Annotated in this window: 48 protein-coding genes (2 of these 48 running past the window's edge); 28 read left to right on the top strand and 20 right to left on the bottom strand. The window is 71.1% G+C overall.

Annotated features, from left to right (window positions below):
- Together dapC and CBF90_RS04365 are read left to right on the top strand one after the other, a co-directional pair.
- On the top strand, position 1 holds a 1-nt sliver of the coding sequence (dapC, locus tag CBF90_RS04370) for a succinyldiaminopimelate transaminase (protein WP_088379994.1). 1,106 nt of this gene lie to the left of the window's left edge; only 1 of the gene's 1,107 nt is visible here; the start codon falls outside the window, past its left edge; the stop codon is cut by the window's left edge — 1 of its three bases falls inside, at position 1.
- Between the two features lie 101 nt (positions 2-102).
- Positions 103-1,395 carry a citrate synthase gene (locus CBF90_RS04365; RefSeq protein ID WP_023950516.1) on the top strand — a complete coding sequence of 431 codons (1,293 nt, stop codon included), beginning with the start codon at positions 103-105 and terminating at the stop codon, positions 1,393-1,395.
- 117 nt (positions 1,396-1,512) lie between these two features.
- Here CBF90_RS04365 and ppk2 read toward each other — a convergent pair whose 3' ends face one another.
- Positions 1,513-2,316 carry a polyphosphate kinase 2 gene (ppk2, locus tag CBF90_RS04360; protein WP_023950518.1) on the bottom strand — a complete coding sequence of 268 codons (804 nt, stop codon included), beginning with the start codon at positions 2,314-2,316 and terminating at the stop codon, positions 1,513-1,515.
- A 93-nt stretch (positions 2,317-2,409) separates the two neighbouring features.
- On the opposite strand from ppk2, the gene CBF90_RS04355 reads away from it, so the two are divergent.
- Entirely contained in the window at positions 2,410-4,017 is a 1,608-nt protein-coding gene (locus CBF90_RS04355) for an L-lactate permease (RefSeq protein WP_064956516.1), read from the top strand.
- A gap of 26 nt (positions 4,018-4,043) precedes the next feature.
- On the opposite strand, the gene dapD is transcribed toward CBF90_RS04355, so the two are convergent.
- The gene (gene dapD, locus CBF90_RS04350; protein WP_064956517.1) at positions 4,044-4,994 is read right to left on the bottom strand and encodes a 2,3,4,5-tetrahydropyridine-2,6-dicarboxylate N-succinyltransferase; all 951 of its coding nucleotides are present in this window, start codon (positions 4,992-4,994) and stop codon (positions 4,044-4,046) included.
- A gap of 44 nt (positions 4,995-5,038) precedes the next feature.
- Between dapD and dapE the strand changes: the two genes are divergently transcribed.
- From dapE to CBF90_RS04335, 3 genes are all read left to right on the top strand, one after another.
- Positions 5,039-6,115: a succinyl-diaminopimelate desuccinylase gene (dapE, locus tag CBF90_RS04345; RefSeq protein WP_023950524.1), complete on the top strand. Its 1,077-nt coding sequence runs from the start codon at positions 5,039-5,041 to the stop codon at positions 6,113-6,115.
- A 10-nt stretch (positions 6,116-6,125) separates the two neighbouring features.
- Positions 6,126-7,331, top strand: coding sequence for a hypothetical protein (locus CBF90_RS04340; protein WP_023950526.1), 1,206 nt, complete (start codon positions 6,126-6,128; stop codon positions 7,329-7,331).
- 72 nt (positions 7,332-7,403) lie between these two features.
- On the top strand, positions 7,404-7,577 hold the full coding sequence (locus tag CBF90_RS04335; protein ID WP_023950528.1) for a DUF3117 domain-containing protein: 174 nt from the start codon (positions 7,404-7,406) through the stop codon (positions 7,575-7,577).
- Positions 7,578-7,648: 71 nt separating this feature from the next.
- Here the strand turns inward: CBF90_RS04335 and CBF90_RS04330 are convergent, their stop codons facing one another.
- Complete coding sequence (locus CBF90_RS04330) at positions 7,649-8,284, bottom strand: O-methyltransferase (protein WP_088379993.1); 636 nt, start codon at positions 8,282-8,284, stop codon at positions 7,649-7,651.
- A gap of 71 nt (positions 8,285-8,355) precedes the next feature.
- Here CBF90_RS04330 and CBF90_RS04325 point away from each other — a divergent pair, with 71 nt between their 5' ends.
- Positions 8,356-8,751 (top strand): Sec-independent protein secretion pathway component, encoded by a 396-nt coding sequence (locus tag CBF90_RS04325; protein WP_023950532.1) that lies wholly within the window; start codon positions 8,356-8,358, stop codon positions 8,749-8,751.
- Positions 8,752-8,760: 9 nt separating this feature from the next.
- On the opposite strand, the gene CBF90_RS04320 is transcribed toward CBF90_RS04325, so the two are convergent.
- The 3 genes from CBF90_RS04320 to CBF90_RS04310 are packed head-to-tail and all read right to left on the bottom strand — an operon-like array spanning position 8,761 to position 11,698.
- The gene (locus CBF90_RS04320; RefSeq protein WP_064956519.1) at positions 8,761-9,897 is read right to left on the bottom strand and encodes an Mrp/NBP35 family ATP-binding protein; all 1,137 of its coding nucleotides are present in this window, start codon (positions 9,895-9,897) and stop codon (positions 8,761-8,763) included.
- Complete coding sequence (locus tag CBF90_RS04315) at positions 9,894-10,427, bottom strand: DUF1003 domain-containing protein (protein ID WP_023950537.1); 534 nt, start codon at positions 10,425-10,427, stop codon at positions 9,894-9,896. The genes CBF90_RS04320 and CBF90_RS04315 overlap by 4 nt, the downstream gene beginning before the upstream one ends.
- Complete coding sequence (locus CBF90_RS04310) at positions 10,427-11,698, bottom strand: CBS domain-containing protein (RefSeq protein ID WP_064956763.1); 1,272 nt, start codon at positions 11,696-11,698, stop codon at positions 10,427-10,429. Before CBF90_RS04310 ends, CBF90_RS04315 begins: the two co-directional genes overlap by 1 nt.
- A gap of 51 nt (positions 11,699-11,749) precedes the next feature.
- Between CBF90_RS04310 and CBF90_RS04305 the strand changes: the two genes are divergently transcribed.
- Both CBF90_RS04305 and CBF90_RS04300 read left to right on the top strand, forming a co-directional pair.
- Entirely contained in the window at positions 11,750-12,478 is a 729-nt protein-coding gene (locus CBF90_RS04305) for a general stress protein (RefSeq protein ID WP_064956521.1), read from the top strand.
- A complete protein-coding gene (locus CBF90_RS04300; protein ID WP_088379992.1) occupies positions 12,478-13,149 on the top strand; it encodes an alpha/beta family hydrolase in 672 nt (223 codons plus the stop codon). Before CBF90_RS04305 ends, CBF90_RS04300 begins: the two co-directional genes overlap by 1 nt.
- A 15-nt stretch (positions 13,150-13,164) precedes the next feature.
- Here the strand turns inward: CBF90_RS04300 and CBF90_RS04295 are convergent, their stop codons facing one another.
- From CBF90_RS04295 to CBF90_RS04285, 3 genes are all read right to left on the bottom strand, one after another.
- Complete coding sequence (locus CBF90_RS04295; RefSeq protein ID WP_088380059.1) at positions 13,165-14,886, bottom strand: gamma-glutamyltransferase family protein; 1,722 nt, start codon at positions 14,884-14,886, stop codon at positions 13,165-13,167.
- Between the two features lie 62 nt (positions 14,887-14,948).
- A complete protein-coding gene (locus CBF90_RS04290) occupies positions 14,949-16,379 on the bottom strand; it encodes an aminopeptidase P family protein (protein ID WP_088379991.1) in 1,431 nt (476 codons plus the stop codon).
- A gap of 39 nt (positions 16,380-16,418) precedes the next feature.
- On the bottom strand, positions 16,419-17,438 hold the full coding sequence (locus CBF90_RS04285; protein WP_088379990.1) for an endonuclease/exonuclease/phosphatase family protein: 1,020 nt from the start codon (positions 17,436-17,438) through the stop codon (positions 16,419-16,421).
- A gap of 58 nt (positions 17,439-17,496) precedes the next feature.
- Between CBF90_RS04285 and CBF90_RS04280 the strand changes: the two genes are divergently transcribed.
- Entirely contained in the window at positions 17,497-18,375 is an 879-nt protein-coding gene (locus CBF90_RS04280; RefSeq protein ID WP_023950551.1) for a PHP domain-containing protein, read from the top strand.
- Between the two features lie 34 nt (positions 18,376-18,409).
- On the opposite strand, the gene CBF90_RS04275 is transcribed toward CBF90_RS04280, so the two are convergent.
- Positions 18,410-19,858, bottom strand: a complete 1,449-nt coding sequence (locus tag CBF90_RS04275) for a DEAD/DEAH box helicase (RefSeq protein WP_088379989.1) — start codon at positions 19,856-19,858, stop codon at positions 18,410-18,412.
- Between the two features lie 130 nt (positions 19,859-19,988).
- Here CBF90_RS04275 and CBF90_RS04270 point away from each other — a divergent pair, with 130 nt between their 5' ends.
- Positions 19,989-20,705 carry a ferritin-like fold-containing protein gene (locus tag CBF90_RS04270; RefSeq protein WP_023950553.1) on the top strand — a complete coding sequence of 239 codons (717 nt, stop codon included), beginning with the start codon at positions 19,989-19,991 and terminating at the stop codon, positions 20,703-20,705.
- A gap of 31 nt (positions 20,706-20,736) precedes the next feature.
- Here the strand turns inward: CBF90_RS04270 and CBF90_RS04265 are convergent, their stop codons facing one another.
- Positions 20,737-21,027 (bottom strand): hypothetical protein, encoded by a 291-nt coding sequence (locus CBF90_RS04265; RefSeq protein WP_088379988.1) that lies wholly within the window; start codon positions 21,025-21,027, stop codon positions 20,737-20,739.
- Positions 21,028-21,029: 2 nt separating this feature from the next.
- Positions 21,030-21,254, bottom strand: coding sequence for a DUF3107 domain-containing protein (locus CBF90_RS04260; RefSeq protein WP_064956528.1), 225 nt, complete (start codon positions 21,252-21,254; stop codon positions 21,030-21,032).
- Between the two features lie 140 nt (positions 21,255-21,394).
- Between CBF90_RS04260 and CBF90_RS04255 the strand changes: the two genes are divergently transcribed.
- Together CBF90_RS04255 and CBF90_RS04250 are read left to right on the top strand one after the other, a co-directional pair.
- Positions 21,395-24,466 (top strand): ATP-dependent DNA helicase, encoded by a 3,072-nt coding sequence (locus CBF90_RS04255; protein WP_242435581.1) that lies wholly within the window; start codon positions 21,395-21,397, stop codon positions 24,464-24,466.
- Complete coding sequence (locus CBF90_RS04250) at positions 24,463-27,741, top strand: ATP-dependent DNA helicase (RefSeq protein ID WP_088379986.1); 3,279 nt, start codon at positions 24,463-24,465, stop codon at positions 27,739-27,741. The genes CBF90_RS04255 and CBF90_RS04250 overlap by 4 nt, the downstream gene beginning before the upstream one ends.
- A gap of 25 nt (positions 27,742-27,766) precedes the next feature.
- Here the strand turns inward: CBF90_RS04250 and CBF90_RS04245 are convergent, their stop codons facing one another.
- Entirely contained in the window at positions 27,767-29,041 is a 1,275-nt protein-coding gene (locus tag CBF90_RS04245) for an aminoglycoside phosphotransferase (RefSeq protein ID WP_023950558.1), read from the bottom strand.
- A 65-nt stretch (positions 29,042-29,106) separates the two neighbouring features.
- Here CBF90_RS04245 and nudC point away from each other — a divergent pair, with 65 nt between their 5' ends.
- Both nudC and CBF90_RS04235 read left to right on the top strand, forming a co-directional pair.
- On the top strand, positions 29,107-30,015 hold the full coding sequence (gene nudC / locus CBF90_RS04240) for an NAD(+) diphosphatase (protein WP_064956532.1): 909 nt from the start codon (positions 29,107-29,109) through the stop codon (positions 30,013-30,015).
- Positions 30,012-31,766, top strand: coding sequence for an ATP-dependent helicase (locus CBF90_RS04235; RefSeq protein ID WP_088379985.1), 1,755 nt, complete (start codon positions 30,012-30,014; stop codon positions 31,764-31,766). The genes nudC and CBF90_RS04235 overlap by 4 nt, the downstream gene beginning before the upstream one ends.
- A 789-nt stretch (positions 31,767-32,555) precedes the next feature.
- On the opposite strand, the gene CBF90_RS04230 is transcribed toward CBF90_RS04235, so the two are convergent.
- Positions 32,556-33,977, bottom strand: coding sequence for a zinc-dependent metalloprotease (locus CBF90_RS04230; protein WP_088379984.1), 1,422 nt, complete (start codon positions 33,975-33,977; stop codon positions 32,556-32,558).
- A gap of 125 nt (positions 33,978-34,102) precedes the next feature.
- On the opposite strand from CBF90_RS04230, the gene CBF90_RS04225 reads away from it, so the two are divergent.
- Both CBF90_RS04225 and CBF90_RS04220 read left to right on the top strand, forming a co-directional pair.
- Positions 34,103-35,224, top strand: coding sequence for a PDZ domain-containing protein (locus CBF90_RS04225; protein WP_088379983.1), 1,122 nt, complete (start codon positions 34,103-34,105; stop codon positions 35,222-35,224).
- 41 nt (positions 35,225-35,265) lie between these two features.
- Complete coding sequence (locus CBF90_RS04220) at positions 35,266-38,172, top strand: UPF0182 family protein (protein WP_023950572.1); 2,907 nt, start codon at positions 35,266-35,268, stop codon at positions 38,170-38,172.
- A 152-nt stretch (positions 38,173-38,324) separates the two neighbouring features.
- On the opposite strand, the gene CBF90_RS04215 is transcribed toward CBF90_RS04220, so the two are convergent.
- From CBF90_RS04215 to mvk, 6 genes are read right to left on the bottom strand one after another with little or no spacing between them, the layout of a single operon-like run.
- Positions 38,325-39,479 (bottom strand): hydroxymethylglutaryl-CoA synthase, encoded by a 1,155-nt coding sequence (locus CBF90_RS04215; protein WP_023950574.1) that lies wholly within the window; start codon positions 39,477-39,479, stop codon positions 38,325-38,327.
- Positions 39,476-40,522 carry a hydroxymethylglutaryl-CoA reductase gene (locus CBF90_RS04210; protein ID WP_088379982.1) on the bottom strand — a complete coding sequence of 349 codons (1,047 nt, stop codon included), beginning with the start codon at positions 40,520-40,522 and terminating at the stop codon, positions 39,476-39,478. The genes CBF90_RS04215 and CBF90_RS04210 overlap by 4 nt, the downstream gene beginning before the upstream one ends.
- Positions 40,519-41,598, bottom strand: coding sequence for a type 2 isopentenyl-diphosphate Delta-isomerase (fni, locus tag CBF90_RS04205; protein ID WP_064956536.1), 1,080 nt, complete (start codon positions 41,596-41,598; stop codon positions 40,519-40,521). The genes CBF90_RS04210 and fni overlap by 4 nt, the downstream gene beginning before the upstream one ends.
- Positions 41,588-42,733 carry a phosphomevalonate kinase gene (locus tag CBF90_RS04200; protein WP_064956537.1) on the bottom strand — a complete coding sequence of 382 codons (1,146 nt, stop codon included), beginning with the start codon at positions 42,731-42,733 and terminating at the stop codon, positions 41,588-41,590. Before CBF90_RS04200 ends, fni begins: the two co-directional genes overlap by 11 nt.
- Complete coding sequence (gene mvaD, locus CBF90_RS04195; RefSeq protein ID WP_088379981.1) at positions 42,730-43,698, bottom strand: diphosphomevalonate decarboxylase; 969 nt, start codon at positions 43,696-43,698, stop codon at positions 42,730-42,732. The genes CBF90_RS04200 and mvaD overlap by 4 nt, the downstream gene beginning before the upstream one ends.
- Positions 43,695-44,699, bottom strand: a complete 1,005-nt coding sequence (mvk, locus tag CBF90_RS04190) for a mevalonate kinase (RefSeq protein ID WP_172407784.1) — start codon at positions 44,697-44,699, stop codon at positions 43,695-43,697. The genes mvaD and mvk overlap by 4 nt, the downstream gene beginning before the upstream one ends.
- 144 nt (positions 44,700-44,843) lie before the next feature.
- On the opposite strand from mvk, the gene pyrR reads away from it, so the two are divergent.
- From pyrR to CBF90_RS04135, 11 genes are all read left to right on the top strand, one after another.
- Positions 44,844-45,374 carry a bifunctional pyr operon transcriptional regulator/uracil phosphoribosyltransferase PyrR gene (gene pyrR, locus CBF90_RS04185; protein ID WP_023950589.1) on the top strand — a complete coding sequence of 177 codons (531 nt, stop codon included), beginning with the start codon at positions 44,844-44,846 and terminating at the stop codon, positions 45,372-45,374.
- Positions 45,371-46,336, top strand: a complete 966-nt coding sequence (locus CBF90_RS04180; RefSeq protein ID WP_088379979.1) for an aspartate carbamoyltransferase catalytic subunit — start codon at positions 45,371-45,373, stop codon at positions 46,334-46,336. Before pyrR ends, CBF90_RS04180 begins: the two co-directional genes overlap by 4 nt.
- A complete protein-coding gene (locus tag CBF90_RS04175; protein WP_023950594.1) occupies positions 46,333-47,643 on the top strand; it encodes a dihydroorotase in 1,311 nt (436 codons plus the stop codon). The genes CBF90_RS04180 and CBF90_RS04175 overlap by 4 nt, the downstream gene beginning before the upstream one ends.
- Entirely contained in the window at positions 47,640-48,164 is a 525-nt protein-coding gene (locus CBF90_RS04170) for a hypothetical protein (protein ID WP_036304570.1), read from the top strand. The genes CBF90_RS04175 and CBF90_RS04170 overlap by 4 nt, the downstream gene beginning before the upstream one ends.
- A 2-nt stretch (positions 48,165-48,166) precedes the next feature.
- Complete coding sequence (carA, locus tag CBF90_RS04165) at positions 48,167-49,309, top strand: glutamine-hydrolyzing carbamoyl-phosphate synthase small subunit (RefSeq protein ID WP_064956765.1); 1,143 nt, start codon at positions 48,167-48,169, stop codon at positions 49,307-49,309.
- The gene (gene carB, locus CBF90_RS04160) at positions 49,309-52,596 is read left to right on the top strand and encodes a carbamoyl-phosphate synthase large subunit (RefSeq protein WP_064956540.1); all 3,288 of its coding nucleotides are present in this window, start codon (positions 49,309-49,311) and stop codon (positions 52,594-52,596) included. The genes carA and carB overlap by 1 nt, the downstream gene beginning before the upstream one ends.
- A complete protein-coding gene (gene pyrF, locus CBF90_RS04155) occupies positions 52,593-53,462 on the top strand; it encodes an orotidine-5'-phosphate decarboxylase (RefSeq protein WP_088379978.1) in 870 nt (289 codons plus the stop codon). The genes carB and pyrF overlap by 4 nt, the downstream gene beginning before the upstream one ends.
- Positions 53,455-54,351 carry a guanylate kinase gene (gene gmk, locus CBF90_RS04150; RefSeq protein ID WP_088379977.1) on the top strand — a complete coding sequence of 299 codons (897 nt, stop codon included), beginning with the start codon at positions 53,455-53,457 and terminating at the stop codon, positions 54,349-54,351. Before pyrF ends, gmk begins: the two co-directional genes overlap by 8 nt.
- A gap of 79 nt (positions 54,352-54,430) precedes the next feature.
- Positions 54,431-54,685, top strand: a complete 255-nt coding sequence (gene rpoZ / locus CBF90_RS04145) for a DNA-directed RNA polymerase subunit omega (protein ID WP_023950606.1) — start codon at positions 54,431-54,433, stop codon at positions 54,683-54,685.
- Between the two features lie 110 nt (positions 54,686-54,795).
- Entirely contained in the window at positions 54,796-55,989 is a 1,194-nt protein-coding gene (gene metK / locus CBF90_RS04140) for a methionine adenosyltransferase (protein WP_088380058.1), read from the top strand.
- On the top strand, positions 55,986-57,671 hold the 5' portion of the coding sequence (locus tag CBF90_RS04135) for a hypothetical protein (protein ID WP_088379976.1). The gene runs 279 nt beyond the window's last position; only the first 1,686 of its 1,965 coding nucleotides appear in the window; it begins with the start codon at positions 55,986-55,988; its stop codon lies beyond the right edge, outside the window. Before metK ends, CBF90_RS04135 begins: the two co-directional genes overlap by 4 nt.

Below are 57,671 nucleotides of genomic sequence, written 5' to 3'. Positions count from 1 at the left end.
GGTTTCCCCCTACCGATCCGCCGATCCTTTGGCGCCGTACGGAGTAGGCCCGTGCGCCCGATAGGCTGTAATGACCGCACCGGACGATCGCAAGGAGGCTTCGTGAACGACACGGGCACCCCGCAGAAGGCCACCGTCACCATCGGTGACCGCACCGCCGAATTGCCGGTGCTGCAAGGAACCGACGGAGTTCCGAGCGTCGACTTCTCGACGTTCACGAAGCAGACGGGGCACACGAGCCTCGATTACGGCTTCGTCAACACCGCGGCCACACGGTCCGCCATCACCTATATCGACGGCGACCAGGGCATCCTGCGCTACCGCGGATACCCGATCGAGCAGATCGCCAAGCACTCGACCTACCTCGAAGTGGCGTGGCTCCTGCTCTATGGCGACCTGCCGACGGCAGACGAACTGGCCGACTTCGACGACCGCATCCGTCGTCACACGCTGCTGCACGAAGACCTGAAGCGGTTCTTCTCGTCGTTGCCCCACACCGCGCACCCAATGTCGGTGCTCTCAGCGGCAACGGCAGCCCTGTCGACGTACTACGAGGACCAGTCCGATCCGAACAACCCCGAGCACGTCGAGCTCAACACGATCCGGCTGCTGGCGAAGCTGCCGGTGATCGCCGCGTACGCGCACAAGAAGAGCGTCGGACAGGCCTTCCTGTATCCCGACAACTCGCTGAGCTTCGTCGACAACTTCCTGCGCCTGAACTTCGGCGTCCTGGCCGAGAACTACGAGGTCAACCCGGTCGTCTCGCGCGCGCTCGAGCGTCTGCTGATCCTGCACGAGGACCACGAGCAGAACGCATCCACCTCGACGGTCCGCCTGGTGGGATCCACTGGTGCGAACCAGTTCTCCTCGATCTCGGCCGGCATCAACGCCCTCTACGGTCCGCTCCACGGCGGGGCGAACGAGGCGGTCCTCGACATGCTGGCGCGCATCCGCGACTCCGGCGAGAGCGTCGAGCGTTTCGTGGCCCGCGTCAAGAACAAGGAAGACGGTGTGAAGCTCATGGGCTTCGGGCACCGCGTCTACAAGAACTACGACCCGCGCGCGAAGCTCGTCAAGGAGTCGGCGGACGAGGTCCTCAACGAACTCGGCGTCGTCGATCCGCTCCTCGACCTCGCGAAGGAGCTCGAGGAGATCGCCCTGAGCGACGACTACTTCCGCGAGCGTCGCCTGTACCCCAACGTCGATTTCTACACCGGCGTCATCTACAAGGCGATGGGCTTCCCGACCCGGATGTTCACGCCGCTGTTCGCTATCGGCCGGCTGCCCGGCTGGCTCGCGCACTGGCGCGAGATGCAGAACGACCCGCAGACGAAGATCGGCCGTCCGCAGCAGCTGTACGTCGGCTCGGCGGAGCGGGACTACCCGACCTCCTGAGGCAGCGCTCGACGCATACGAAAGGCCGGCACGTCACAGCGACGCGCCGGCCTCTCGTTTGCGGTCGCGGTCCGACCGCGGCGGTCTACGGTGCCGCCGAACCCGGCACTCCGCGTGTCACTTCTCGGTCAGCGTCGCGGCGTAGTCGGGCACGTATCCGTCGAGCTGCTGCGGCGGCCGGTCGTATCCTCCGGACGGTGGTCGCGGCGGGATCTCGATCTCGGGTCGCTCGACGACCTCGTACGGGATCTGTCCGAGCAGGTGGTGGATCATGTTGATCCGGCCCCGGCGCTTGTCCTCGTTGTCGACCTCGTGCCAGCGCGCCTCCGGAATGTCGGTGTGGACGAACATCGTGTCCTTCGCGCGCGAGTAGTCCTCCCACTTCGTGATCGACAGCACGTCGTTGGGGGAGAGCTTCCACCGCCGCATCGGGTCTTCGTTGCGCGAGCGGAACCGCTTCTCCTGCTCGACGTCCGAGACGCTGAACCAGTACTTCAGCAGCAGGATGCCGTCCTCGACGAGCATGCGCTCGAAGATCGGCGCCTGGTGGAGGAACCGGTGGTACTCCTCGTTCGTGCAGTAGCCCATGACACGCTCGACCCCGGCGCGGTTGTACCAGGACCGGTCCATGAGGACGATCTCACCGGCGGCCGGGAGGTGCGCGACGTACCGCTGGAAGTACCACTGCGAGCGCTCACGCTCGGTCGGCGCGGGGAGGGCGACGATGCGCGCGACGCGCGGGTTGAGATATTCGGTGACCCGTTTGATCGTCGATCCCTTGCCCGCGGCGTCCCTCCCCTCGAAGATCACGACGATGCGCGCCCCGGTGGCCTGGACCCAGGCCTGCATGTCGACGAGCTGCGCCTGGAGCCTCCGCAGCTCGGCTTCGTACACCTTCTTCGGCAAACGGTCATCGGCCATCGCGCCACCTCCTGACGTGAGCATACGCCCCCCTCGCGCGCGTCTTCGGGCCGGTCTAGGGTGGGCCGCGACGGACGAGCAGGGGAGCGACGCATGTGGGTGCAGACGACGGATCCGCTCGGATCGCTCGTGCTGTCGGCGCTGGTCGCCGCTATCCCCATCGTCGTCTTCCTCGTCGCGCTGGTCGGGTTCCGCCTCAGCGGTCTGCTCGCCGGTCTCATCGCTCTCATCGCGCAGCTGCTCGTCGCCGCACTGGGATTCGGGATGCCGCTCACCGCGGTCGGGGGTGCCGGACTGCTCGGTCTGCTCAACGCCGTCTGGCCGATCGCCTACATCATCGTGATGGCGGTCTGGCTCTACAAGCTCGCGGTCGCGAGCGGGCGGTTCGACGTGATCCGTTCTTCGATCGGCGGTATCTCGACGGACCAGCGGATCCAGGTGCTTCTCATCAGCTTCGCCTTCGGCGCCTTCCTCGAGGGGGCGGCCGGTTTCGGTGTGCCGATCGCCATCTGCGCGGCCCTCCTGGTCCAGCTCGGGTTCCGGCCCCTGCGGGCGGCCATGATCTCCCTCGTCGCCAACGCGGCCGCCGGGGCTTACGGCGCCATCGGAATCCCCGTCATCGTGGGCGCCCAGGTCAGCGGACTCGAGGTGCAGGAGCTCTCCCGTGCGATGGTGCTCGTACTGCAGCCGCTGACGGTGCTCATCCCGTTCCTTCTCGTGATCATCCTCGACGGGGTGCGCGGGCTGCGCGAGACCTGGCCTGCCACGCTGCTCGTCACCATCGTCTTCAGCGGTGTGCAGGCGGGCGTGCTGTGGTTCCTCGGACCCGAGCTCGCCGACCTCGGCGCGGGACTCGCCGCGATGGTCGCGCTCTTCCTTCTGGGGCGGGTGTGGCAGCCCCGCCGGGTTCACCGCGAGGTCGGCGCGCCCGAGCCCGAGCAGCACCACGCGACTCTGCGGGAGGTGATCGCGGCATGGAGCCCGTTCTACATCCTGACGGCGGTCATCCTCGTCTGGAGCCTCCCGGTGTTCAAGAACCTGTTCGCAGCGGGCGGGCCGCTGTCCGCCCTGGTGTTCGCGGTTCCGATGCCTGGGCTCACCGGCAGCGTGCAGACCCCCGGCGGTGATGTCGTCACGGCCACATGGAGCTTCACGCCCGTCAATGCGACGGGGACGGCGATCCTGCTGGCGGTGCTCGTGTCGTTCTGGACGACGCCGCGCCTGCGCGCGGGTGACCTGGTCCGGACGCTGGCGGAGACGGTGCGCGGTCTCTGGCGGGCACTGCTGCTGATCGCGATCATCCTCGTCCTCGCCAACATCGCCAACTATTCGGGAGGCTCGGCTTCGATGGGGACGGCACTCGCGGCGGTGGGGCCGCTCTTCCCGCTCCTCGCTCCCATCATCGGCTGGATCGGGGTCTTCCTCACGGGGTCGGTCGTCAACAACAACACGCTGTTCGCGCCGCTTCAGGTCGCCACGGCGGAGCAGATCGCGGTCGATCCCGCGCTGCTGGTGGCCGCGAACACCGCCGGCGGCACCGCGGCGAAGGTCATCTCACCGCAGTCGATCGCGATCGCCGCGGGTGCCGTGGGGCTCGCCGGACGCGAATCGGAGATCCTGCGGGCGTCGATCTGGTACAGCCTCGGGATCCTCGCCGCCGTCTGCCTCTGGGGCGGGCTGCTCTCGGTCCTGCTGCTCTGAGCCGACCCGCAGGCCTCGCGATGCGGTCAGGCGTGCAGGGCCTCATTGAGGGTGACACCAACTCCTGCTCGGCGGACGGCCTCGACGGCACCCGTCAGCGAGTTGCGGCGGAAGAGGATGCCGTCGCGGCCGGAGAGCTCCGCGCCCTTGACGGTCGGGCGCGCGCCCGAGGCCGTGGCGGGCTCGTCCGCCAGCACGATCTTCGAGCCCGCGGTGACGTACAGGCCGGCCTCGACGACGCAGTCGTCGCCGAGCGAGATGCCGATTCCGGCGTTGGCGCCGAGCAACGTGCGGCGACCGATCGACACCCGGTGGCTGCCGCCGCCGGACAGCGTGCCCATGATGGATGCGCCGCCCCCGATGTCGCTGCCGTCGCCCACGACGACGCCCTGCGAGATGCGGCCCTCGACCATCGAGGCGCCCAGCGTACCCGCGTTGAAGTTGACGAAGCCCTCGTGCATCACGGTCGTCCCCGGCGCGAGGTGCGCTCCGAGTCGTACGCGGGAGGCGTCGGCGATGCGCACGCCCGGAGGTGTCACATAATCCAGCAGGCGCGGGAACTTGTCGAGACCGTGCACCTGGATGCCGTCACGCTGGAGCAGCGGGCGGCGGCGGGCGGCCTCGTCCGGGTGCATCGGGCCAGCGGTCGTCCACGCCACGATCGGCAGGTGCCCGAAGATCCCGTCGAGGTTGACGGTGTTCGGGGCCGCGAGACGGTGGGAGATGACGTGCAGGCGCAGGTACGCGTCGGGCGTCGAGGCGGGCGCGGCGTCGAGATCGATCGAGACCGTCACGGCCTCGAGCGTGACGCCGCGACGCTCGTCGTCCGCGGCCATCGGGGCCCAGGTGACCATGGCCGCTGCCGATTCCGTGGCGGCGGGCGTTCCGAGCGCGGGCTCTGGGAACCAGGTGTCGAGTGTCGTGCCATCGCTGCTCGAGGTCGCGAGTCCCACGCCCCATGCCCACCGTTCGCTCATGCCTCCAGGTTATCGGTGTGGTCGTCGCGGTTAGAATCGGCGGCATGCCTGAGCTCGATCTGACCGTCTCCAGCGCCGATCTGACCCGGGCCGTGTGCGACATCCCGAGCGTGTCGGACGATGAGACCACCCTCGCCGACGCGATCTTCGCCGCCGTATCGCCGTTGGCGCACCTCGAGGTCGTGCGCGACGGTGACACGATCGTCGCGCGCACGCAGCTCGGCCGTGCGCAGCGCGTCGTCATCGCCGGCCACATCGACACGGTGCCCGTCAACGCGAATCTTCCCGTGCGCGAGGTCGTCGAGGACGGGGAGGCGTACCTGTGGGGGAGAGGCACCGTCGACATGAAGGCGGGCGTCGCCGTGCAGCTGAAGCTCGCCGCGGAACTCACCGATCCGCGGGTGGACATCACATGGATGTGGTACGACCACGAGGAGGTCGCTGCGGAGCTCAACGGCCTCACGCGGCTGGCGGCGAATCGACCCGACCTGTTCGCGGGCGACTTCGCGATCCTCGGCGAGCCGTCCAACGGCCAGGTCGAGGGCGGATGCAACGGCAACCTCCGCGCGATCGTGCGAACGCACGGGGTGCGTTCGCACAGCGCGCGCGCGTGGATCGGCGACAACGCGATCCACCATGCGGCCCCGATCCTGCAGCGTCTCGCCGACCATACGCCCGCGGATGTCGAGGTCGAGGGCCTCGTCTATCGCGAGGGTCTGAACGCGGTGAGGATCTCCGGCGGCATCGCGGGCAACGTCATACCCGACCTGTGCGAGGTCGAGGTCAACTACCGATTCGCGCCGAGCCGGACCCCCGACGAGGCGGTCGAGATCGTCCGCGACTTCTTCAGCGGTTTCGAGGTGGAGGTCGTCGACCTGGCCGGCGGGGCGCGCCCGGGGCTCGACGCGCCGCTCGCACAGGAGTTCGTCGCCGCGGTGGGTGCCGAGCCGCGGCCCAAGTACGGCTGGACCGATGTCGCGCGGTTCTCAGCGCTCGGTGTGCCGGCCGTCAACTACGGCCCAGGCGACCCCTCGCTCGCGCACCACGACCAGGAGCGGGTGCCCATCGCGCAGATCGATGCCGTCGAGCGCGGCCTGCGCGCCTGGCTGTCGGTCAGGTGACCCCGAGGGCATGAGGTCGCTGCGCCGGGGCGCGATCGCGCTGCAGCCTGCCGCCGCGATCGCACTCGTCTATCTCGCCTCGCGTGCGGTGACGACGGCCTTCCTGCTCGGCGCGGCTGCGCTGAGCGGGCCGGAGTCTCGCTTCGGCGCCGACGCGTCGCTCGGCACCCTGACGATGGGGTGGGATGCTCAGTGGTACTGGCTCATCGCGTTCAGCGGGTATCCCACTGAACTGCCGCTCGACGCCGCAGGCGACGTCGCCCAGAACGCCTGGGCGTTCATGCCCGTGTATCCCGTCATCACCGGGGTCGTGGGCTGGGTGGTGGGCGGGTTCCCGGTCGCCGCGCCGCTCGTGTCGGCAGCAGCTGGCTACCTGGCGTGTCTCGTCCTGTTCGCTCTGCTGAGGCGACGCATCGGCCGAGCCGCCGCGATGTGGGCGGTGGTCTTCTTCAGCTTCGCCGGCCCTATGGCCGCGCTGTTCCAGCTCGGCTACGCCGAGTCGCTCTTCCAGCTCTGGCTGCTCCTCGCTCTGCTCGCGGTCGAGCGCCGTCGCTGGTGGTGGCTGTATCTGTGGATCCCGCTCATGGCTTTCACCCGCCCGGGAGTCCTCGCCTTCGCGCTGATGTTGGCCGTCTACGGGATCTGGCGCTGGACGCGGCGCGCGCACGACGACCTGCCGCCGCGCGAGATCGGCCACATCGTGGCCGGGGGGCTGCTCGCCGCCGGATGCGGGCTCGTATGGCCCGTCATCACCGGCGTGGTCACGGGCGAGCCGGACGCGTACCTGCAGACCGAGCTCGCGTGGCGACGCTCCTGGATCGGCGACCACGGCGGCTTCGTGCCCTTCGACGGCACGGTGCAGGCGGCGGTGCTGTGGTCGCGTATCTGGGGCGTGCCGGCGTGGGTGTGCCTCGTCGGACTCGCGACGATCGTCGCCGTCGCCGCGCTGCTTCTCATCGCCGACCGGCGGGTGCGGCGGCTGGGTGTGCCGATCCGGCTCTGGGCGGGTGCGTACCTGCTGTATCTGCTCGCGGTGTTCTTCCCGCAGTCGAGCACCTTCCGGCTCCTCGTTCCGCTGTCCCCGCTCTGGGGCGCGGTCGCGCTGCCTCGCGCACGGTGGTGGCGCATCGGTGTGCTGCTGATCGGAACGGCCGCGCAATGGTGGTGGATCTACACGATGTATGCCCTCGGAAGCACCTTCGCTCAGATTCCCTGAGGCCGTGTCCGCGTCGTGGCCGCGCTGCACGATAAACTCTTCAGGTAGTCCTCATGACGAAAGGGAGCCGCGATGGCAGCCATGAAGCCGCGAACCGGAGACGGACCGATGGAGGCCGTGAAGGAGGGGCGCCTGATCATCGTGCGTGTCCCCCTCGAAGGCGGAGGGCGTCTGGTCGTCTCGGTCAATGATGAAGAGGCCAAGGAACTCCACAGCGTGCTGAGCGGAGTCGTCGGCGCCGCCTGACGACGATGCCACGCGAAACGGCCGGTCCCGATGGGGCCGGCCGTTTCGTACGTATGAGTGAAATCGAGGGGTCAGGAGGAGGCCGCCGTCGTGAGCTGCAGCAGGCCCTCACCGACGATCGAGAGCGCGCCCAGGACAGCCGGAGACGACTGCGTCTCGTGGATGAGGGATCGGTACGCGCGCGTGACGTCGTCGCGCCGGACCGGGTCGGCGACGGCGCCGCCGGCGAGTACACGCGGAACGAGAACCATTCCGCCCGGCCGGACGAGCCGGAGCCCGTGCTCGACGTATTCGATGACACCCTCGGCATCCGCATCCACGAGCACGATGTCGTACGACGCCTCGTTCATCCGCGGCAGCACATCCGCCGCCCGGCCGGTGATGAAGCGCGCGCGAGCCGGCGGGATCCTCGCCTCGGTGAAGGACTGCCGAGCGACGGCGAGGTGCTCCGGCTCGATGTCGATCGTGGTGAGCGTGGCGCGGGGCGACCCGTGGAGCAGCCACAGCGCCGAGACCCCGCCGCCGGTGCCGATCTCCACGATGTTGAGCGCCCCGGTGGCGGCGGCGAGCACGGCGCACTGCGCGCCCACCGGAGGGCTGATCGGGGCCGCGCCGATCTCGAGGGCGTGTGCACGCGCGCGAGCGATGTGCTCGGGCTCCACCGTCGCCTCCATCGCGAACCTGCGGATCGCTTCCTGATCACCCATGCATTCCTCCTGGTTCCAGCGTAGGCGTGCGGATGGCTCCCACCGCTGAGGCGCACGGGTAATCTGGGGGCATGTCGTTCGGCCTCGATTGGGACAAGCTCCTCATCATCGGTCTTGCGGCGGTTCTCCTCCTCGGCCCCGAACGCCTGCCGCGGCTGGCCGAGACGCTCGCCCGTTTCACGGTGCGGGCTCGGGACTGGGTCAACGGCGCGAAGGACCGCGTCAAGGACGAGATGGGTGAGGACTTCTCCGACGTCGAGTGGCGCAAGCTCGATCCGCGTCAGTACGACCCGCGTCGCATCATCCGCGATGCGCTTCTCGAGGACGCTCCCGTTCCCACGGTGCGCGCCGCCGCAGCGGGCGCTGCCATCAGCACCGCGACCGCGGTCGGGATGGATGCCGCGGGCGAGGCGGCGATGCGCTTCGAGCGCGGCGCGGCCGTCCCCTTCGACGACGAAGCGACGTGATCGGCCCGATCAGCCCACGCGCAGGGGCAGCGGGCGACCACTGAGCTCGCGGCCGCCGCGTCCGATGCTGTCGGCGATCCCGATGATGGCCGCGGCGGCCGGATCGTCGGGGTGCGCGACGACGACGGGCACCCCGTCGTCTGCGTCGCCGCGCAGGTGGGGGCTGAGCGGCACCGAGCCGAGCAACGGCACCTGTTGCTCCGTCGACAGGGCTTCGGCGACGCGCATCCCGCCGCCGCTTCCGAAGAGATCGAGCGCTGTACCGTCGGGAAGGGTCATGGCCGACATGTTCTCGATGACCCCGATGACCCGCTGACCGGTCTGGCGTGCGACCAGGCCGCTCCGGACAGCGACGTCGGCCGCAGCCGCCTGCGGTGTGGTCACGACCACGACGTCGGCGTGGGGGAGCAACTGTCCGACGCTGATGGCGACGTCGCCGGTACCGGGAGGCATGTCGATGAGGAGCACGTCGATGTCGCCGAAGAACACATCGGTGAGAAACTGCGAGACCGTGCGGTGCAGCATCGGCCCGCGCCAGGCGACCGCGCCCGGGGCCTTCTGGTCGCGCGGAAGGAACATGCCGATCGAGATCGTCCGCACGTCGTGGGCGATGGGCGGGATCATGAGCCCGTCGATACGCGTCGGCTGCGGCGGCAGCCCGTCCGTGTCGACGAGACCCAGCAGGGCGGGAATGGAGAAGCCGTGCACGTCTGCGTCGATCAGTCCGACGGCGAGGCCCCGCTGAGCGAGGGCGACGGCGAGGTTGGCCGTGAGGGTCGACTTGCCGACGCCGCCCTTGCCGCTCGTGACGGCGATCACGCGCGTGAGAGAGTCGGGTCCGAACGGGTTCTCCCGCGCCGCTCTCCCGCCGCGCAGTCGCTCTGTGAGCGCCGCCCGCTCGGCCGGGGTCATCACGCCGACCTCGACCGTCACCTCCTCGATGCCCGGGGCCGAGAGCGCCGCCTCCCGCACATCTCGCTCGATCCGGTCCGCTGCCGGGCAGCCGACGATCGTCAGGGCGATGCCGACGCGGGCGTGGCCGCCCTCCACCGCGATGTCGCGCACCATGTCGAGCTCGCCGAGCGGTTTGCGAAGCTCGGGGTCTCGCACCGCGGCCACGGCCGCGCGGACGCCGTCGGCGCTCATCGCGAGTCCGGTCGCTCGTCCGACTCGAGGCGGTCGAGTGCGGTCCGGAGCTCGGCGCGCAGGGTCTCCTTCGTGACGAGCCCGTCGGTCAGGTCCGAGATCGCCATGCGGAGGGCCACGACCTCGCGCGCGAGGTATTCGGTATCAGCGAGGTTCCGCTCGGCGCGCTGGCGGTCCTGCTCGATCTGCACGCGGTCGCGGTCGTCTTGACGGTTCTGGGCGAGCAGGATCAGGGGCGCCGCGTACGACGCCTGCAGTGAGAGCATCAACGTCAGGGCGGTGAAGCCGTTGGCAGCGGAGTCGAAGCGCAGTTCGACCGGCATCAACGTGTTCCACGCGAGCCACGCGGCGCAGAACAGCGACAGCGCGACGAGGAAGCCAGGTGTCCCCATCGCCCGGGCGATCCACTCGGTGAAGCGACCGAAACGGTCGCGCGAGGGCTGCGACGTGCGCGGTCCCAGCACGCCGCTCACACCGCTCCGCCGCCCGCGGGGCGCCTCGAGCGAGGGCGTCTTCGATGCGCGGGCCATCAGCGCCGCCCCCGCATCGCGGCGGCATCCTGCGGCTCGACGTCCTGTGACCGCCAGTCGTCCGGGAGCAGATGATCGAGAACGTCGTCGACGCTCACGACGCCGACGAGGCGCCGGGCCTGGTCGACGACGGGAACCGAGACCAGGTTGTAGCTGGCGAGCATTCGCGCGACCTCCGCAGCCGAGGACGAGGCGGCGACCGGGTCGACGGTGTCATCGATGATGGCTCCGAGCCGCTCATGCGGGGGATAGCGCAGCATCCGCTGGAAGTGCACCGTGCCCAGCAGCCGGCCCGTCGGCGTCTCGTACGGGGGGAGCGTGACGAAGACGGATGCTGCCAGGGCCGGATGCAGCTCGTGCCGGCGGATGAGCGCGAGCGCCTCGGCGACCGTCGCCTCGGCGGACAGCACGATCGGATCGCTCGTCATGAGGCCACCCGCGGTGTCGGGTCCGTACTCGAGCAGGGCACGCACGTCCTCGGCCTCTTCGGGCTCCATGAGGTCGAGGAGCTGCTCGATGCGGCCCTCCGGCAACTGACCGAGCAGGTCGGCCGCGTCGTCGGGCTCCATGGCGTCGAGGATGTCGGCGGCGCGCTCGTCGCCGAGCCGTTCGAGGATGTGCACCTGTTCGTCCTCGGGCATCTCCTCCAGCGCGTCCGCGAGACGCTCGTCGGGAAGCTCTTCGGCGACTTCGAGAAGTCGCTCCTCGGGGAGATCGAGCAGGGTGTTGGCGAGGTCTGCGGGCTTGAGTTCGGAGTAGGTCGCGACCAGTTGCTCGGCCGACTGGGCGGCGCCGGAGGACTGGTCCTCGCGCACGTCCCCCCACGATGCGAAGGTCGTCGGTCCCTTGGCGAAGGGCGACGCGCTCGTCTTCGGTCGGCGGAGGAAGAGCTGACCGATGTCCCACTCGCCGAGCCGGTTCCGCTCGATCGCGACGTCCTCGATGACGGCGCCGCCCGACCCGTCGCGGAGGTAGACCTTCCGACCCAGGAGTTCGGCCATGACCCGCACCTCGCCGCCGCGCTGCTGGAAGCGCCGGACGTTGATGAGCCCGGTGGTGATCACCTGACCGGTCGCGATCGAGGTCACCCGGCCGATGGAGAGGAAGACGTTGCGTCGGCCGGGGATCTCGACGACGAGACCGATGACGCGCGGAGGGTCCGATTTGCGGAAGATCACGACCACGTCGCGGACCTTGCCGAGACGGTCGCCGGCGGGATCGAACACGACGCACCCGACCAGGCGCGCGACGAAAACCCTCTGCGTACTCACCGCTCCAGCGTAGTCGGCGACCGCGAAGGTGGCCCGTGACACAATGACGGAATGAGCATGATGGGCGGGACGCCCGCGGTCACAGGTGAGAAGGTCGCCGAGTACGCGTCGTACGAGGCTGCGCAGAAGGCGGTGTCGACACTCATCTCCGCCGACATCCCGGCACGTGAGATCGCGATCGTCGGCTATGGTCTGCGGTCGGTCGAGACGGTCACGGGTCGTCTCGGCTACGCGACCGCAGCGCGGACCGGCGCGATCAACGGCATCCTCCTGGGGTTGATCTTCTCGCTCATCTTCGTCTTCGGGACTCCCGACGCCGCGATACAGCTCTTCCTCGGCGTGATGCTCGTCGGCGTGGCCATCGGCATGATGATGAGCCTCGTGATGTTCGCGCTCGTCCGGCGCCGGCGCGACTTCGCGTCGGTCACGCAGGTCGTCGCAGACCACTACGAGGTGACGGTGCAGGCGAGCAGCATCCATCGCGCCCGCGGTGCGCTGAACGTCGCCCCGGCCCGTCCCGCGACGCCGACGGCCGCCGTGCCGGACGGACCACCCCGCTACGGTGAGCGGATCGACCCCGTGCCCGCCCCGACGGGAGACCGCCCCGCCCCCGGGCCGGCGGCGCCCAGTGGCACTCCCGCGGGTCCGCCGTCGGGATCGCCGGCGCCCGGACCGGCCGACGCACCGCTCCCGCCCGCGGTGGGGCCGGTGCCCGGTGGCGAGGCCCCCGGTCCGCAGGCTCCGGGCGCGCCCGAGCCGCCGGCGAGCGACCCGCGCTGATGATCGACGCGGTTTCGGTCGACGTCGCGGCCGGGACCGTCGAGCTGCCGCTGCTGCATGACCGCGCGGACGGCGCGCGTGCGGTGATGATCCTCGCTCATGGCGCGGGCGCGGGACCCGCGCACCCGTTCCTCGAAGGGTTCGCCCGAGTCGGCGCTGCGGCCGGGGTCGATGTCGTCCGCTTCCCGTTTCCCTACATCGTCGCGGGTCGCCGGCTTCCCGGCTCCGTGACCGACGCGCTCGCGTCCTGGACGGCCGTCTTCCGAGCGATCGCCGACGCGCATCCCGGTGTGCCCATCGTGGCGGCGGGGAAGTCGTACGGCGGTCGTATGGCGTCGATGGCGGCGGCGACCGGGGCGATCGATCCCGCGCTCCTGGTCTATCTCGGGTACCCGCTGCATCCGCCCGGCCGGCCCGATCGTCCGCGTGCCGACCACCTGCCCGCGGTCGCGGCGCCGCAGCTGTTCGTATCCGGCACCCGCGATCCGTTCGTGGAACCGGTCGCCGATCTCGAGGCGATCGTGTCGACGTGCACCGACGCCGAGCTGCTCTGGGTCGAGGGCGCGCGCCATTCGTTCGAGGTCTCCGGGCGAAGACTCGACGCCGAGGAGATCGGGGCGAGCACGGCCGAACGCATCGTGCCCCGATGCCTCCGCCGCGTGTCCGCCTGACGGCGGACGACCGGGTCACCGTCCGGCCGCGTAGCCCTGCATCCCGCGCGGGTTCGCCGCCGCCCACAAGAGCCCGCGGCCCCGGTCGATGCCGACGGCCGAGAGACGTCCGAGGCTCCAGGGCCCGACCTGAGTGACGTCGTGGCCGCGGGAGCGGAGCCCGGCGGCGACGTCGTCGCCGAGACGGTCCTCCATCACGACACCGGCGGGCGTCCAGGTGCGGGGCCAGAAGGAGTCGATCATCGCGGTGGTGTGCAGTGTCGGAGCGTCGATCGCCGACTGCGCGTCCCAACCGCCGACCAGCATCCGCAGCAGCATCGGCAGCTGCCACTGGTCCTGCTGGTCGCCTCCGGGGGTTCCCATCGCGATGTCGGTACGGTCGCCCGTCATCACGAGGGTCGGAGAGAGCGTCGTGCGCGGGCGTGCGCCCGGTCGCAGCGCGGCGGGCGACGTCTCGTCGAGCCAGGTCATCTGCAGACGTGTGCCGAGCGCGAACCCGAGCTCCGGGATCGCGGGGGAGGACTGCAGCCAGCCTCCGGACGGCGTCACCGCGATGATGTTGCCCCACCGGTCGACGACGTCGATGTGGCAGGTGTCGCCGCGGGTCTGACCGGCGCGGTCGACCGTCGGTTCGCCTGTGCCGGCGACGCTCGTCCCGTCCGGGCGAATGAGCGGCGGACGGTGGGGAGCGCGGCCCGAGAGGGCGCCCGGACGCCACTCGTGCGACGCATCCGGCAGCAGCTGTGCGCGACGCCCGGCCAGGAAGGCGGGGTCGAGGATCTCCGAGATCGCGCTGTCGTCGCCGAAATGCGCGTCACGGTCGGCGAGGGCGAGCTTGAGCGCCTCGACGATCGTGTGGGCTCCCTCCGGTGTCGCGGGATCGATGAGGTCGTCGGGCAGAGGGTCGAGCAGAGCGAGCGCCTCGAGCAGCGCGGGCCCCTGCGTCCACGCGCCGGCCTTGACGATGGTGCGGCCGCGGAACACCGTCGTCAGCGGTTGTTCGTAGCCCGCGGAGAAGGCGGCGAAGTCGGCGGCCGTGATGACGCCCGCGTGCCGGCCGCCGGTGGAATGACGGTGGGGTCGGGCGACGAACGCGCCCGTCGCCTGGGCGACGACGCCCGTCTTCCATTCGGTTCTCGCCGCGTCCACACGTGCGGCCCGGTCGGCGGCCCCTCGACCCGCGTCGATCAGACTCTCGAAGACCTGCGCGAGCGCGGGGTTGCGGAACAGGTCGCCGGCACGGGGCGCGCTGCCCCCCGGAAGCCAGAGAGCGGCCGACGAGGGCCACTCGTCGCGGAAGAGCTGTGCGACGCGCTCGATCGTGGCCGCGGCCGACGCGAGCAGCGGATGGCCGTCGCGGGCGTAGCCGATGGCGAAGGCGAGCACATCGGCGAGCTCCCAGGTGCCGTAGTCGCGCAACAGGACCAGCCACGCGTCGACCGCGCCCGGCACTGCGGCCGCGAGGGCGCCGGCGCCGGGAACGGCCTCGAGGCCCTCGGCGCGATAGTGCTCGATCGTCGCTTCCCGAGGAGCCGGTCCCTGGCCCATGAGCACGCGGGGCCGCGCGTCGCCGGCGGCGTGGAACAGGCCGACGAGATCGCCGCCGGGTCCGTTCAGGTGAGGCTCGACGACCTGCAGCACGAACCCGCCCGCGGCCGCGGCGTCGAACGCGTTGCCGCCGCGCTCGAGAACAGCCTGCGCGGTCGCGGTCGCGAGCCAATGGGTCGCAGCGGCCATCCCGAAGGTGCCGGTCAGCAGCGGTCGCGTCGTCTGCGCGGGCGGCGCCGAGAACCCGCCGGTCACGAGGCGGAGCGCGCGATCCAGGCCTCGACCTCGTCCGCGGTGCGCGGGATGTCGGCCGAGAGGTTCACGGGGCCGCTCTCGGTCATGAGGATGTCGTCCTCGATGCGGACGCCGATGCCGCGATATTCCTCGGGCACGGTCAGATCGTCGATCTGGAAGTAGAGGCCCGGCTCGATCGTGAACACCATTCCGGGTTCGAGGATGCCGTCGTAGTACATCTCCCGCCGCGCCTGCGCGCAGTCGTGCACGTCGATGCCGAGGTGGTGGCTCGTGCCGTGCACCATGTACCGCCGGTGCTGGCCGCCGCTGTCGGCGTCGAGCGCCTCGTCCGCCGTCACGGGGAGCAGCCCCCACTCGGCGACGCGCGCCGCGATGACCGCCATTGCCGCCTCGTGGATCGAGCGGAAGGTGACGCCGGGACGAGCCGCGGCGAACGCGGTGTCGGCCGCCTCGCGCACGGTCTCGTAGATGCGGCGCTGGATCTCGGTGAAGCGCCCGGACACCGGCAGCGTCCGCGTGATGTCTGCGGTGTAGAGACTGTCGATCTCGACGCCGGCGTCGATCAGGATCAGGTCTCCCGGCACCACGGGCCCGTCGTTGCGCGTCCAGTGCAGGTAGCAGGCGTGCGGCCCCGAGGCGGCGATCGTGTCGTAGCCCTCGCCGTTGCCGTCCGTGCGAGCGCGCAGGTGGAACAGACCCTCGACGACACGCTCGCCCCGCGGGGTGGCGATGATGCGGGGGAGGTCGGCGACGATGTCGTCGAATCCACGCGCCGTGGCGGCGACAGCGAGGCGCATCTGCTCGACCTCGTACTCGTCCTTCGTGAGCCGGAGCTCGGACACCGCCCGCGTCAGGTCGGGATCGGCCTCCAGGACGAGATCGTCTGCGCGCAACTCGACATCGGCCAGATGGGCGGTCGCGATGCCGAGATCGACGGCGACGTCGTCGAGCGCCGGACGCGGCCCGATCCAGAACTCTCCGACCGACGCGTCGGCGTAGAATTCCGCGGTCGTCCGGTCGGCGCGGTCGCGCAGATAGAGCGTGACGTCGTGGCCGGCGGCGGTGGGCTCGAACACCAGCACCGAGTCGGGAACAGCGTCGCTGCCCCAGCCCGTCAGGTGCGAGAACGCGGAGTGCGCGCGGAAGGGGTAGTCGGTGTCGTTCGAACGCTGCTTGAGCGAGCCGGCCGGGATGACCAGGCGCCGGCCTCGGAACTCGTGCGACAGGCGCTCGCGCCGGGCCGCGGCGAACGGAGCGGCCTGCCGGGGAGCGGTCGGGGCGTCGGCTCGCGGCGCCCATCCCTGGGAGATGGTGTCGAGGAAGCCGCGGGGGAACGGCTGACGTCGATTGGTGTTCTCGGCGGGGGCTTCGGACGCCGTCGTCGCGGTGCCGGTCGTGTCGGTTCCCGTGGTCTCGCTCGTGGTCATGACTCCAGTCTCGCACCCGGCACCGGCCGGGGGCACAGATCAGCGTCGCGTGTACTGCACCACGAGGGGCCGGTGGTCGCTGCCCGAGTCGTCCAGCGACGAGATGACGACCGACCCCTCCGGCTTCCACGACGCGGTCGCCATGATGTGGTCGATCGGCGCTCCCAGGGGAGCGGGCACGTCGGTGGGCCAGGTGCCGATCCCGCCGTTGCCGGTCGAGCGGGCGGCGTCGTGGCAGCGCCCGAGATCGGCGTCGTCGATGCCGAGCCGCGCCATGTGATCGAGTGTCGCGTTGAAGTCGCCGGCCATGATGACGTCATCCGTCGCGCACTGGTCGGCCAGCCACTGGAGATCGCTGCGCCAGCTCGCCATCTCGTCCGGACGCGGGGCGACCGCGTGGACGGCCACGACGACCGGTCCGTCCCCGTCGACGGGCATCGCGACCGCACTCGGGACGATCGTCGTGTTCGTCGTGCCGCGGGCTTCGGACTCGATGACGGAGTAGTCGCCCAACTCGGGCGAGATCAGGAGCGCGGTGGAATTGGCGTCCCAGCTGTCGGGACCCTCGTAGCTGTCGACGTGCGCCCACATCGGGCGACCGCGCTCGCGCATCGCCACCGCGACGGCACGGCCGGTGTCCATCGTCGTCTCGGGCAGGGCGACGATGTCGGCCTGCATGGCCACCGCCGTCTCGGCGATGGTCTGGGCATCGGTCGCGGGGCCGGCGGTGTTCCAGGTCATGACCCGGATGCTGTCGTCCGTCTTCGGCGGCATGGTCTCGGCACCCAGCCCGCGGAGCGCCAGCGTGCCGGCGCCGCCCGCTGCGGCCACGAGCGAGACCAGTGTGATCCAGAGGCAGAACGCACGGATGCGGCGCCCCAGCGATAGGAGAAGGAACAGGAGGGCGATCGCGACGAATGCGCCGATCAGCAGCGGGCGCAGTGCGACGAGCTGCGCGAAGGGGAACTCCCGTTCGAGTCGGAGGAGCTCCGGCCAGCTGACCACGATGGCCGCAGCCGCGAACAGGGCCACCACGAGGGCTCCGAACACGCGCTTCACGCCTCGACTCTATGAGAGCGAGGCTGGACGATCGCCGGGCACGGCTACGCTGAGGAGGATGGGAACGGCAGCGCGCGCACGGGGGTTCCACGGGCCCAGCGACCTGCATCTGCATTCCATCCGTTCGGACGGCACGGAGCCCCCCGCGGGTGTCGTGCAGGCCGCGCACCGCGCCGGGCTGCGGACGGTGGCATTGACCGATCACGACACCACCGCGGGATGGGCCGAAGCCGCCGAAGCGACGGCGTCGCTCGACATGACGTTCCTTCCCGGGATGGAGCTCAGTGCGCGGCACGAGTGGCGGACCGTTCATCTCCTCGCCTATCTCTTCGACCCCGACCATCCGCGGCTGCGTGCCGAGATGGAGCGCATCCGCGAAGACCGGATCGGCCGCGCGGAGCGAATCGTCCGGAGCATCGCCCGCTCGCACGACCTGACGTGGGACGACGTGCTCGCGCAGACGGGAGCCGGCGCGACGGTGGGGCGGCCGCACATCGCCGACGCCCTCGTCGCCCGTGGTCTCGCGGCCGACCGCGCCGCAGCCTTCGCCGGCATCCTGCATCCCAGCCAGGGGCATTTCACTCCCCACTACGCGCCCGACCCGATCACCGCCGTCGAGCTGGTGGTCGCAGCCGGCGGCGTGCCGATCCTCGCCCACCCGTCGCCGAGCGGCCGCGAGCGCATGATGCCGCCCGCGGTCCTGCGCGAGCTCGTCGACCACGGCCTCGCCGGCTTCGAGGTCGAGCACCGGGAGAACACGGCGGACGGCAAGCGCGTCCTGCGTGCGATCGCCGCCGAGCTCGATCTCATCGTGACCGGGTCGAGCGACTACCACGGTCTCGGCAAGCCGAACCAGCCGGGGGAGAACACCACCGACGACGAGATGGTCGAGCGGATCATCGCCCGCGGCAGCGGAACGGCGCCCGTCTACGCATAGACGGGCGCCGCTCGGATGTCGTGAGGCGGGGTGCTCAGCTCGCGGCCGGAGCCGTCGTGCCGGCCGACCCCGAACCGCCGTGGCGACGGCGCCGACGGCGAGGCGATGTCTTGCCGTCGCGGTGCTCGGACCCGCCACCGTCGTGCGTGCCGGTCCCCGCATCCGTCGACGCGGGCGTCGCGCCTTCGGCGGTGGCCGCGCCGTCACCCGAGCCGCGCGAGCGACGGCGACGCGGGCGCTTCGCCTCGCCCTCGGCCGAGTCGGACGAGACGGTCTTCACGCTCTGGGTCGTGGGGAGCTTACGCAGACGTCCCTTCGTTCCCGCGGGGATGTTGAGGTCTTCGAACAGGTGCGGGCTCGACGAGTACGTCTCGACGGGCTCGGGCTGGCCGAACTCGAGGGCGCGGTTGATGAGGGCCCACTTGTGCAGGTCCTCCCAGTCGACGAATGTGACCGCGATCCCGGTGCGGCCCGCGCGACCGGTGCGGCCCGCGCGGTGGAGGTATGTCTTCTCGTCGTCGGGAATGGTGTGGTTGATGACATGGGTGACGTCGTCGACGTCGATGCCGCGCGCGGCGACATCGGTGGCGATCAGAACGTCCTTCTTGCCGGCCTTGAATCCGGCCATCGAGCGCTCGCGTGCTTCCTGGCTCATGTCGCCGTGCACCGCGCCGGCGTTGAACCCGCGGTCGTTGAGCTCGTCGACGAGCTTCTGCGCTGCGCGCTTGGTGCGGGTGAAGATCACGGTCTTGCCGCGACCCTCGGCCTGCAGGATGCGGGCAATGACCTCATCCTTGTCGAGCGAGTGCGCGCGGTACACGAGGTGCTTGATGTTGGCCTGCGTCAGGCCTTCGTCGGGGTCGGTCGCGCGGATGTGGATGGGGTTCGACATGAAGCGTCGGGCGAGCGCGACGATCGGCCCGGGCATGGTCGCCGAGTAGAGCATCGTGTGGCGTACGGGCGCCACCTTCTGGAAGATCTTCTCGATGTCGGGCAGGAAGCCGAGGTCGAGCATCTTGTCGGCCTCGTCGAGCACGACCTCGGTCGCGTTGGAGAGGTCGAGCAGGCGCTGGCCTGCGAGGTCGATCAGACGGCCCGGCGTGCCCACGACGATCTGGGCGCCGGCCTTGAGCTGGTCGATCTGGCCCTCGTACGCCTTTCCGCCGTAGATCGCCACGACGCTCGTCGAGCGGTTGCGGGTGAGCATGTCCATGTCCTCGAAGACCTGGACGGCGAGTTCGCGGGTGGGGACGACGATCAGGGCCTTGACGCCCGGTGCCGGGTTCAGGCCCAGGCGCTGGACGACGGGGATGCCGAAACCGAACGTCTTGCCGGTTCCGGTCTTGGCCTGACCGATGATGTCCTGGCCGGGCAGGCCGAGCGGGATCGTCTGCTCCTGGATCGGGAAGGCGTCGACGATGCCCTTGTCGGCGAGGGCGTCGACGATGTCCTGGTCGACGCCGAGATCAGCGAATGTGGTCATGGGTGACGTGCCTGTCTGGCGGTGAGAAGCCGCCGGGGATGAGGGTCCACGCCTTTCACTCAGCCACAGGCGCGGGGCCCCGGTCCGATGCCGGGGCGCATCCAGCCTACCGCGACCCTAGGCTGGAGCCGTGGTGAGCTGGTTCTTCAAGCGCAAGCGTCCCGTCGGCCGCACCCTGCGGCTCCGATCCCGAGGCGACTACGGGGACGTCCGTCGCGTCGACTTCGAGGAGCTCGCTCCCGACGTCGACACCTTCCTCGGGCAGGCCGCGTACCTGCAGCTCGGCTACTTCGAGACCTTGAGCGACCTCATCGCCTCGACCCCGGAACTGTCGCAGAAGGAGTCGCTGTCGCTGGCGGCGGGCACGGCGCTGCTGAAGCACCGCGAGCTCGTCGGGGTGATCCGCGACCGCGGCGCCGATCCGCTCGAGCTGATGCTTCCCTTCCGCGAGCCACTCGACGCCTTCCGCCGCGCCACTCACGGCGCCCGCCCGCTCGAGACGATGCTCTCGGTGCACCTGACCGCGGGGATGCTGGACGACTTCTACCTCGCACTGTCGGCGAGCTACGGCGACACGGGACGCCAGGTCGCCGTCATCCTGCGCGCGCACGACGACCGCAGCGCGCTGGTGCGCATCATCACGGACGCGATCGCGGCGGACGAGCAATGGCGCGGGCTGCTGTCGCTGTGGGGCCGGCGCCTCGTCGGGGACACGCTGCTGATCGCGCGCGCGGCCCTGCGGTCGACGTCGCTTCAGCCCGCCGACGAGAAGCGGGTCGAACCGACCTACGCCGACGTCATGGCCGCTCATTCGCGGCGCATGGCGGCGATGGGTCTCGAGGCCTGACGGGGCCCGGCAGCCGGGCGGGCGCCGGCGATCAGCCGATCCGGAGGCGGCGGCGCTCCGCGGCGTCGGTGCGGGCCCGCGCCCGCGTCATCAGCGTGAGCGCGGCGAGGACCACGACGGCCGGCGCCACGATCGCGACGACCCAGATGACGGGGTTGTCGAAAGCGAGGCCCGCCCACGTCAGCGCCGTCCACGCGACGCCGCCGATGACGGCTCCGAGCACGGGCGCGACAGCGGCCCCGCGCGCCTCGCGCCCGGGCAGCGCGAACTCGGCCGCCAGCCCGATCGCCGCGCCGATGATGATCGCCAGGACGATCTGCACGGTCAGGCCACGAAGCCCACGCGGCGGGTCTGGTCGGTGCCGACCTCGACGAATGCGATGCCCGCGGTCGGGACGATGTAGGAGCTGCCCTTCGCGTCGCTCAGCTCGACGAACGGAGCGCCCGAGGTGAGGGCTTCGGAGACGGTCGCGCGAACCGCGTCCGCGGACTCGTTGGACTCGAGGCTGAGCTCGCGGCCGGTGTTCGCGATGCCGATACGGATCTCCACGGATTCATCCTCCTCCGCGCCCGTGCCTCGGGCGCTCTTCGACTCTACGACACCGCCCGGGTCGGGATGCCGGCGCGGTCACGCCCTGGGCGAACGCCCGCGGCGAACCGATGTCGGCGGTGCCGGTTAGCGTGGAAGGTATGGGTCAGGTCTCCGTCGGCATCACGCCCGACGCCGCTCAGTCGCGCGTGCTGACGCTCCCCGCCGACGCGAGCGCCGTGGTGGTCGGTGCTCCGGGAACGGGCAAGACCCGCACCATCGTCGAGCGGGTGCGCCGCTTGGTGGCCGAGGGCGTCGACCCCGACACCCTCGTCGTCCTCACCGCCACTCGACAGGCCGCGACCGACCTCCGCGACGATCTCGGCGTGGCGGTCGGGGTCGCCACGGCCGGTCCGCTGGCACGCTCGGTACCGGCATTCGCCTTCCAGATCGTGCGTGGCGACGCCGTGCGCCGCGGTGTCGAACCGCCGCGCCTGTTGACCGGTGGCGACGAGGACGCCATCATCCGCGACCTGCTCGACGGCGACGCGGAGGACGAGCTCGACGGACGGTCGCGATGGCCGGCCGAGCTGCCCGCGCACGTCCGAGGCTCGCGCGGTTTCCGTGCGGAGCTGCGCGCCTTCATCGCCGAATGCACCGCTTCGGGCATCGACAGCCGGGCTCTCGCGGAGCGCGCCGCTCGCGAGGGGCGGCCCGCGTGGCAGGCGGCGGCCTCGTTCATGGCGGAGTACTTCGCGGTCCGGGATGCCATGCGTGGCGCGCACCGCGACGCTGCGGGGCTCATCCGCGAAGCGGTCGACATCGTGTCGCGGCAGGGGTTGCCGCAGCTGCGCGTCGCGCTCGTCGACGACGCACAGGAGCTGACCGCCGGAGGCGTCGATCTCCTCGAGGCGTGCCGAGCCCGGGGCATCGCCGTCGTGGCCTTCGGCGACCCGGACGTGGGGTCGGGTGCGTTCCGGGGTGCCACACCGGAGAACTTCGCCCGGCTCGCGGCAGGCGGTGACGTCCTGGTGCTCGACACCGTGCACCGAGCGGAGGGCCGACACGCCCCGCTGGTCTCCGCTGTCACCGCCCGCATCGGCGCCGTCGGGCTGGTCGCTCACCGCCGGGCGCCGGAGCCGGATGCCCCCTTCGCGGGCGTCCGCGCCCTGGCGCTGCGCTCCCGATCGGAGGAGTTCGACACCGTGGCGCGACTGCTCAGGGAGCGGCACGTGCACCACGGTGTTCCGTGGGAAGAGTGCGCGGTGATCGCACACGACAGCCGTCAGGTGACCGCGCTCGAGGCCGAGCTCGCCGCGCGCGACGTGCCGACGGCGACGTCCGGCACCGGAACCTCGCTCGGAGAGTCGCCCGTGGTGCGCGACCTCCTGCGGCTCGTCGATCTGGCGGCGCGGCCGGGGGAGACGTGGCAGCGCGACGAGGTCATCGCCGCGCTTTCGGGTGCCGGTCTGGATGCGGTCGACCAGCGCCGGCTCCGATCGGCGCTCCGACAGGCGTTCCCCCCGGGCGAGGGCGAGCCGGTGTCGGCTTGGGAGCTCCTGCGCTCGGCGATGCTCCATTCCGCCGAACTCGCCGTGCTCGACCTGCGCGAGGCCCGACGCGCCGCTCGCGTCGCCGACACGCTGCGCGCGGTCGCCGACCTCATCGCCGACGATGCCACCGCCCACGAAGTGCTCTGGGCGGCGTGGGAGGGATCCGGACGCGAGCGGGCCCTGCGTGAGGCCGCCCGTGGCCACGGTCCGCTGGCCGCGCAGGCCGACCGCGATCTCGACGCCGTGGTGGCGCTGTTCCAGGCGGCCAAGCGCCACGGCGAGCGAGAGGACGGAACGACGCCCGTGGTGTTCCTCCGCGGCATCCTCGATGCCGATGTCGGCGACGACCGATTCGTCCCGCCTCCGGTGAGCGGCGCCGTCCGTGTGCTGACCCCGGCAGCCGCCCTCGGCACCGAGTTCGACACGGTGGTCGTCGCGGGCGTGCAGGACGGCATCTGGCCGAACCTGCGGGTGCGGGGCGGCTTGCTCGACACATGGCGCCTGCCGTTCGACGATCCCGCGGTCGCGGATGCGCTGGATCGTCGACGGGGAGTGCTCCACGACGAGCTCCGCCTGTTCGCGCGCGCCGTGTCACGGGCCCGAGAGCTCGTCGTGATCACGGCCGTCGACGACGACGACACCGGCCCGAGCCCGTTCTTCGAGCTCTTGCCGGAAGCGGAGGCGGCTCCACCCGAGGCGGCGCATCCGCTGACCCTTCGCGGCCTCGTCGCGCGGCACCGCCGCATCCTCACCGACCCTCGTTCGGCGCAGGACGATCGCCGCACAGCAGCAGGTCAGCTCGCGCTGCTGGCCGATGCGGGTATCGCCGGCGCCGATCCCGTCGAATGGTTCGGTGTCCGCCCGCCGACCACGACCGCGCCGCTGCGCGATCGCGAGGTCGAGACGATCCGCGTATCGCCCTCGCGTCTGGAGACGCTCGAGGAGTGTCAGCTGAACTGGGTGATCGCCGATCTCGGCGGCGACGCGTCGAGCGCGACGGCGGGCATCGGCACGATCGTGCACAGCGCCCTCGAGATCGCGTCGCCCGACGAGGACTCGCTGTGGCAGGCGGTGGCGGCACGCTGGAGCGAGCTCGAGTTCGAGTCCGCCTGGCGGGAACGGGCGGAGCGGACGCGTGCCCGCGACCTCGTCCGACGGCTCGCTCGCTACCTCCGCGACTTCGAACGCGACGGCGGGCGCCTGCTGGGAGCCGAGCCGCGCTTCGAGGTGGAGCTCGCCCACGACGACGCCGACGGGCGCATCGTCCTGAGCGGCGCGGTCGACCGCGTCGAGCTGCGCGCCGACGGGAGCGTGGTGATCGTCGACTTGAAGACGGGCAAGCGGGAACCGCAGACCGACCGTGCGGTAACCCATCACGCGCAGCTCGCGGCCTATCAGCTCGCGCACGAGCACGGCGCGATCCCCGCGGCGGCGGGGCTGCCCCCGGGCGGCGCGATGCTGCTCGTGCTGCGTCCGACGGCAGCCACGAAGGACTATGCGGCGCCCCGTCAGCCGCCGTTCGGCGACGACGAGCGCGCGGCCTTCCTCGGTCGGGTGCGCGGCGCGGCGCGCGTCATGGGAGGGGTCAGCTTCGAGGCTCCGGTCGAGGAGCACTGCCGCGACGACCATTCGTTCGGGCTCTGCCGCATTCACACGATCGCGGCGGTGAGCGCGACATGATCGTCTCGCCTGCCGCGCTCGCGGCCGCTCTCGGCCAGTTCCCTCCCACGCCGGAGCAGAGCGCAGTGATCTCCGCGCCGCTCGCGCCGGCTCTCGTCGTGGCCGGCGCCGGCAGCGGGAAGACCGAGACGATGGCGGGCCGCGTCGTCTGGCTCGTCGCGAACGGGCACGTCCCGCGCTCGGGCATCCTCGGGCTGACCTTCACCCGCAAGGCCGCGGGTGAGCTGAGCGAACGGATCCGCCGGCGGCTCGATCGCCTCGCGGAGTTCGAGGACGCCGGTCTGCTGCCGCACCTCGACGCGCTGCACCGGCGAGGCGCACTCGACGTCTTCGGAGAGCTCGAGCGAGCGGGCGATCCCGGGGGCGCGCGCCGGCATGCCGCGCAACGACGGCTCGTCGATGACACGGGGGCGCAGACGCTCGGCCCCGCGATCGACGCGCTGCTCGAGCGCCCGACGGTCTCGACGTATAACAGCTTCGCCGACGGCATCGTCCGCGAGAACGCGGTGCGCATCGGGCGCGATCCCGAGGCCGCCGTCCTCAGCGAATCCGCGGCGTGGCTGTTGATGCGTCGGGTGGTCCTCGACTCCGACGACGAACGTCTCGAGACGCGGGAGAACGCCCTGCGCAGCATCATCGACGGCGCGCTGCGCATCGCGCGCGACGGCGTCGACAACCTGGTCGACTTCGACGAGCTCGCTCATTTCGGCGCGGCGTTCCAAGATGTCCGCGAGCGCCCTTCGACCCGCAGCGGCACCACCGTCTACGCCGACGTGGCGCGTGCCGCCGAGCAGGTCGCGGGCCTGCCGCTGCTCGCCGACCTCGCCGTCGAGTACCAGCGGCGCAAGCTGCGATCCGGCGTCATCGACTTCTCCGATCAGGTGGCGGGTGCCCTGACGATCGTCCGCGCCCATCCGGCTGTCGCCACTGATCTGCGCGCGCGGTACCCCGTCGTGCTGCTCGACGAGTACCAGGACACCTCGGTCGTCCAGACCGAGCTGCTGAGCGCGGTGTTCGCCGGCACATCCGTGATGGCCGTCGGCGACCCGCACCAGTCCATCTACGGCTGGCGCGGCGCGAGCGCGGGCAACCTCGGCGACTTCGCCGCCGCGTTCGCCCCCGCGGGCGGCTCGGGGCGGTACTCCCTCGCGACGAGCTGGCGCAACAGCGAACGGATCCTGGATGCCGCCAATGCGGTGCTCGAGCCCCTCGCTGCGCGCTCTCCCGTGCCCGTCGATCAGCTGCGGCCGCGTCCGGGGGCGCCCGGTGGTGATGTCGACATCGTGTTCGAGACCGACCTCGATGCCGAGACCGAGCGCGTCGCCGGGTGGTTCGAAGAGGTGCGAGCGGGCCGCCAGCGGCGCGGTCTTCCGACGAGCGCGGCGATCCTGCTGCGCAGCAAGAAGCACATGGTGCGCTTCGCCGACGCCCTCGCGCGGCGTGGCATCCCGCACCGGATCCTCGGTCTGGGCGGACTGCTCAGCACTCCCGAAGTGGTCGACGTGGTCTCGGCGCTGCGGGTCATCAGCGATCCGTCAGCAGGGTCGGCGCTGCTCCGCCTGCTGGGCGGACCGCGCTGGTCCATCGGGCTGCGCGACCTCCGCTCGCTCGCCGAGCTGGGGCGCCGACTCGCGCGTTCCGACGTCGCACTGCAGCCGCTCGCCGCGGAGAGTGCGACCGAAGAGAACGCCTCACTCATCGACGCGCTCGACTTCTTCGTGCGTGTCGGCCCCGATCACGGCTGGCTCGCCGACTTCAGCGACGCCGGTCGCGAGCGTCTGCGCGACGCCGCCGCGACGTTCGCCGGCCTGCGCCGTGCCTCATCCATGCCGATTCCCGAGCTCGTGCGCTTGATCGAGGCGGAGTTGCGGCTCGACATCGAACTGGCCGCGAACGAGAGCAGAGGCCCCGCACGCGTCGCGTCGGACCAGCTGCGGGCCTTCGTCGATGAGCTGCAGGGCTTCCTCGCGACCGACGAGTCGGGGTCGCTGCCGAGTCTGCTCGCGTGGCTCGACCATGCCGAGCGTCAAGACGAGTTCGCGCCGCGCACCGAGCCCCCCGAAGACGACGTCGTGCAGATTCTCACGATCCACGGATCCAAGGGGCTGGAGTGGGATGCCGTGGCCGTGGCGCGGGTCGTCGCGGACGAGCTGCCCGCCCGCCCGCGCGACAAACAGGGGTGGCTCGGCTTCGGCGTGCTGCCGTACGCGTTCCGCGGTGACGCGCGCTGGCTGCCCCAGCTGGGGTGGGAGGCGCACGTGTCGCCGACCCAGCAGGACCTCAAGGCGGCGCTCACCCGGTTCGCCGAGGACAACGCCGAACGCCAGCGCGAGGAGGAGCGCCGCCTCGCGTACGTCGCCGTGACGCGTGCCCGCGACGCGCTGCTCCTCAGCGGCTCGCCGTGGTCGGGCACCCGGAATCCCCGCGGTCCGAGCCCGTTCCTGCGAGAGATCGCGATCGCGCTCGGCCACGAGCTTCCCGATAGCGAGCCGGGGGAGAACCCCTATAACGATCGGCGCCAGATCATGCGGTGGCCCTTGGACCCGCTGGGCGAGCGCCGCGGCCGGGTGGAGGCGGCGGCGACGCTCGTGCGGGGCGCACAGCAGGCCGCCGAGCGCGACGAGGCCGAACGCGATCTCGCGCTGCTGCTCGCGGAGCGCGAGGAGCGGTCCGCCGGTGCTCGTCGTGCCGCCCCCACGCGCATCCCCGCATCGCGTTTCAAGGACTACGCCGCCGACTACGAGGCCGCCGTCGAGGCGACCCTGCGTCCGCTGCCCGAGCGTCCGTACCGCGAGACCCGGTTGGGCACCCGTTTCCACGCGTGGGTGGAGCAGCGCTCGGGTATCACCGCGCGGGGTCCGCAGCCCGACGCGCCGCTGTGGGACGTCGACGACCCCGCTGAGGGGCCCGCCGCCGGAGAGGGCGAGCTGAGCCGTCTGCAGGAGATCTTCCTCCGCTCCGAATGGGCCGACCTCCAGCCGATCGAGGTCGAGACCGAGATCGACTTCGCCGATGACCGCCTCCTCGGCGACGGCCGCCCGCACGTCATCATCTGCAAGCTCGACGCGGTGTACCGCCGTGCCGACCGCGGCGGGCGCATCGAGATCGTCGACTGGAAGACCGGCCGTCCGCCGCGAACGCCGGCCGAGCGCGCCGAACGGATGCTGCAGCTCGAGCTCTACCGGCGGGCGTACTCGATCCGGCACGGCATCCCCGAGTCGGAGATCGACGTCGCGCTGTTCTACGTGGCCGACGACCTCGTGCTGCGGGGGTGAGTCCTGCGGCGTCGGCCCCGGGACCTCACTCGGCCGAAGACCACCGCCGCAGCGCGTTGCGGGCCGCCTCGGCGTGCTCGGGATCGTCGGTGTCGTCCGCCGACGACCCATCCGGCGCCGACGCGGGGACGGTGGGGGCGGCGCCGGTGTCGCCGCGCCGGTCGCTCGACGCGCCGTCGGGCGTCCAATCGGACAGGTCGATCGGGATCGTCTCGATGTCGGCCTGCTCGGCGGTGTCCTGGTCGGCGAGGTAGGCGGCCAGCAGCGCCGGGTCGTAGGTGTCGGTCTGCATCGAGGTGTCACCGGCCGTCACCGCGGTCGGGGTACGGCCGAGCAGCTCGAGCGCGTCGTCGACGGTGCTGTAGTCCTCCGGAAGAAGGGGTTCGTCGCGAACGCCCTCGTCGAGCGCGGACAGCAGTGCGACGGCGTCCTCCACCACCCGCTCTGCGCCGGTCTCGTGTCCGTGAGCCAGCCACCGGGCGAACTCCAGCTCGGCGTAGAGCCGGGAACGTGCGGCCAGCGCGGCATCGGGCGTGTGGTGCGCCGCTTCGGCGTACGCTGCGAGGACGTCGTCGCGAGCGTCGGGTGCCGAAGCCAGCCAGCGCAGATCCTCGGCCGGATCGCCGACGCCCAGACCGTGCCACGCGAGCAGGCCCGTTACCGTGGGGCCGGCTGCGGTGTCGCTCAGGACGAAACGACCGGGGTCGACGCCGCCGAGGGTGATGGTGGCCTCGAACCGCCACAGCCGATCCTCGCCGAGCGCGGTGCTCCAGCGGCGGAGCAGCCCGAACGGAAGCGATCCCGTCGCCTCCGCGCGGTCGAGCAGGCGCTCGGCGTCCTGGCGCACCTCGGCGCTCGTGCGGGTGCGCAGACCGGCGTCGCGGGCGACCGCGTGGGGGAGTGCGTGGACGCGCGCGATCGCTGATCCGAGCGACCAGGCCGCGCCGCGACCCGGCGGGATGTGGCCGGCCTCGACACGGTACCCCGGGACGTATTCCTGCACGACGGCGGTGAAGCCTCCCATCCGGGCGGTGCCGAGCACCGTGGGCGCCTCGAACGGCAGCAGCCCGCGCACCCCGGGGGTCAGCGCACGGAGCGCACGGGTGTCGGCGACGAGCTCGAGGTCGGCGTCGACGTCGACCGGAACGCGCACGACGACGCGTCGTCCGTCCTCCAGCGTCACCAGCGCGCTGTCGTATCGCCCGTCCGCCCGCTCGGTCAATTCCGCCGCCGCCACGACTGCGGCGCCGGGAAGAGCCGAACTGACGGACGCGGCTAGAGTGAAGGGAGAGCGAGCCATGCCATCAGGGTAGGTCGGGCGGCCGCGCAGGCCGACGCGCCACGCCCGCGAGAGAGGTCCCCGAGATGCGAATGCAGCCGCCGGCGCTGGCCCGGTCCGTTTTCGAGCCGTCACCGGAAGAACGTTCCGACGAAACGCTCCTCGACCGTCTTCGCGCCGACCCGACGACGCGCGTGGTGACGGTACGGGGCGACCGAGCCCGGGTTCGGGGCGACCGCCTCGTCTGGGAAGCTCCCGAGTTCGTCGCGGACGAGGAGGGAACGACCGAATGGGCCTTCCTCGGGCGCGCCGCCGACGGCTCGGCCCGGCTCATCGCCGCGCAGGCGATCCCCGCCGACGGCGGCGACGACGGCGACGACAGCTGGGCCTCGTTGCGGATGTCGGGCGGCGACCTCGTCGACGAGGATGCGGGAGCATTCGTGACGGCGGTCGCCCTCGGCCGCTGGTTCGCCGACTTCCGCTTCTGCCCGCGCTGTGGAGCGCCCGCGCGGCTGCGGTCGGCCGGGTGGTCGCGCGTGTGCACGGGATGCGGCCGGGAACAGTTCCCGAGGACCGATCCCGCTGTGATCGTCGCCGTCAGTGACGCCGGCAACGAGCGCCTGCTTCTGGGGCAGAACGCCGCGTGGGCCGTGGACAACCGATTCTCGACCTTCGCCGGATTCGTCGAAGCGGGCGAATCCCTCGAGACCGCGATCCGTCGCGAGGTCGCCGAGGAAGCGGGCGTCGTCGTCGACGACCTCGTCTACCGCGGGTCGCAGGCGTGGCCGTACCCGCGCTCCCTGATGCTCGGCTTCCACGCTGTGGCGACCGACGCCTCGCGAGCACGTCCCGACGGCGACGAGATCGTCGCCGTCCGCTGGTTCGACCGCGCGGAGATCCGCAGTTCGCTCGCGGGCGCAGGGCCGGTGATGCTGCCCGGCTCCGCTTCGATCGCTCGTCGCCTGATCGTCGACTGGTGCGGGGACGACGCATGACAGATCCTCTCGCCGGACTCGACGAGCAGCAGCGCGAGGCGGCCTCTGCGCTGCGCGGTCCCGTGTGCGTGCTCGCGGGTGCCGGGTCGGGGAAGACTCGCGTCATCACCCACCGCATCGCGCACGGCGTCGAGACCGGCGCGTACTCGCCGAACCGGGTCATGGCGGTCACCTTCACGGCGAAAGCCGCGGGGGAGATGCGGGGTCGACTGCGCGCCCTGGGCGTCGGCGGCGTCGCCGCGCGCACGTTCCACTCCGCGGCTCTGGCACAGCTGAACTACTTCTGGCCGCAGCTCGCCGGCGACGCTGCGCCGACGATCCTGGGAAGCAAGGTGCGGCTGCTCGCGCAGGCGGCCGACGCGATCGGGCTGGACCCCGATCCGGCCGTCCTGCGCGATGTCGCGACGCGTATCGAGTGGCGGAAGATCACGATGCGTTCCATCGAGCGATACGCCCTCGACAGGCCCGAACCGGTCGGCTCGCTCTCGCTCGACGCGGTGGTCGCGCTGCAGCGCTCGTACGAGCAGGTGAAGGACGAGCGGCGGCAGCTCGACTTCGAGGACGTGCTGCTCGCGTGCGCGGGGATGCTCGAGGCCGAGCCGCGCGTCGTCGCTGAAGTGCGCGAGCAGTACCGCCACTTCACCGTGGACGAGTTCCAGGACGTCTCGCCCGTGCAGCACCGCCTGCTCGAGCTCTGGCTGGGCGAACGCCGTGATCTCTGCGTCGTCGGTGACGCCAGCCAGACGATCTATTCCTTCGCGGGCGCCGACCCGTCGTACCTGCTGGAATTCGGCACCCGGCATCCGGATGCGCGGATTCTGCGGCTCGAACGCAACTACCGCTCCGAGGCGGGCGTCGTCGCCGTGGCGAACGCTCTCATGCGGGGCCGCCCCGGGGCTCTCGAGCTCACGGCCGATCGCGCGACCCCCGATCATCCGCGCCCGACGATCCGTGCATTCGCCGATGACACCGCCGAAGCGGACGGCGTGGCCGAAGCGGTCGCAGAGCAGCTCGCGCGGGGGATCGATCCGCGCCACATCGCCGTCTTGTATCGGGTGAACGCCCAGTCGGCGCCGCTCCTGGCGGCGCTGGCGCGGCGCGGCATCGCCGCCGCGGTGCTCGGAGGCGCACGCTTCTTCGACATCCCCGAGGTGCGCCAGGCCGTGATGGCCCTGCGCGGCGCGTCCGTGGCGCCCTCGTCCGGCGACCTCGTCGCCGACGTCCGGTCGATCCTGCGCTCGCTCGGTCTGAGCGACGAGCCGCCCCCGGCGGGCGGTCCGCTCCGTGACGCCTGGGAGGCGCGCGCGGCGCTGCTCCGCCTCGCCGAGGAGGCGCCGGCGGGTACCACGATGCGGGCGTTCACCGATGAGCTGCAGGTGCGGGCGAAGGATCAGCACGAGATCGCCACGCGGACCGTGACGCTGTCGACCCTTCACGCCGCGAAGGGCCTCGAGTGGGAGCACGTCCACCTCGTGGGCCTTGCGGAGGGACTGCTGCCGATCGCCTACGCCACGACGTTCGAGCAGATCGACGAGGAGCGCCGACTGGCCTACGTGGGTGTTACGCGAGCTGCGCGAACGTTGACGCTGTCGTGGGCTCGGACCTCGGGGCGCTACGAACGGCAGGTGTCTCGCTTCGTCCGGGAGATCGGCACCAGCACGCTGGATGAGGTTCGTGGTCGTGCCACGTCGGCTCGCCGAACGACGCCCGCAGCGTCATCGACCGGGTCCGCTCCGTCACCGGCGCGCTGATCAGCTGCAGCGACATCGCGCAGGCGGCCGAGATGAGCGCCGGATCTGTCGGAGGACACGGACGGCCCAGGAGCTGTGCGGCGAGCACCGGCCACGCGGCATCCCGGTCGCGTCGATGTTCATGCAGGCAGGCCAGGCAGCCCGTCCGGCCCGGTACGACGAGCGGCCCGACCGTGACACGGTCCCCGGCGAGCTCGAGGGTCAGGTGAGCGAGGTCGTCGGCGACGAGCGCAGCGGCTCGCCGCGGCTCGACGAGACGGGAGGCGACCAGGACGACGACCCGCCCCGGGACCCTGGCGTTCGCGGCGGCCTGCGCCGCCCCGACCTGGGCTCCCGCCGCCGCGAACGCATGCTGCACCGTTCGCCGATCGGCGGGACCGACGTCGTCGCCGAAAGAGAGGGCGACGGACGGCCGCGGGCGCGGCTCTGCGAGCACCGGGCACAGCAGCCGGCGCAGCCGGGGAACCTCATCTGCAGGAGCGCCCGCGTCGCGGGCGATCGTGTCGAACAGATCATCCGGTATGCCGTTCACCAGGGCGTGGATCACGCGCTCGTGCCACGGCTCGACGGGGTCGAGCACCGCCGCTCCGGGCTCATCGCCCAGTTGCAGGGCCGAGGGAGAGCGCCACAGCGGCGCGGCGGACGCATCGAGACGGAGCATGACCCCGATTCTCGACAGCCCGCCCGCCGACGTGCCGGCGTCTCCACAGCCCGAGGGCGGGCCCGGTGGTCCCGCGCCGCTGGGGAGGAGCGGGACTCGGCGGCGCGGCGCGGCTGGTCGGGACCCGGTCAGACGGGCGCAGGGCCCTCGGGGCCGTCCTCGTCCCGACGGCCGCGAGGATCGTCGGTCGCCTCGTCGCCCTCGGCTGTCCCGGCGTCGTCGCCGGCCGCGGCGGAGGCCAGTAGCGCGTCGAGCGCGTCGTCCATCTCATCGCGCTCGGGAGCCTCGCCCCGCGCGCGGGCCTGGAGTCGCCCGATCAGGGCTGCAGGGTCGTCGACGTCGGCGGGGGTGGGCATGAGGTCGGGATAGTCCCACAGGCTGTCGCGGGCATCGGCGCCGACGGCATCCGTGATGGCACGCCACATGGCTGCGGCCTCGCGCAGCCGCCGCGGTCTCAGCTCCAGCCCGACGAGAGAGGCCATGGCCTGCTCGGCAGGGCCGCCGACGGCCCGGCGGCGGCGTACCGCCTCGGAGATCCGGTCGGCCGCGGGCAGACGAGTCGTCGCATCGGCGGAGACGACGTCGACCCAGCCCTCGATCGTCGCGAGCAGGTGCTCCAGCCGGGTGAGCGCGGCGGCCTGCGCCTCGGAGCGTTGGGGAAGCAGCACGCCGCTCTCGAGCGCCTGGCGCAGCTCTTCGGGCTGGGAGGGATCGAAGCGCGACGCGAGCTCCTCGAGGGCGTCGGTGTCGACATGAATCCCCCGTGCGAAGTCGGTGACCTGCGAGATCACGTGGAGCCGCAGCCACCGGGCATGGCGGAACAGACGGGCATGGGCCAGTTCTCGCGTCGCGAGGGCCAGAGCGAGCTGCTCGTCATCGATGCCGAGATCGCGTCCGAAGTCGGCGAAGTTCTGCGGCAGGATCGCGGCCTCACCGTCGGGCATGACGGGGATGCCCACATCACCGCCCGAGACGACCTCGAGCGAGAGCTTGCCGACGACAGCGCCCAGCTGCGCGGCGAAGAGTGAGCCCCCGACGGTCCGCATGAGCCGGCCGGCCCCGGCGATCATGCTCTGCATCTCCTCCGGAGCCTGCGACTCGAGCGCGGCGGTGAGGGCGTCGGCGACCGAGGTCGCGACCGGTTCGGCCAGCTCCTGCCACACCGGCAGCGTCGCCTCCACCCACGCGCCACGGGTCAGTGCGCGCGGCGGTGCGGGCAGGTCCGAGATCGTCGTGGCCTCACTCAGCCACAGCGTCGCCAGGGCGAACGCGTCGGAGAAGTCCTGCCGGTCGCCGGCGCTGATGCCGTGTCCGTCCTTATTGGCCAGGTGGAGGGCTTGTGTGCGGGTCGCGCTCCAGTCGACGCCGCCGTCGCCTCCGGCGGCGAAGGCGCCTTGGAGATGCTGCATCATCTGGTGCAGCATCGCCGGGTCGACCCCCATGGCCGACAGACGCTCGAGCTGCTCGGGCCCGAGCGTGCCGCCCTGGCCCAGCAGGTTGCGGAGCAGCTCCTGGAACTCGTCCTCGGGAGAGCGGTCGTCATCAGCCATGTCAGGCGCCTTTCAGCAGGGCGGTCAGCTCGCGTTCTACGCTAGCCGCACGACCTCGTCGCACGGCGCGAACGGACCTCGTTCGCTTTCGCCGGTCGCGAACGACCGGGATCAGAAAGCAGCACGTGTCACTTTTCGACGAGAACGCCCCCGTCCCCGCGCCCCGACGCCGCATGAGCCGGGCCTCCCTCGCGGGACTCTGGGCGGTGTCCTTCTCCCTGGTCGCGCTGTTGATCCTGACGATCGTGCCCACCTCCTTCGTGATCCAGCGGCCGGGACCCGTGTACGACACCCTCGGGTCCGTGGCCTCCGGCGACGGCGAGCAGCGCCCCCTCATCAGCATCTCGGGCGCCGAGACGTTCCCGACCTCCGGCACCCTGGACCTCCTGACCGTCGAGGTCCTCGGCAACCGCGAGCGCACGCCGTCGTGGCTCGAGCTCGCCGCCGCCTGGTTCGACCCGGCGCGCGCCGTCGTCCCCATCGACGAGATCTTCCCCGAGGGCGTCACGACTGAGCAGCGCAACGATGAGAACGCCGCGCTCATGGTCGACTCGCAGAAGGAAGCCACCGCCGCGGCCCTGTCCGAGCTCGGCTACGACGTCACCTCCCTCGTGCGCGTTCACCAGCTCGCAGACGACTCGCCCGCGGCGGGCATCCTCGAGCCGGACGACGTGATCCGCTCGGTCGACGGGCAGCCCGTCACGACCACGGCGGGTCTGCGAGACGCCGTCAATACGGCGGGCGGACGCGCGCTCATGCTCGAGGTCGACCGGTCCGGTCAGCAGCGATCCGTCGAGGTCACCCCGAAGCAGATGACGACCGACGGCGAAACGCGGTGGGTCATCGGTGTCACGATCGCGCAGGACTTCGACTTCCCGATCGACGTCACCCTCCAGCTCGACAACGTCGGCGGCCCGAGCGCGGGGATGATGTTCGCCCTGGGGATCATCGACACGCTCACCCCCGGCGAGCTCACCGGCGGCGAGCGATTCGCGGGAACCGGCACGATCGACGCGACCGGCAACGTCGGGCCGATCGGCGGCATCCGACAGAAGCTCTACGGCGCCAAGGATGCGGGTGCGGCCTGGTTCCTCGCGCCTGAGCGCAACTGCAACGAGGTCGTGGGCCACATCCCGGACGGCCTCCGCGTGTTCTCGGTCGCGGATCTCGACGACGCGCTCTCGGTCGTCGAGACGGTCAGCGAGGGCGGCGATCTCGACGCCCTGCCGACCTGCACCGCGGGCTGAGGCTCGGCTTCCCCCCAGCGGGCGGCGCCTAGGATGGAGGGGTGACCACGACCTCAGTGCCGAATCCGGCCACACCCAGCAGATCCCGCCGCGCTGTCGGCATCACCCTCGCCGTCATCGCGGCTGTGGTGGTGGCCTTCTTCATCTTCGCGAGCCTGTACGCCGACTGGCTGTGGTTCCGTCAACTCGGCTTCGACGGCGTGCTGCTGACGCAGTGGGCGGCCCGCGCGATCATGTTCGTCGTCGGATTCGTCGCGATGGCAGTGCCTGTCTGGCTCTCGATCCAGCTCGCCTATCGGCTGCGACCGGTCTACGCCCGCCTGAGCTCGCAGCTCGACCGTTATCAGGAGGTCGTCGAACCGCTGCGCCGGCTGGGCATGTGGGGCATCCCGACCTTCTTCGGGTTCTTCGCCGGCTTCGCCGCCTCGGCGCAGTGGGAGACCGTCGCCCTGTGGATCAACGGTGGGACGACCGGAACCACGGACCCGCAGTTCGGGCTCGACACGGGCTTCTACCTGTTCACCCTGCCGTTCCTCTCGGCGGCCGTGGGCTTCGTCTCGGCGATCGTCATCGTCTGCCTCCTGGTCACCGCCCTCGTGTCGTACCTCTACGGCTCGGTCCGTGTCGGCCAGCGCGAGCTGCGCATCTCGAAGTCCGCGCGCATCCAGCTCGCCGTCATCGCCGGCATCTACCTGCTGGTGCAGGGCGTGAGCATCTGGATCGACCGCTACCGCACCCTGGTCACCCCCAATGACCGCATCACGGGCGCCGGCTACGTCGACGTCAACGCCGTCATCCCCGGACAGACGATCCTCGCGATCGCCGCGGCCATCGTGGCCGTGCTCTTCTTCGTCACCGCCGTGATCGGCCGCTGGCGCTTCCCGCTCATCGGCACGGGCCTTTTGGTGGTGACCTCGCTCGTCGTCGGCGTCGCCTACCCGTGGTTCGTCAACAACGTTCAGGTGCGGCCGAACCAGCTGACGCTCGAGTCGCAGTACTACGAGCGCAACATCGAGGGCACCAAGGCGGCCTACGGCATCTCGGGGCTCGAGAAGACCGACTTCCAGGCCGTGACCGATGTCGAGCCGGGTCAGCTGCGCGCCGACGCCGACACGACGGCATCCATCCGCATCATGGATCCCGCGATCATCGGCCCGACAGTCCGTCAGATCGAGCAGTACCGCTCGTACTACCAGTTCGCCGAGCCCCTCGACGTCGACCGTTACGAGATCGACGGACAGTCGCAGGACACCGTCGTCTCGGTGCGCGAGCTCAACGTCAACCAGCTCGGTGACGCGGCATCCTGGTACAACACGACCCTCGTCTACACGCACGGTTACGGAATGGTCGCCGCCAAGGGCAACGAGCGCACCGCTGACGGCAACCCGGTCTTCGTCGAGCGCGGCATCCCGGCATCCGGTGAGCTGACGAACGGCCAGAAGTACGAGCCGCGCGTGTACTTCGGCGAGTTCTCGCCGACGTACTCGATCGTCGGGGCCCCCGAGGGCTCGTCGCCCATCGAGCTCGACTACCCGCGTGGCCAGGAGGGCGAGAGCCAGACCAAGACGACGTTCGAGGGCGACGGCGGTCCGTCGATCGGCGACGTCTTCCACCGTCTGATCTACTCGCTGAAATTCCAGTCGACCGACATCCTGTTCTCGGACGCGATCAACGAGGAGTCGCAGATCCTGTACGACCGCGACCCCGCGACGCGCGTGCAGAAGGTCGCGCCGTACCTCGAGCTCGACAACGACCCCTACCCGTCGGTCGTCGACGGACGCATCGTGTGGATCGTGGACGGCTACACGCTCAGCGCGAACTACCCCTACTCGTCGATCGTCAGCCTCAGCGACGCGATCTCCGACTCGTCCAACCCGCAGCCGCGCGTCGCGCTGGACAACATCAACTACATCCGCAACTCGGTGAAGGCGACCGTCGACGCCTACTCGGGCGAGGTGACGCTCTATGCGTGGGATGAGACGGATCCGCTGCTGCAGGCATGGCAGAAGGTCTACCCGAACACGCTCAAGCCGATCAGCGAGATGAGTGGCGACCTCATGAGCCACGTGCGCTACCCGACCGACCTGTTCAAGGTGCAGCGGGCGATGCTCGGCACCTACCACGTCGACACCGCCCAGTCGTTCTACTCGCGCGACAACGCGTGGAAGACGCCGAACGACCCGCAGCAGGACACCCAGCTGCAGCCGCCGTATTACCTCACGATGAAGATGCCCGGTCAGGACGCGCCGTCGTACTCGATGTTCTCGTCGTTCATCCCCGGCGGTCAGGACACGCGCAACGTCCTGATGGGGTACCTCTCGGTCGACTCCGATGCGGGCTCCGAGGCCGGGGTCGTGAGCCCCGAGTACGGCAAGCTCCGGATGCTGGAGGTCAACGCCGAGACACCGGTTCCGGGCCCCGGCCAGGTGCAGAACACCTTCAACGCCGACCCCGTCGTTTCGTCGTTCTCGAACATCCTGCGCCAGGGCCAGTCGGAGGTCATCAACGGCAACCTCCTGACCCTTCCCGTGGGCGGCGGTCTGCTCTACGTTCAGCCCGTGTTCGTGCAGTCGTCGGGAGCGACCAAGCTCCCCACCCTGCAGAAGGTGCTCGTCGGCTTCGGCGATCAGGTCGCCTTCGAGGACACGCTGCAGGAAGCCCTCGACAAGCTGTTCGGCGGCGACTCGGGTGCGAGCACCGGTGACACCGACGTCGTTCCCGAGCCCAGCCCGGGCGACGAGGCGACCCCGGACTCCGGTGACGGCGGAACGGCGCCGACGACGCCGAGCTCGGATTACCAGACGGCGCTCAACCAGGCCCGTGACGCTCTCGCCGAGCGCAACACCGCGATGCAGAACGCGGACTGGGCCGCGTACGGCGCCGCCGACGCCAAGCTCACGGAAGCGATCTCGCGTCTGCTCGAGCTCGGCGAGCAGGGCCAGAACTGACCCCCGCCGCATGACAGAGGGCCCCGACTCCGGTCGGGGCCCTCTGTGCGTGCGGCCTGCATCCGCTCGGGCTCAGCGGCGAGAATGCACGAACGCACGGTGCCAGGGTTCTGGAACCGTGCGTTCGTGCGCTCTCGCGGAGCGAGCGCGGGTCAGTCGCGGGTGTAGCGGCGGGCGCGGCCGGAGAGTCCGGCGAAGTGGAAGGGGCCGGGGGAGTCGGGCGCGATCTCCACATCGACGGTGCTGTCGCGATGCGCCGCATCGTGCAGCTCGCGGTAAGTCGGCACGTCCACCGGGGTGCGGGCCGCGAGGATCGCCTCGGTCTCGGCGCCGCGCGTCGCCTCGCGGTAGCCCGGCTGGACGACGAGCGTGAAGAACTCGCTGACCGACCCCGAGCCGTAGCTGAAGAGTCCGATGCGCGATCCGGTCAGGTCGTTCTCGCCCTCCAGGAGAGCCGCCAGGGCGATGTAGAGCGACGCCGTGTAGGAGTTGCCGATACGGCGGTTGTAGCCGGTCGTGGCGGTCACCAGCTCGGGGGCGAGCTCGACACCCAGGTGCTGCCCGAGGGCGCGGTGCGCCTTGACCGCCATCTTCGTGAACGGCTGGTGGTGGCAGAACCAGTCGATCTGATCGATGTCGACGCCGCCGCGCGAACGGTAGTCGTCCCACGCGCCTGCAACGCCGTCGAGATAGGCGCTGACCGAGAGCTTGCCGTCGACGACCGCGGTGACGCTGTCGTTCGGGCGCCAGAAGTCGTCGACCTCTGCGGTGTAGACACCGGCGGCGGTCTCGAGAACAGCGATCGCGGGGTCGGCGGACACGAGGAAGGCGACGGCCCCGGCACCCTGCGTGGGCTCGGCGGCGGTGTCGAGCTCGTAGCGGGCGACGTCGCTGGCGATCACCAGGACGCGCTCGTCGGGATTGCGCGCGATGAGTCCGGCAGCGGCTTGCAGCGCGGCGGTGGCCGAGTAGCACGCCTGCTTCAGCTCCACGACGCGGACGGAGCGCGGCAGTCCGAGGAGCTCGTGAACGTGCACCCCCGCCGCGCGCGACTGGTCGATCCCGGTCTCGGTGGCGAAGAACAGGGTGCGGATGCCGTCGACACCGTGGCGATCGATGATGCGCTGCGCGGCGGCAGCGCCCATCGTGACGATGTCCTCGTCCAGACCCGGGATGCTCATCTGCTCCTGACCGAGCCCGACGCGGAACTTCGCGGGGTCGATGTCGGCGCGCGACGCGAGATCGTCGAGCTCGACGACGTGCGAGGCGGTGGCGACGGCGAGGTCGTGGATGCCGATGGTGGTCACTTCGTGGAATCCTTCCTGCGCTCGAGGAGCAGGTGCGACTGCATGAGCTCCCCGGGGTTGGTCTGGGCGGCGAGCAGGGACAGCTCGCCGCAGAGGACGGTGGCGGCGATCAGGCCGGCGAGGCGCCGGGCGTTCTCGCCGGAGGGGCGCTCGTCGCGGCAGCCGAGGCGGGCGAGCGCATCGTCGACGGCGGGCAGGTCTTTGCCGTTGCCGACGGTGCCGACGATGAGGTGGGGGAGCGTGCAGGAGAAGTAGAGGTCGCCCTCGCCGCGGACCTCGGCCCAGGTGAAGCCCTGCGAGCCTTCGACGATGTTCGCGGCGTCCTGACCGGTCGCCAGGTAGAACGCGAGCAGCATGTTGGCGTAGTGGGCGTTGGCCGAGCGCAGGGCCCCGGCGATCGTCGAGCCGACGAGGTTCTTCTGGACATTCAGGTCGACGATGCGCTGCGCGGAGGAGCGCAGCTGCTTCTCGACGAGGTCTGCGGGGATGAGGATCTCGGCGATGACGTTGCGCCCGCGTCCGAGGATGCCGTTGACGGCGGTCGCCTTCTTGTCGGTGCAGTAGTTTCCGGAGATCGAGCCGTAGGAGAGCTCCGGGTGCCACGAGAGCACACGCTCCATGAGCGTCTCGGCGGCGAAGGTGACCATGTTGTGGCCCGAGGCGTCGCCGGTCGTCAGGGCGAAGCGGAGGTAGAGCAGGTTGCCGACGACCTCGGTGTCGAGGTCGATGAGCTTGGCGTGCCGGCTGCGCTCCGATACAGCGGCGGCCAGCTCGTCGAAGCGCGCGATGATGGCGCGGGATGCCGCGACGGCGGCGGCCGCGGTGTCGGCGACGAACAGCGACGAGCGCGTCATCCGCTCATCGACGACCGTGACGCGGATGCCGTCGTCGACGAGTCGCGAGATGCGTGCGCCGCGGCCGACGGACGGCCACAGCGGCGACTCATAGGTCGCGAGGGGCACCTCCTGCTCGGCTTCGACGTCTCCGGTCAGCCGAAGCGGTCCCACCCACCGGAGGGGGATCGGGGTGAACTCGGCGCTCATCGCGCGTCCTTCCCGCCGGCGCGGCGCGCCAGGCTGTCGATGTCGATGCCTCGGGCGCGGGCGTACTCGGCCGCGCGTCCGTGGATGATCAGGTCGGTTCGGCGGAGGTCGTCCGGACGGGTCGCCCCCACCAGAGAGTGCAACGCCGTCAGGTGGTCTGACCATTCCCGGATGCGCGAGATCAGGGCATCCGCACCGCCGTCGAGCACGACGGAGAGGAATGATCCGGACGCGCCGACGGCGCGAGCGCCGAGGGCGAGGCCGCGGGCGACGTCGAGCGGTGTGCGGACTCCTCCCGAGGCGAGCAGGACGGGCGCGTCTGCCGGCGCCTCGAGCAGGCACTCCACCGCCGACTGCCCCCAACCGGCGAGGTAGGCGTAGTCACGGCCCGAGCGCCGGTCGTTCTCGATGCGCATGAAGTCGGTACCGCCGACCCCGGAGACGTCGGCGAAGCGGACCCCGATCGATCCGAGGCGGGAGAGCGTGTCGGCACTCAGACCGAATCCCACCTCTTTGACGACGACGGGAACCTCGACGGCGGCGACGATGGCCTCGAGCGAGGCCGGCCAGCTCGAGAAAGAGCGGCTGCCCTCCGGCATGACGGTCTCCTGCATCGCGTTCACGTGCACCTGGAGGGCGTTGGCCTCGAGCGCCTCGACCGCGCGTCGCGCGTCGTCCGGCGATCGTTCGATCCCGACGTTGGCCATGACGAAGCCGTCCGGGTTCTCGTCGCGGATGACGCGGAACGTGCCCATGAGCTCGGGGTTGTCGAGGGCGATGCTCAGCGAGCCGGAGGCGATCGCGACGCCGGTCTCGCGCGCGGCGATCGCGAGGTCGCGATTGATCGCACCCGTCGAGGCGCTGCCGCCGGTCATGGCGTTGACGTAGAAGGGCAGCTCCCACCGAGCGCCGGCCACATCGACGGCGAGGTCGACGCGGTCGGCGTCGACGCCGGCGAGGGCGTGGTGCACGAAGCGCACGTCGTCCCAGCCGTTCGGCCGCGGCGTCTCCTTCTGCTGCGCAGCGGCGAGACGGACGTGGTCGTCCTTGCGCTCGGAAGCCTGTTCAGCCGGCATGGTGCTCTCCTTCCGGCGGATGCACGCCGATCGTGAGGTGTCGGATGTCGTTCGTCTCCCAGACGCGGAGCATGCCGGCGACGTCAGCGTCGGCCGGGGCGAGCACGATGCCGCAGTCGCCTCCGCCGGCGCCGGAGGGCTTGCCGGCGGCACCGATCGCTTCGGCCGCGTCGCACAGGATGCGCAGCCGGTCGGTCTCGATGGTCACGCCCGTGCGTGCGCCGAGGCCCTGCAGCAGGCGCCGGTTGCGGCGAATCGCGTCGAGGGCGAGATCGTCGTCCGACACCGCATGACCGGCAGCGTCGGCCCCGCGTCCCGCGAGGGCCCGCCACAGGTCGCTCACGCATTCGCGCGAGGCCTCCAGGAACCCGGTGTGGGCGTCGCCGGTGACGTTCGTGCCGCGCGAGACCCCGCTGACGAGTCGCTCGGTGGACGCCGGGTGCCCGGTCCAGCCGACGAGCAGGTCGAGACCCGACGGGGGAGTCAGGCGAATGATCTCGGCACCGTCCCAGGCCTCGGACCCGAGCACGTCCGCGACGCCGTGCTGCGTTCGGGCCGCGCGCAGCCGGTCGCGATCGGGCGAGCGGTAGCCGATCCACCCGCCGTACGTGCTGGCGGCGACGTCGCCGCCAGAAGCGTGAGGGGCGACGGCGATGGTCGCGAGCATCGCCAGCTCGTACCGGCCCCGGGTGCCCAGCTCGAAACCATAGAACTCGTCGATCGCGGCGATGGTCGCGACGGTGACCGCGGCGGACGAGCCGAGCCCGAACTTGCGTCCGCTGGGATCGTCGAGACCGCTTTCGATGTACAGGTCGAAGAAGCGCGGCCGCAGCCCCCGCTCGGCCCGGAGCCGCTCGCAGGCTTCGATCGCCGCGATGACGTAGTCGTAGGGGTGATGCTCGCGGTCCAGGGTCAGCCCGTCTTGACCGCGGGTCCAGCGCACCGGCATCCGGCTGTATTCGGGGGAGTGGATGCTGCCCGCGTCGACGCTCTCGGTCAGCGACACCGTCAGGTAGCGGTCGACGGCGATCAGCACCGAGGGCTCGCCGGGAGAGACGACGGCGTACTCGCCGGCGACGAAGAGCTTTCCGGGCGCGTGCGCGACGATCGCGCCGGTGGTCTCGGCGTGCGTCATTCGCCTGCTCGCGTGACGAGGGCTGCGGCGGGGCCGGGGCGCGCGACGGCGAGCTCGGCGATGCCCTCGAGTGCGTTGGTGACGGCGGTGACCGATTCGGGTCGCGTCAGCACGACGACGTTGGGACCCGCGTCGGCGGTGGCCCACGCTCCGATGCCCGCGTCGCGGAGGGCGGCGACGCGATCGAAGATCTCGACGCTGACCGGGCTCAGGTAGCGGATGGGCGGATCGCACGACTGGATGAGGGCGTGCATCCGCAGCGCGTTGACCTCGGTGATCCGCCCGAGGCGCTCGACGTCGCCGGCGCGGCATGCTTCGGCGGCGGCGTCGAGGCTCTCCGGGGTCGACGAGACCCACGCGGGGTAGAACGGCGAGGTCAGCACCGTGCGACGCATGGCTTCGCGGCTGGAGACCGGCTTCTCGCGCTTCTCGACCATCGCGACGACCATCGCCAGGTCGGGCGCGTCGACGGCCTCGGCGAATGACGTCTCATCGCTGTCGCCGGCGTGCCAGATGGCGAAGCCGGGGATGATCGAACGGGATGCCGACCCCGACCCGCGGCGGGCGAGGCGGCTGAGGGCGCGGGCGTCGAGGTCGAGTCCGTAGGCGTGCGCGGCAGCGACGGCCAGTGCGGCGAATCCGGAGGCCGACGACGCGAGTCCGGCCGCCGACGGAACCGTGTTCACCGTCTCGACACGAGCGGCGACCGCGCTTTCCGAGAGCTCCCGGACGATGTCGAGGAATCGCGTGACGCGCTCCGCGGGTCCGTCGGCACGCTCGTCGCCGTTGAAGACGAGGATGTCGCCGGCGGCGTCCTCGTCGAGGCTCACGGTCGTGGTGGTCGGAAAGATGTCGAGTGTCATCGACAGGCTCCCCGTCGCGGGGAGGTTCAGCGTGCTGTCGCGCTTTCCCCAGTACTTCACGAGTGCGATGTTCGGGTGCGCGATGGCTGTCGCGGTGCTCATGCCACTCCTTCGACGGTGGTGGTCCAGACCGCGGCGGCGCCGGCGCGGGTGAGTCGTCCGCCGAGCTCCTCGGCGGACGCGGTGTCGCGGGCGAGCGCGAGGACGCAGCCGCCGCGACCCCCGCCGGTCAGCTTGGCTCCCAGTGCGCCGCCCGCCATGGCCGCGTGGACGAGGTGGTCGAGGGCGGGGTCTCCGACGCCCAGTCCGTTCAGCAGCTCGTGAGCGCGGTTCATCGCACTCCCGATCGCGTCGCGGTCGGCCGTCGAGACCTCGCGGCGCAACGCGGTCGCAAGCTCGCCGAGCTCGTCCAGAGCCGACTCCACGCCACGAGGGTCCTCCTCGCGGCGGTGCGCGACGGCCGCAACGGCCTCGCGGGTGCGCCCGCGCACCCCCGTGTCGGCGATGACGAAGACGAGGTCGTCGCCCACCGAGACGGGCTCGATGCGACCTCGGTCGAACCACACGGCCTGACGGGCGCGGACCGTGCGGGCGTCGAGACCGCTCGGTGCGCCGTGCGCGGCGCGTTCGGCGGTCTGGATGAGCTCGTGCATCGTCTCGTCATCGGCCGCGAACCCGCAGGCACCGAGCACGGCCTCGATGACCGCGGCCGAGACGGCGGCGCTCGAGCCGAGCCCGCGTTCGGCCGGGATGCTGCTCTCGATCGCGATGTCGAGTGCGGCGCCCGGCCGGCCGGCCGCGGCAAGCGCGGCCCGCATCGCTGTCAGGGTGACGCCCAGGCGGTCCGGCGCCTGGGCGATGGGCCCGTGGTAGAGGGTGCTCGACAGGTGGCCGCGGTCGTCGGCGGGACGTGCATGCGCCTCGACTCCGAGGGCGCGCACGGGGATCGCGATCGCCGGGCGGCCGTACACGACCGCGTGCTCGCCGAGGAGGATAGCCTTCGCACCGGCGCGACCCGTCGCTCCGGGCTCCGCGGCCGAGCCGTGCGTTGCCACGTGCAGACGGGCGTCCGGTGCGATGGGGACGTCGGTCGGTGCAGTCATGGAATTTCGTCGAGCGTAACAGCCTGCTCCCGGGCGGGGCCCGAGAGGACGACGATGTGCTCGGAGGCGGTCTGGACCGCTATCATGGCCCCCGCACCCAGCAACCTTTAACCCCGTCCTGTGAGGCGGAGAAGGGAGCGGCGGATGAGCACGCGCACCGTGCTGCATGAAGCCGACATCGCCCGGGCCCTGACGAGGATCTCCCACGAGATCCTCGAGTCGAACAGGGGACCCGCCGGCCTCGTCATCCTCGGCATCCCGCGGCGGGGCGTTCCCCTTGCCGCGCGCATCGGCTCTCTCCTCGCGGAGATCTCCGGGACGGTCGTCCCGGTCGGAGCCCTCGATGTGACGATGTACCGCGACGATCTGCACCGCAACCCGACGCGGGCACCTCAGCCGACGGAGATCCCCGAGGGCGGGATCGACGGCAAGGTCGTCGTGCTCGTCGACGACGTGCTGTTCTCGGGACGGTCGATCCGTGCGGCCCTCGACGCGCTGCAGGACATCGGCCGCCCGGCGGCCGTCAGACTCGCGACTCTCGTCGACCGCGGTCACCGCGAGCTCCCCATCCGCCCCGACTTCGTCGGCAAGAACCTCCCCAGCGCCCGCGATGAGCGGGTCAACGTGCGCCTGCGCGAGGTCGACGGCGTCGAGGAGGTGACGATCGGCTCATGAGGCACCTGCTCGACACCAAGGGTCTGGATCGGCGCGACGCCCTGCGCATTCTCGACGTCGCCGAAGACATGTCCGCCACGCAGCAGCGCGAGGTCCGCAAGCTTCCGACGCTGCGCGGCAAGACCGTGGTGAACCTCTTCTTCGAGGACTCCACGCGCACCCGGATCTCCTTCGAGGCGGCCGCCAAGCGCTTGTCCGCCGACGTCATCAACTTCTCGGCGAAGGGATCGTCGGTGTCCAAGGGGGAGTCCCTCCAGGACACCGCGCAGACGCTCCAGGCGATGGGGGCCGACGCGGTCGTGATCCGGCACGGCGCGTCGGGAGCTCCGCAGACGCTCGCCACCAGCGGGTGGATCAGCGCGGGAGTCGTCAACGCCGGCGACGGCACGCACGCGCATCCGACGCAGGCCCTGCTCGACGCGTTCACCATCCGCAAGCGATTCTTCGGCGATGCCAGTCGCGGCCGCGACCTCTCCGGCCTCCGGGTGACGATCGTCGGCGACATCCTCCATTCGCGCGTCGCGCGATCCAACGTCTGGCTCCTGACGACCCTCGGCGCCGAGGTGACCCTCGTCGCGCCCCCCACGCTCGTTCCCCAGGACGTCACGGCCTGGCCGGTCCGCCTCGCGTACGACCTCGACGAGGCCATCGCGGACGGGCCGGACGCGCTCATGATGCTGCGTATCCAGCTCGAGCGCATGAACGCGGCGTATTTCCCGACTGAACGGGAGTATTCGCGCACGTGGGGCCTCGACGCTGCGCGACTCGCGGCGCTTCCGGCCGATAGCATTGTCCTGCACCCCGGCCCGATGAACCGGGGGATGGAGATCTCCGCCGCCGCCGCCGACTCGCCGCGCTCGACCGTGCTCGAGCAGGTGGCGAACGGTGTCTCGGTGCGGATGGCCGTGCTCTACCTGCTGCTCGCGGGGGAGCGCACCGAAGCTGAGGAGGACGGACGATGAGCGAGAGCTTCCTCATCCGCGGGGCGCGCCGGGCCGGCGGCGACGCCATCGACATGGTGGTCTCCGACGGGATGATCACCGAGGTCGGCTCGAGCCTGAGCGCCGGCGGAGCGACCGTGGTCGACGCCGACGGACTCATCGCCCTGCCCGGGCTCGTCGACCTGCACACCCATCTGCGCGAACCGGGCTACGAGGCATCCGAGACGATCCTCACGGGCTCGCGCGCCGCGGCGGCGGGCGGGTTCACCACCGTCTTCGCGATGCCGAACACCTCGCCCGTCGCCGACACGGCGGGCGTCGTCGAGCAGGAGCTCGCCCTGGGCGAGGCCGCCGGCTACGTGCACGTGCAGCCGATCGGCGCCGTCACGATCGGGCAGAAGGGCGAGCGCTTGGCCGAGCTCGGCGCGATGGCCGCCTCCCGCGCGCGGGTGCGCGTCTTCAGCGACGACGGCTTCTGCGTGTTCGACCCGCTGATCATGCGCCGCGCCCTCGAGTACGTGAAATCGTTCGACGGGGTCGTGGCCCAGCACGCGCAGGACCCGCGGCTCACCGAGGGCGCTCAGATGAACGAGGGCACCGTGTCGGCCGAACTCGGCCTCACCGGCTGGCCGGCGGTGGCCGAGGAGTCGATCATCGCGCGCGATGTGCTGCTCGCCGAGCACGTCGGCTCGCGTCTGCATGTCTGCCACCTCTCGACGGCCGGTTCCGTCGACATCATCCGGTGGGCGAAGAAGCGCGGCGTGAACGTGACCGCCGAGGTGACACCGCATCACCTGCTGCTGTCCGAAGAGCTCGTCCGCGGCTACGACGCCCGCTTCAAGGTCAACCCGCCGCTCCGCCGCGACGAGGACGTGCGGGCGGTCCGCGAGGGCCTCGCCGACGGCACGATCGACATCGTCGCGACCGACCACGCGCCGCACCCCGCCGAGGCGAAGAGCTGTGAATGGGCGGCGGCGGCCAACGGCATGGTGGGTCTCGAGTCCGCGCTGCGTGTCGTGCAGCAGGCGGTCGTCGACACCGGACTGCTCGACTGGGACGACGTCGCCCGCGTGCTCTCGACGGCTCCCGCTCGGATCGGTCGCCTGGCCGATGCCGGCACGCCGCTCGAGGCGGGCCGCCCCGCCTCGTTCACGCTCTACGACCCGCGCCCGGTCCGCACCTTCACGGACGCCGATCTGCGCGGCCGCAGCGTCAACTCGCCCTACCTCGACCGCGAACTGCCGGGCGAGGTGCGCTGGACGTTCTTCCGCGGGACGGCGACGGTCGCCGACGGCGACCTGCTCGACCGTCCGGGAGCACGCCCGTGACCCGCGAGGGTGCGCTGCTCGTCATGGTGGCCGTCGCCCTGGCGCTGCTCGCGCTCGGGGTCTGGGCCTGGCGACGACGAACGAGGCGCGACAGCGGCCTCACGGCACCCGTCGGCGAACTCCCCGCCGACGCCGTGTCGACGGCGGTGATCTCGGGGCTCTACGTCGCGACGACCCGCCACGACGAGCCGCTCGAGCGCCTCGCCATCCGCGGGCTCGGATTCCGCTCTCGCGTCGACGTCATCGTCGCTGCGGGAGGCGCGGATGACGGCGTGGCCATCGACCTGACCGGTCAGCCGCGCCTGTTCATCTCGGCAGAACGCATCGTCTCCGTCGATCAGGCCACCGTCGCGATCGACCGTGTCGTCGAGAAGCAGGGCCTCACCCGCCTGAGCTGGCTGATCGACGACGAGACGATCGTCGACAGCTACTTCCGGCCCCAGACCGCTTCGGCCCGTGCGCTGGCCGAAGCCATTCAGACCATCGTGACCCCCACCCAGACCCCAGGAGGCGACGCGTGACACTGTTCACCCGTGACCCCGCCGTGCTCGTGCTCGAGGACGGATCCCGCCACATCGGCCGCGCCTACGGCGCGCGCGGCACCACCCTCGGAGAAGTCGTCTTCGCGACCGGCATGACCGGCTACCAGGAGACCCTCACCGACCCGTCCTACGCGGGCCAGATCGTGCTGCAGACCGCACCCCACATCGGGAACACCGGCATGAACGGCGAGGACGTCGAGTCCCGCCGCATCTGGGTCGCCGGCTACATCGTGCGCGACCCGTCGCGTGTCGTGTCGAACTGGCGCTCGGAGAACTCCCTCGACGAGTCGCTCGAGCGCGACGGCATCGTGGGCATCAGCGGCATCGACACGCGCGCCGTCACGCGCGTCCTGCGCTCGGCGGGCTCGATGCGCGGCGGCGTGTTCAGCGGCGACGCCGCCGACATCGATCCCGAGGAGCAGCTGCGCATCGTCCGCGAGGCGCCCGAGATGACCGGTCGCAACCTGTCCGCCGAGGTGTCGGTGCCCGCTGCTGAGGTGACCCCGGCGACGGGCGAGCGGCTCGGGAACCTCGCGGTGCTCGACCTCGGCGTCAAGCAGGCCACGGTGAACAACCTCGCCGCGCGCGGGTTCGACGTCCATGTCCTGCCTCAGGACGTCACGCTCGAGCAGCTGCGTGCGATCGACCCGATCGCGGTGTTCTACTCCAACGGTCCGGGCGACCCGGCCGCGAGCGACCACCACGTCGAGCTCCTGCGCGGAGTCCTGGCCGAGAAGCTGCCGTTCTTCGGCATCTGCTTCGGCAACCAGCTCCTCGGCCGCGCCCTCGGCTTCGGCACGTACAAGCTGCCCTTCGGTCACCGTGGCATCAACCAGCCCGTCCTCGACAAGCAGACCGGCCGCGTGGAGATCACCGCGCACAACCACGGCTTCGCCGTCGACGCGCCGATCGAGGGCGTCGTCGACAGCCCCGCCGGCTTCGGCCGCGTCGAGGTCAGCCACGTCGGCCTCAACGACAACGTCGTGGAGGGGCTGCGCGCCCTCGACCTCCCGGCCTTCTCGGTGCAGTACCACCCCGAGGCCGCGGCCGGTCCGCACGACGCCAACTACCTCTTCGACCGCTTCCGCGACCTCGTGATCGCGACCCAGGAGAACAAGAACTGATGCCCAAGCGCGACGATATCCAGAGCGTCCTCGTCATCGGGTCGGGGCCGATCGTCATCGGCCAGGCCTGCGAATTCGACTACTCCGGTACCCAGGCGTGCCGTGTCCTGCGCGAGGAGGGCGTCCGCGTCATCCTCGTCAATTCGAACCCGGCGACGATCATGACCGATCCCGACTTCGCCGACGCCACGTACATCGAGCCGATCACGTGGCAGGTCATCGAGACGATCATCGCCAAGGAGCGCCCGGACGCGATCCTGCCGACCCTGGGCGGCCAGACCGCTCTGAACGCGGCGATCGACCTGCACAAGCACGGCATCCTCGAGAAATACGACATCGAGCTGATCGGCGCGAACTTCGAGGCGATCAACAAGGGTGAGGATCGGCAGATCTTCAAGCAGCTCGTCATCGACTCGGGAGCGGATGTCGCCGACAGCCGCATCTGCCACACGATGGACGAGGTGCTCGCGGGCGCCGCCGAGCTCGGGTACCCCCTCGTCGTGCGTCCCTCCTTCACGATGGGTGGTCTGGGCTCCGGCTTCGCGTACAACGAGGAGGATCTGCGCCGCATCGCGGGTGCGGGCCTGCGCGACTCGCCGACGACCGAGGTCCTGCTCGAGGAGTCGATCCTCGGGTGGAAGGAGTACGAGCTCGAGCTCATGCGCGACTCGGCCGACAACACCGTGGTCGTCTGCTCGATCGAGAACGTCGACCCGGTCGGCGTCCACACCGGCGACTCCATCACGGTCGCGCCGGCCCTGACGCTCACCGACCGCGAGTACCAGAAGATGCGCGACATCGGCATCGACATCATCCGCGCCGTCGGCGTCGACACCGGCGGCTGCAACATCCAGTTCGCCGTCGACCCGCAGACGGGCCGCATCATCGTCATCGAGATGAACCCGCGCGTGTCGCGTTCGTCGGCGCTGGCGTCGAAGGCGACCGGATTCCCGATCGCCAAGATCGCCGCGAAGCTAGCGATCGGCTACCGCCTCGACGAGATCCCGAACGACATCACGAAGGTCACCCCGGCGAGCTTCGAGCCGACGCTCGACTACGTCGTGGTCAAGGTGCCGCGGTTCAACTTCGAGAAGTTCCCGGCCGCTGACACCACGCTCACGACGACCATGAAGTCGGTGGGCGAGGCGATGGCGATCGGGCGCAACTACGCCACAGCTCTTCAGAAGGCGCTGCGCTCGCTCGAGAAGCGGGGGTCGAGCTTCCACTGGGGCGACGAGGAGCGCTCGGTCGACGAGCTGCTCGAGATCGCGAAGACCCCGACGGACGGGCGGATCGTGGTCCTGCAGCAGGCGATGCGCAAGGGCGCCACGGTCGAGCAGGCTTTCGAAGCCACCGCGATCGACCCGTGGTTCCTCGACCAGATCGAGCTCATCAACGAGGTCGCGGCCTTCGTGGCCGACGCCGGCGAGCTCGACGAGCACGTCATCCGCACGGCGAAGGACCACGGGTTCAGCGACGCGCAGATCGCGCAGCTCCGCGGGATCACCGAAGAAGAGGTGCGCGGCGTGCGCCACGGCCTCGGACTGCGGCCGGTCTTCAAGACGGTCGACACGTGCGCCGGAGAGTTCCCCGCGCTCACGCCGTACCACTATTCGTCCTACGACACCGAGACCGAGGTCACGCCCTCGGACCGCACGAAGGTCGTCATCATCGGTTCGGGCCCCAACCGCATCGGGCAGGGCGTCGAGTTCGACTACTCGTGCGTTCACGCGAGCTTCGCGCTGGCGGATGCCGGGTACGAGACGATCATGGTCAACTGCAACCCCGAGACGGTCTCGACCGACTACGACACGAGCGACCGGCTCTACTTCGAGCCGCTGACGCTCGAGGACGTGCTCGAGGTGCTGCACGCGGAGTCGCAGTCGGGCACGATCCTCGGCGTCATCTGCCAGCTCGGCGGTCAGACGCCGCTCGGGCTCGCGAAGGGCATCGAGGCCGCCGGGTACAGCATCCTGGGCACCCAGCCCGCGGCGATCGACCTGGCGGAGGAGCGCGAGCTCTTCTCGCGTCTGCTCGACGACGCCGGTCTCGTGGCTCCGCGCAACGGTACGGCGATCGACGTCGACGGGGCCGTCGAGGTCGCCGAGTCGATCGGCTACCCCGTCCTGGTCCGCCCGAGCTTCGTCCTCGGCGGCCGCGGCATGGAGATCGTCTACGACACCGAGAGCCTGCGCGACTACTTCGTGCGCGTCGCCGACCAGGCGATCATCGGCCCCGGGCTCCCGCTGCTGGTCGACCGCTTCCTCGATGACGCGGTCGAGCTCGACGTCGACGCGCTGTTCGACGGCGAAGAGCTGTACATCGGCGGCGTGATGGAGCACCTCGAGGAGGCCGGCATCCACTCCGGCGACTCGAGCTGCACCCTGCCCCCGATGTCGCTGGGCCGCACCGAGATCGACCGGGTGCGCGAGGCGACTCTCGCGATCGCACGGGGAGTCGGCGTTCGCGGCCTCCTCAACGTGCAGTTCGCCGTATCGGCGGGCGTGCTCTACGTCATCGAGGCGAACCCGCGTGCGAGCCGCACCGTGCCGTTCGTGTCGAAGGCGCTCGGCATCCCGCTCGCCAAGGCCGCCTCGCGGATCATGGCCGGGTCGTCGATCGCCGAGCTGAAGGCCGAGGGGCTCCTGCCCGCCGAGGACGGCTCGCGCGTCCCGCTCGATGCGCCGGTCGCCGTCAAGGAGGCCGTGCTTCCCTTCAAGCGCTTCCGCACCGCGGACGGCCGCACGGTCGACTCCGTCCTCGGGCCCGAGATGCGCTCCACGGGCGAGGTCATGGGAATGGACCGCGACTTCCCGACCGCGTTCGCCAAGAGCCAGGCGGCCGCTTACGGCGGCATGCCGACCTCGGGCACCGTGTTCCTGTCGGTCGCCGACGATGACAAGCGCGCCGTCATCCTGCCGGCTCACCGGCTGCAGGAGCTCGGCTTCCGGCTGATCGCGACGGAGGGGACCGCCGAGATCCTCGCCCGCAACGGCATCCGCGTCGAGGTCGTCGGCAAGTACTCCGAGACGCAGGGGTCGGGCGAGCGCAACGTCGTCGACCTCATCAACGCCGGAGAGATCGACATGGTCGTGAACACGCCCTCGGGCGGCGTCGCACGAGCCGACGGCTACGAGATCCGGGCGGCGGCCGTGGCGGGTGACCGCGCGCTGTTCACCACGATGGCCGTTCTCGGCGCCGCCGTCAGCGCGCTGCCGGTCCTCCGGGAAGGCTTCGAGGTCAAGAGCCTGCAGGACTACGCCCTCGAGCGGGCGGGGCGCCGGTGACCGTATTCGGGGAGCGCCTGTCGGGCGCGCTCGAGACGTACGGGCCGCTCTGCGTCGGCATCGACCCGCACGCCGCACTGCTCGCGGACTGGGGCCTCCCGGCCTCAGCCGCGGGCGTGCGCGAATTCGGCCTGCGCGTGGTCGAGGCCGCGCGCGGGCGCGTGGGCGTCGTCAAGCCGCAGGTCGCGTTCTTCGAACGCTACGGCTCGGCGGGATTCGCCGCCCTCGAGGACGTGCAGCTCGCCGCGCGTGACGCGGGCCTCGTCGTCATCGCGGATGCGAAGCGGGGCGACATCGGCAGCACGATGGACGGCTATGCCGCGGCGTGGCTCGAGCCGGGCGCCCCGCTGGAGGCGGATGCCGTCACGGTCAGCCCGTACCTCGGCCCCGAATCCCTTCGCGGCACGATCACCGCGGCCGCGCGCGCCGGCAAGGGCGTCTTCGTTCTCGCCGCGACCAGCAACCCCGAGGCGTTCGGGCTGCAGTCCGCGGAGGTCACCGCGGTCGACGCGCAGCGCGGCCAGACGGTCGCGGACTGGGTGGCTTCCGGCGTCGGCTGGGCGAACCGTGCAGCGGCGGACGCGGGAGGGCTCGGTCACGTCGGGCTGGTCGTGGGGGCGACCGTCGACCGCGACGAGCTCGGCCTCACCGAGGAATCGCTCCGCGGCGCGCCGATCCTCGCTCCGGGTTTCGGGGCACAGGGCGTCGCGCTCGGCGCCGTGCGTTCGGTGTTCGGGTCGCTCGCGGCCCAGGTGATCGCGAGCGCCAGTCGCAGCGTGCTCGCCGCCGGTCCCGACGGGATCGTCTCGGCCATCGAGGCGCATCGGCGGGAGCTGGCCGAGGCAGAGGAGGAAACCCGTGGCTGATCGTCCCCACCCGCCCGAGGTGGACCGCGCCGCCGCGTCGCGCCGTGCGGTCGAAGCGCGGCGCGAGCGGGCGGCGCTGAAGAAGGATGTCGCGATGCGCGTGATCTCGCCTCAGGAGCTCCTGCGGCGCGCTCTCGCCGACCCCGAGTCGCCGGCCGGCGCCATGCGGGTGACCGACTTCCTCACCGCCATCCCGGCGATCGGTGAGAACAAGCGCGACCGCATCCTCGCGGATCTCGACATCTCGCCCGTCAAGCGCCTCGGCGGGCTGGGCTCGCGCCAGCGGCTCGCACTGCAGCGATTCCTGGATGCCCGCCTGCCCGAGCCCCAGCCGCGCGCGGGCCGATCGCGGCTGCTCGTGCTCGCCGGACCCACTGCGGTGGGCAAGGGAACGGTCGCCGCGCACATCCGCGACAACCATCCCGAGATCATGCTGTCGGTCTCGGCGACCACCCGGGCCCCGCGGCCGGGCGAGGTCGACGGCGAGCACTACTACTTCGTCGACGACGCCGAGTTCGATCGTCTCATCGCCGAGGGAGCGCTGCTCGAGTGGGCCACGGTGCACAACCGCCACCGCTACGGCACGCCGAAGGCGCCCATCGAGGCGGCGCTGGCCGCGGGACGCACGGTGCTGTTGGAGATCGACTTGCAGGGAGCCCGTCAGGTGCGCGCGGCCGCGCCGGACGCGACCCTCGTCTTCCTCTTGCCGCCCAGCTGGGATGAACTGGTCGACCGGCTCGTCGGCCGGGGAACCGAGGATGCCGAGGAACGCGCCCGTCGCCTCCGCACGGCACGCGTCGAGCTCGCCTCGCAGGGTGAGTTCGACTACCGCGTCGTCAACGACACCGTCGCGCGCGCGGCCGACGAGGTCGCCGCGCTGGCCGACTGATCGCGTAGACTGGGGGGATGCCTGCGCCTGCGGCGCGGCAGCAGACTCTCCACCGACATCGATCCCGGAAGGATCCGCCATGGCCGGAAGCAACGAAGGCATCATCGACCCGCCCATCGACGCCCTGCTCGACAAGGTCGACTCGAAGTACCAGCTGGTCATCTACGCGTCCAAGCGTGCGCGCCAGATCAACGACTACTACTCCGACCTTCACGAGGGCAACCTGTTCGACAACGTCGGTCCGCTCGTCGACTCGTCGGTCGAGGACAAGCCGCTGACGATCGCGATGCACGAGATCCACGAGGACAAGCTGCGCCTGCGTTCGCTCGACTGATCCGGCGGTAGACCCGTCACATTTCTGCCCGCGGCAGCCGGATGTCGGCCGCCGCGGGCAGAATCGTCTCCGTCCCGATCCCGCCCCGTTCCATCACACAGGGAGCCCCGATGAGCCAGCTGCGCCTGTTCACGTCCGAGTCCGTCACCGAAGGGCATCCCGACAAGATCTGCGACCAGATCTCCGACAGCATCCTCGACGCTCTGCTGACGGTCGATCCCGGCTCGCGCGTCGCGGTCGAGACCCTCGTGACGACCGGGCTCGTGCACGTCGCCGGCGAGGTTCGCACCGACGGCTACGCCGACATCCCCGGCATCGTCCGCGGCGTGGTCAACCGCATCGGATACACCTCGAGTGAGACCGGGTTCGACGGCGACTCGTGCGGTGTGACGGTGTCGATCGGCGAGCAGTCCTCCGATATCGCCGCGGGTGTCGACAACGCCCTCGAGCGCCGCGAGCAGGGATCGATCGACCCGACCGATGCGCTCGGCGCGGGCGACCAGGGAATCATGTTCGGCTACGCCACCAATGAGACCCCGCAGCTGATGCCGATGGCGATCTGGACGGCGCACCGCATCGCCGAGCGCCTGACGTCGGCCCGTCGCACGGGCGCGCTGCCGTTCCTGCGACCCGACGGCAAGACGCAGGTGACGCTCGGCTACGAAGGGGCCGTGCCCCGGACGGTCGAGACCGTGGTCCTCTCGACGCAGCATCAGCCCGACATCTCCCTCCCTGCGCTGCGCGCCGCCGTGCAGGCAGAGGTCATCGAGCCCGTCCTCGCAGAGACCGGCCTCGATATCTCGGACGTCGAGTACGTCATCAACCCGGCCGGTCCCTTCGTCGTCGGCGGGCCCAAGGGCGACGCGGGCCTGACCGGTCGCAAGATCATCATCGACACGTACGGCGGGGCCGCGCGGCACGGGGGAGGAGCTTTCAGCGGCAAAGACCCGTCCAAGGTCGACCGCTCCGCCGCCTACGCGATGCGCTGGGTCGCAAAGAACGCCGTCGCCGCAGGGCTCGCCGACCGCCTCGAGGTCCAGGTCGCGTATGCGATCGGGCGTGCCGCTCCCGTCGGTCTCTACGTCGAGTCGTTCGGAACGGGCCACGTCGCCGACGAGGTGATCTCCGCGGCGATCCGCGACGTGTTCGATCTCCGACCGCAGGCGATCATCGACCGTCTCGACCTGCTGCGGCCGATCTACGCGAAGACCGCCGCCTACGGCCACTTCGGCCGGGAGCTGCCCGAGTTCACCTGGGAGCGCACCGACCGCGTCGAGGAGTTGCGCGCCGCAGCGGGGCTGTGAGCGACGCGCCCCGGCGGGTCGCTCGAGTGCTCATCGATTCGCCGCTGCCGCAGCTCGACCGTCTGTTCGACTACGTCGTGCCCGACCTCCTCCGCGAGGCAGCGATGCCCGGTGTGCGGGTGAAGGTGCCGCTTCGCACCGTCGGGCGCACCGTCGAGGGCTATCTCGTCGAGCTCGGCGACGAGACCGACGGCGATCGGCCGCTGTCGGAACTCGAGGAGGTCGTGTCGCCCGTCGAGGTGCTGCCCGACCGGCTCTACGCGCACGCACGTCGCGTTGCCGACCGGGCCGCGGGGTCGGCGAGCGATGTCCTGCGGCTGGTGATCCCGAAACGGATGGTGCGGGCCGAGAAGGCGTGGGCCGCCGCCGGGCCGCCCGAAGCCCCCGTCGTGAGCGCCGACGCTCTCGCCTGGGCGCGCGAGACCGCTGCCGCGTATCCCGACCTCGAGAGCGCTGTCGCCGGCGGCGAGCGCGTGGCCGTCGACGCTCCGCCGCGCCCGGCCGACGATGTCCCGGCGTGGGCCGAGCTTCTGGCCGCGCTTGCGGTGCTCACGCTCGCGCAGGGCAGGAGCGCGATCGTCGTGGTTCCCGATCACCGCGACGAGGCTCACGTGCTGGCCGTCCTCGCCCGTCGCGTCGACGACGCCGCGGTGGTGCGGGACGACGCGCGCCGATCCGGCCCGGAGCGTTACGCCGGATATCTGCGTCTGCTGGCGGCGGTGCCGTGCATCGTGGTGGGCAATCGGTCGAGCGTGTACGCGCCCGCTCACGATGTCGGCGCGGTCCTCCTGTGGGACGACGGCGACCCGCTGCTTGCTGAGCCGCTGAGCCCGGGTGTGCACGCGCGCGACGCCGCGCTCGTCCGGCAGGAGCTCCAGGCATGCGCGCTGGTCTTCGCCGGGCTGACGCGCACGACCGACGTCGAGCGTCTCGTGGCACTGGGCTGGGTGCGCGACATTCCGGCTCGCCGCCGCGAGAGCCCCCGGGTCGTGCTGTCGGCGACGCGGGAGGGCGAGTCGCGGGGCACGCGCGTCCCCTCGGCTGCGTTCGCCGCGGCGCGCGAGGCGCTGACGCACGGCCCCGTCCTGGTGCAGGTCGCGCGCCCCGGGTACGCCCCGGTGCTGGTGTGCGCCGACTGCCGCACGCCGGCGCGCTGCGCCCAGTGCGCCGGACCGCTGCGCGCGCGTCGTCCGGGCGCCGTCCCCGAGTGCGCCTGGTGCGGACGAGCCGCTCCCGCGTGGGCCTGCTCCTCCTGCGCATCTCAGCGCCTGCGGATGGCGTCGTCGGGGAGCGAGCGGACCGCCGACGAACTCGGACGCGCGTTCCCGAACACCCGCGTCATCGTGTCCGACGGGGAGCATCAGGTCACCCACGTCGATGCGAGACCCGCCCTCGTAATCGCGACGCGCGGCGCGGAGCCGTTCGCCACCGGCGGGTACCGGGCCGTCATCCTGCTCGACGGCGATCGGATGCTGATGACCGAGCAGCTGAGGATCGCCGAGGCGTGTCTGCGCTGGTGGTCCGATGCCGCGGCTCTCGCGGCACCCGGCGCTCCCGTGCATCTCGTCGGTGTGGCCGGGCCCGCTGCGCGCGCGCTCGCGACCTGGACGCAACCGGCGTACGCCCGAGCGGAGCTCGCCGAGCGGGCCCCGCTCCACATGCCGCCGACCGTCCGCGTCGCG

It is taken from the genome of Microbacterium sp. AISO3 (genome assembly GCF_002204305.1).
Taxonomy (GTDB): Bacteria; Actinomycetota; Actinomycetes; order Actinomycetales; family Microbacteriaceae; genus Microbacterium; species Microbacterium arborescens.
The sequence above is the reverse complement of the archived record's forward strand: the minus strand, read 5'-3'. Positions and strand labels throughout refer to the sequence as shown.

Bases quoted from the DNA above. Each gene is read 5' to 3' on its own strand.
- CBF90_RS04280 (WP_023950551.1), top strand. From the start codon at position 17,497: ATGGGAACGGCAGCGCGCGCACGGGGGTTCCACGGGCCCAGCGACCTG.
- CBF90_RS04325 (WP_023950532.1), top strand. From the start codon at position 8,356: ATGTCGTTCGGCCTCGATTGGGACAAGCTCCTCATCATCGGTCTTGCG.
- CBF90_RS04355 (WP_064956516.1), top strand. From the start codon at position 2,410: ATGTGGGTGCAGACGACGGATCCGCTCGGATCGCTCGTGCTGTCGGCG.
- CBF90_RS04210 (WP_088379982.1), bottom strand. From the start codon at position 40,522: ATGAGCGCCGAGTTCACCCCGATCCCCCTCCGGTGGGTGGGACCGCTT.
- CBF90_RS04180 (WP_088379979.1), top strand. From the start codon at position 45,371: ATGAGGCACCTGCTCGACACCAAGGGTCTGGATCGGCGCGACGCCCTG.
- dapE (WP_023950524.1), top strand. From the start codon at position 5,039: ATGCCTGAGCTCGATCTGACCGTCTCCAGCGCCGATCTGACCCGGGCC.
- mvaD (WP_088379981.1), bottom strand. From the start codon at position 43,698: ATGAGCACCGCGACAGCCATCGCGCACCCGAACATCGCACTCGTGAAG.
- CBF90_RS04250 (WP_088379986.1), top strand. From the start codon at position 24,463: ATGATCGTCTCGCCTGCCGCGCTCGCGGCCGCTCTCGGCCAGTTCCCT.
- nudC (WP_064956532.1), top strand. From the start codon at position 29,107: ATGCGAATGCAGCCGCCGGCGCTGGCCCGGTCCGTTTTCGAGCCGTCA.
- CBF90_RS04305 (WP_064956521.1), top strand. From the start codon at position 11,750: ATGAGCATGATGGGCGGGACGCCCGCGGTCACAGGTGAGAAGGTCGCC.
- dapD (WP_064956517.1), bottom strand. From the start codon at position 4,994: ATGAGCGAACGGTGGGCATGGGGCGTGGGACTCGCGACCTCGAGCAGC.
- CBF90_RS04200 (WP_064956537.1), bottom strand. From the start codon at position 42,733: ATGACGCACGCCGAGACCACCGGCGCGATCGTCGCGCACGCGCCCGGA.
- CBF90_RS04295 (WP_088380059.1), bottom strand. From the start codon at position 14,886: ATGGCCGCTGCGACCCATTGGCTCGCGACCGCGACCGCGCAGGCTGTT.
- CBF90_RS04275 (WP_088379989.1), bottom strand. From the start codon at position 19,858: ATGACCACATTCGCTGATCTCGGCGTCGACCAGGACATCGTCGACGCC.
- CBF90_RS04320 (WP_064956519.1), bottom strand. From the start codon at position 9,897: ATGAGCGCCGACGGCGTCCGCGCGGCCGTGGCCGCGGTGCGAGACCCC.
- pyrR (WP_023950589.1), top strand. From the start codon at position 44,844: ATGAGCACGCGCACCGTGCTGCATGAAGCCGACATCGCCCGGGCCCTG.
- CBF90_RS04235 (WP_088379985.1), top strand. From the start codon at position 30,012: ATGACAGATCCTCTCGCCGGACTCGACGAGCAGCAGCGCGAGGCGGCC.
- CBF90_RS04255 (WP_242435581.1), top strand. From the start codon at position 21,395: ATGGGTCAGGTCTCCGTCGGCATCACGCCCGACGCCGCTCAGTCGCGC.
- ppk2 (WP_023950518.1), bottom strand. From the start codon at position 2,316: ATGGCCGATGACCGTTTGCCGAAGAAGGTGTACGAAGCCGAGCTGCGG.
- CBF90_RS04230 (WP_088379984.1), bottom strand. From the start codon at position 33,977: ATGGCTGATGACGACCGCTCTCCCGAGGACGAGTTCCAGGAGCTGCTC.
- fni (WP_064956536.1), bottom strand. From the start codon at position 41,598: ATGCCGGCTGAACAGGCTTCCGAGCGCAAGGACGACCACGTCCGTCTC.
- CBF90_RS04330 (WP_088379993.1), bottom strand. From the start codon at position 8,284: ATGGGTGATCAGGAAGCGATCCGCAGGTTCGCGATGGAGGCGACGGTG.
- CBF90_RS04300 (WP_088379992.1), top strand. From the start codon at position 12,478: ATGATCGACGCGGTTTCGGTCGACGTCGCGGCCGGGACCGTCGAGCTG.
- rpoZ (WP_023950606.1), top strand. From the start codon at position 54,431: ATGGCCGGAAGCAACGAAGGCATCATCGACCCGCCCATCGACGCCCTG.
- CBF90_RS04340 (WP_023950526.1), top strand. From the start codon at position 6,126: ATGAGGTCGCTGCGCCGGGGCGCGATCGCGCTGCAGCCTGCCGCCGCG.
- CBF90_RS04335 (WP_023950528.1), top strand. From the start codon at position 7,404: ATGGCAGCCATGAAGCCGCGAACCGGAGACGGACCGATGGAGGCCGTG.
- CBF90_RS04245 (WP_023950558.1), bottom strand. From the start codon at position 29,041: ATGGCTCGCTCTCCCTTCACTCTAGCCGCGTCCGTCAGTTCGGCTCTT.
- CBF90_RS04315 (WP_023950537.1), bottom strand. From the start codon at position 10,427: ATGGCCCGCGCATCGAAGACGCCCTCGCTCGAGGCGCCCCGCGGGCGG.
- metK (WP_088380058.1), top strand. From the start codon at position 54,796: ATGAGCCAGCTGCGCCTGTTCACGTCCGAGTCCGTCACCGAAGGGCAT.
- CBF90_RS04290 (WP_088379991.1), bottom strand. From the start codon at position 16,379: ATGACCACGAGCGAGACCACGGGAACCGACACGACCGGCACCGCGACG.
- CBF90_RS04175 (WP_023950594.1), top strand. From the start codon at position 46,333: ATGAGCGAGAGCTTCCTCATCCGCGGGGCGCGCCGGGCCGGCGGCGAC.
- mvk (WP_172407784.1), bottom strand. From the start codon at position 44,699: ATGACTGCACCGACCGACGTCCCCATCGCACCGGACGCCCGTCTGCAC.
- carB (WP_064956540.1), top strand. From the start codon at position 49,309: ATGCCCAAGCGCGACGATATCCAGAGCGTCCTCGTCATCGGGTCGGGG.